This window comes from Thiocapsa imhoffii, assembly GCF_016583985.1.
GTDB classification, from domain to species: Bacteria; Pseudomonadota; Gammaproteobacteria; order Chromatiales; family Chromatiaceae; genus Thiocapsa; species Thiocapsa imhoffii.
On sequence record NZ_NRSD01000001.1, the window covers coordinates 229,471 to 287,141 of the forward strand.

At 63.6% G+C, this 57,671-nt stretch carries 46 protein-coding genes and 1 pseudogene (2 of these 47 only partly in view); 21 read left to right on the top strand and 26 right to left on the bottom strand.

Annotation, left to right across the window (positions count from 1 at the left end; genetic code table 11):
• Nucleotides 1–167, bottom strand: partial view of a RadC family protein gene (gene radC, locus CKO25_RS01035; protein WP_200386041.1) — the 5' portion only. It extends 508 nt beyond the left edge of the window; the window shows 167 of its 675 coding nt (coding positions 1–167); it begins with the start codon at nucleotides 165–167; its stop codon lies beyond the left edge, outside the window.
• 260 nt (nucleotides 168–427) lie between these two features.
• On the opposite strand from radC, the gene coaBC reads away from it, so the two are divergent.
• From coaBC to argB, 4 genes are all read left to right on the top strand, one after another.
• Nucleotides 428–1,702: a bifunctional phosphopantothenoylcysteine decarboxylase/phosphopantothenate--cysteine ligase CoaBC gene (coaBC, locus tag CKO25_RS01040; protein ID WP_200386042.1), complete on the top strand. Its 1,275-nt coding sequence runs from the start codon at nucleotides 428–430 to the stop codon at nucleotides 1,700–1,702.
• Nucleotides 1,674–2,144, top strand: a complete 471-nt coding sequence (dut, locus tag CKO25_RS01045; RefSeq protein WP_200386043.1) for a dUTP diphosphatase — start codon at nucleotides 1,674–1,676, stop codon at nucleotides 2,142–2,144. Before coaBC ends, dut begins: the two co-directional genes overlap by 29 nt.
• Before the next feature lie 13 nt (nucleotides 2,145–2,157).
• Nucleotides 2,158–3,552, top strand: a complete 1,395-nt coding sequence (locus CKO25_RS01050) for a phosphomannomutase/phosphoglucomutase (RefSeq protein WP_200386044.1) — start codon at nucleotides 2,158–2,160, stop codon at nucleotides 3,550–3,552.
• A 63-nt stretch (nucleotides 3,553–3,615) separates the two neighbouring features.
• On the top strand, nucleotides 3,616–4,512 hold the full coding sequence (gene argB, locus CKO25_RS01055; RefSeq protein WP_200386045.1) for an acetylglutamate kinase: 897 nt from the start codon (nucleotides 3,616–3,618) through the stop codon (nucleotides 4,510–4,512).
• 25 nt (nucleotides 4,513–4,537) lie between these two features.
• Here the strand turns inward: argB and pyrE are convergent, their stop codons facing one another.
• Nucleotides 4,538–5,191: an orotate phosphoribosyltransferase gene (gene pyrE, locus CKO25_RS01060; RefSeq protein ID WP_200386046.1), complete on the bottom strand. Its 654-nt coding sequence runs from the start codon at nucleotides 5,189–5,191 to the stop codon at nucleotides 4,538–4,540.
• A 158-nt stretch (nucleotides 5,192–5,349) separates the two neighbouring features.
• Here pyrE and CKO25_RS01065 point away from each other — a divergent pair, with 158 nt between their 5' ends.
• Nucleotides 5,350–6,039, top strand: a complete 690-nt coding sequence (locus CKO25_RS01065; protein ID WP_200386047.1) for a sulfite exporter TauE/SafE family protein — start codon at nucleotides 5,350–5,352, stop codon at nucleotides 6,037–6,039.
• On the opposite strand, the gene CKO25_RS01070 is transcribed toward CKO25_RS01065, so the two are convergent.
• The 8 genes from CKO25_RS01070 to CKO25_RS01105 form a co-directional block, all read right to left on the bottom strand.
• Nucleotides 6,036–6,494: a DUF4426 domain-containing protein gene (locus tag CKO25_RS01070; RefSeq protein WP_200386048.1), complete on the bottom strand. Its 459-nt coding sequence runs from the start codon at nucleotides 6,492–6,494 to the stop codon at nucleotides 6,036–6,038. The genes CKO25_RS01065 and CKO25_RS01070 overlap by 4 nt on opposite strands.
• A gap of 77 nt (nucleotides 6,495–6,571) precedes the next feature.
• Nucleotides 6,572–6,901, bottom strand: coding sequence for a DUF167 family protein (locus CKO25_RS01075; protein WP_200386049.1), 330 nt, complete (start codon nucleotides 6,899–6,901; stop codon nucleotides 6,572–6,574).
• A 22-nt stretch (nucleotides 6,902–6,923) separates the two neighbouring features.
• Nucleotides 6,924–7,499 (bottom strand): YggT family protein, encoded by a 576-nt coding sequence (locus CKO25_RS01080; protein ID WP_200386050.1) that lies wholly within the window; start codon nucleotides 7,497–7,499, stop codon nucleotides 6,924–6,926.
• On the bottom strand, nucleotides 7,496–8,326 hold the full coding sequence (proC, locus tag CKO25_RS01085; RefSeq protein WP_200386051.1) for a pyrroline-5-carboxylate reductase: 831 nt from the start codon (nucleotides 8,324–8,326) through the stop codon (nucleotides 7,496–7,498). The genes CKO25_RS01080 and proC overlap by 4 nt, the downstream gene beginning before the upstream one ends.
• 169 nt (nucleotides 8,327–8,495) lie before the next feature.
• Nucleotides 8,496–9,230 carry a YggS family pyridoxal phosphate-dependent enzyme gene (locus tag CKO25_RS01090; RefSeq protein ID WP_200386052.1) on the bottom strand — a complete coding sequence of 245 codons (735 nt, stop codon included), beginning with the start codon at nucleotides 9,228–9,230 and terminating at the stop codon, nucleotides 8,496–8,498.
• A gap of 2 nt (nucleotides 9,231–9,232) precedes the next feature.
• The gene (rdgB, locus tag CKO25_RS01095) at nucleotides 9,233–9,865 is read right to left on the bottom strand and encodes an RdgB/HAM1 family non-canonical purine NTP pyrophosphatase (RefSeq protein ID WP_200386053.1); all 633 of its coding nucleotides are present in this window, start codon (nucleotides 9,863–9,865) and stop codon (nucleotides 9,233–9,235) included.
• 97 nt (nucleotides 9,866–9,962) lie between these two features.
• The gene (rph, locus tag CKO25_RS01100) at nucleotides 9,963–10,706 is read right to left on the bottom strand and encodes a ribonuclease PH (protein ID WP_200386054.1); all 744 of its coding nucleotides are present in this window, start codon (nucleotides 10,704–10,706) and stop codon (nucleotides 9,963–9,965) included.
• A 176-nt stretch (nucleotides 10,707–10,882) separates the two neighbouring features.
• Nucleotides 10,883–11,830: a serine/threonine-protein kinase gene (locus CKO25_RS01105; protein WP_200386055.1), complete on the bottom strand. Its 948-nt coding sequence runs from the start codon at nucleotides 11,828–11,830 to the stop codon at nucleotides 10,883–10,885.
• Nucleotides 11,831–12,104: 274 nt separating this feature from the next.
• Between CKO25_RS01105 and CKO25_RS01110 the strand changes: the two genes are divergently transcribed.
• The 5 genes from CKO25_RS01110 to CKO25_RS01130 all read left to right on the top strand — a co-directional run bounded on the left by CKO25_RS01110 (nucleotide 12,105) and on the right by CKO25_RS01130 (nucleotide 17,531).
• Nucleotides 12,105–12,971, top strand: a complete 867-nt coding sequence (locus CKO25_RS01110; protein ID WP_200386056.1) for a YicC/YloC family endoribonuclease — start codon at nucleotides 12,105–12,107, stop codon at nucleotides 12,969–12,971.
• A 269-nt stretch (nucleotides 12,972–13,240) separates the two neighbouring features.
• Entirely contained in the window at nucleotides 13,241–13,846 is a 606-nt protein-coding gene (gmk, locus tag CKO25_RS01115; RefSeq protein ID WP_200386057.1) for a guanylate kinase, read from the top strand.
• A 392-nt stretch (nucleotides 13,847–14,238) separates the two neighbouring features.
• Nucleotides 14,239–14,541 (top strand): DNA-directed RNA polymerase subunit omega, encoded by a 303-nt coding sequence (gene rpoZ / locus CKO25_RS01120; RefSeq protein WP_200386058.1) that lies wholly within the window; start codon nucleotides 14,239–14,241, stop codon nucleotides 14,539–14,541.
• Nucleotides 14,542–14,844: 303 nt separating this feature from the next.
• A complete protein-coding gene (locus tag CKO25_RS01125) occupies nucleotides 14,845–16,959 on the top strand; it encodes a RelA/SpoT family protein (protein WP_200386318.1) in 2,115 nt (704 codons plus the stop codon).
• A 158-nt stretch (nucleotides 16,960–17,117) separates the two neighbouring features.
• Nucleotides 17,118–17,531, top strand: a complete 414-nt coding sequence (locus CKO25_RS01130) for a DUF2384 domain-containing protein (protein ID WP_200386059.1) — start codon at nucleotides 17,118–17,120, stop codon at nucleotides 17,529–17,531.
• Nucleotides 17,532–17,666: 135 nt separating this feature from the next.
• On the opposite strand, the gene hemF is transcribed toward CKO25_RS01130, so the two are convergent.
• Entirely contained in the window at nucleotides 17,667–18,653 is a 987-nt protein-coding gene (gene hemF / locus CKO25_RS01135) for an oxygen-dependent coproporphyrinogen oxidase (protein ID WP_200386060.1), read from the bottom strand.
• 291 nt (nucleotides 18,654–18,944) lie between these two features.
• On the opposite strand from hemF, the gene CKO25_RS01140 reads away from it, so the two are divergent.
• Both CKO25_RS01140 and CKO25_RS01145 read left to right on the top strand, forming a co-directional pair.
• A complete protein-coding gene (locus CKO25_RS01140) occupies nucleotides 18,945–19,499 on the top strand; it encodes a hypothetical protein (RefSeq protein ID WP_200386061.1) in 555 nt (184 codons plus the stop codon).
• Between the two features lie 170 nt (nucleotides 19,500–19,669).
• A pseudogene (locus tag CKO25_RS01145) lies at nucleotides 19,670–21,979 on the top strand (penicillin acylase family protein).
• 31 nt (nucleotides 21,980–22,010) lie between these two features.
• Here CKO25_RS01145 and dtd read toward each other — a convergent pair.
• The 6 genes from dtd to ilvB form a co-directional block, all read right to left on the bottom strand.
• Nucleotides 22,011–22,448 carry a D-aminoacyl-tRNA deacylase gene (gene dtd, locus CKO25_RS01150; protein WP_200386062.1) on the bottom strand — a complete coding sequence of 146 codons (438 nt, stop codon included), beginning with the start codon at nucleotides 22,446–22,448 and terminating at the stop codon, nucleotides 22,011–22,013.
• Between the two features lie 7 nt (nucleotides 22,449–22,455).
• Nucleotides 22,456–23,406 (bottom strand): prolyl aminopeptidase, encoded by a 951-nt coding sequence (gene pip / locus CKO25_RS01155; RefSeq protein WP_200386319.1) that lies wholly within the window; start codon nucleotides 23,404–23,406, stop codon nucleotides 22,456–22,458.
• A 71-nt stretch (nucleotides 23,407–23,477) separates the two neighbouring features.
• Nucleotides 23,478–25,292 (bottom strand): translational GTPase TypA, encoded by a 1,815-nt coding sequence (typA, locus tag CKO25_RS01160; protein ID WP_200386063.1) that lies wholly within the window; start codon nucleotides 25,290–25,292, stop codon nucleotides 23,478–23,480.
• Between the two features lie 201 nt (nucleotides 25,293–25,493).
• Nucleotides 25,494–27,665: a malate synthase G gene (locus tag CKO25_RS01165; protein ID WP_200386064.1), complete on the bottom strand. Its 2,172-nt coding sequence runs from the start codon at nucleotides 27,663–27,665 to the stop codon at nucleotides 25,494–25,496.
• A 448-nt stretch (nucleotides 27,666–28,113) separates the two neighbouring features.
• On the bottom strand, nucleotides 28,114–29,166 hold the full coding sequence (locus CKO25_RS01170; protein ID WP_200386065.1) for a WD40 repeat domain-containing protein: 1,053 nt from the start codon (nucleotides 29,164–29,166) through the stop codon (nucleotides 28,114–28,116).
• Between the two features lie 62 nt (nucleotides 29,167–29,228).
• Nucleotides 29,229–30,962 carry a biosynthetic-type acetolactate synthase large subunit gene (gene ilvB / locus CKO25_RS01175; RefSeq protein WP_200386066.1) on the bottom strand — a complete coding sequence of 578 codons (1,734 nt, stop codon included), beginning with the start codon at nucleotides 30,960–30,962 and terminating at the stop codon, nucleotides 29,229–29,231.
• A gap of 151 nt (nucleotides 30,963–31,113) precedes the next feature.
• Between ilvB and CKO25_RS01180 the strand changes: the two genes are divergently transcribed.
• Complete coding sequence (locus CKO25_RS01180) at nucleotides 31,114–32,253, top strand: hypothetical protein (protein WP_200386067.1); 1,140 nt, start codon at nucleotides 31,114–31,116, stop codon at nucleotides 32,251–32,253.
• A 373-nt stretch (nucleotides 32,254–32,626) separates the two neighbouring features.
• Nucleotides 32,627–33,064: a universal stress protein gene (locus CKO25_RS01185; protein ID WP_200386068.1), complete on the top strand. Its 438-nt coding sequence runs from the start codon at nucleotides 32,627–32,629 to the stop codon at nucleotides 33,062–33,064.
• Between the two features lie 105 nt (nucleotides 33,065–33,169).
• Here the strand turns inward: CKO25_RS01185 and uvrA are convergent, their stop codons facing one another.
• A complete protein-coding gene (gene uvrA / locus CKO25_RS01190) occupies nucleotides 33,170–38,806 on the bottom strand; it encodes an excinuclease ABC subunit UvrA (RefSeq protein ID WP_200386069.1) in 5,637 nt (1,878 codons plus the stop codon).
• Nucleotides 38,806–39,999, bottom strand: a complete 1,194-nt coding sequence (locus CKO25_RS01195; RefSeq protein ID WP_200386070.1) for a GGDEF domain-containing protein — start codon at nucleotides 39,997–39,999, stop codon at nucleotides 38,806–38,808. The genes uvrA and CKO25_RS01195 overlap by 1 nt, the downstream gene beginning before the upstream one ends.
• Before the next feature lie 162 nt (nucleotides 40,000–40,161).
• On the opposite strand from CKO25_RS01195, the gene CKO25_RS01200 reads away from it, so the two are divergent.
• Nucleotides 40,162–40,323: a hypothetical protein gene (locus tag CKO25_RS01200; protein ID WP_200386071.1), complete on the top strand. Its 162-nt coding sequence runs from the start codon at nucleotides 40,162–40,164 to the stop codon at nucleotides 40,321–40,323.
• 202 nt (nucleotides 40,324–40,525) lie between these two features.
• Here the strand turns inward: CKO25_RS01200 and CKO25_RS01205 are convergent, their stop codons facing one another.
• Complete coding sequence (locus CKO25_RS01205) at nucleotides 40,526–42,157, bottom strand: AlbA family DNA-binding domain-containing protein (protein WP_242467253.1); 1,632 nt, start codon at nucleotides 42,155–42,157, stop codon at nucleotides 40,526–40,528.
• A 157-nt stretch (nucleotides 42,158–42,314) separates the two neighbouring features.
• Here CKO25_RS01205 and CKO25_RS01210 point away from each other — a divergent pair, with 157 nt between their 5' ends.
• Nucleotides 42,315–42,782 carry a PH domain-containing protein gene (locus tag CKO25_RS01210; protein WP_200386072.1) on the top strand — a complete coding sequence of 156 codons (468 nt, stop codon included), beginning with the start codon at nucleotides 42,315–42,317 and terminating at the stop codon, nucleotides 42,780–42,782.
• Nucleotides 42,783–42,935: 153 nt separating this feature from the next.
• On the opposite strand, the gene CKO25_RS01215 is transcribed toward CKO25_RS01210, so the two are convergent.
• Nucleotides 42,936–44,441 (bottom strand): leucyl aminopeptidase, encoded by a 1,506-nt coding sequence (locus CKO25_RS01215; protein WP_200386321.1) that lies wholly within the window; start codon nucleotides 44,439–44,441, stop codon nucleotides 42,936–42,938.
• A gap of 213 nt (nucleotides 44,442–44,654) precedes the next feature.
• Between CKO25_RS01215 and lptG the strand changes: the two genes are divergently transcribed.
• A complete protein-coding gene (gene lptG / locus CKO25_RS01220) occupies nucleotides 44,655–45,719 on the top strand; it encodes an LPS export ABC transporter permease LptG (RefSeq protein WP_200386073.1) in 1,065 nt (354 codons plus the stop codon).
• A gap of 73 nt (nucleotides 45,720–45,792) precedes the next feature.
• On the opposite strand, the gene CKO25_RS01225 is transcribed toward lptG, so the two are convergent.
• Nucleotides 45,793–46,254 carry an RDD family protein gene (locus CKO25_RS01225; RefSeq protein WP_200386074.1) on the bottom strand — a complete coding sequence of 154 codons (462 nt, stop codon included), beginning with the start codon at nucleotides 46,252–46,254 and terminating at the stop codon, nucleotides 45,793–45,795.
• 282 nt (nucleotides 46,255–46,536) lie between these two features.
• Between CKO25_RS01225 and CKO25_RS01230 the strand changes: the two genes are divergently transcribed.
• The 3 genes from CKO25_RS01230 (at nucleotide 46,537) to CKO25_RS01240 (ending at nucleotide 50,989) form a co-directional block, all read left to right on the top strand.
• Nucleotides 46,537–49,251 carry a PAS domain S-box protein gene (locus CKO25_RS01230; protein ID WP_242467255.1) on the top strand — a complete coding sequence of 905 codons (2,715 nt, stop codon included), beginning with the start codon at nucleotides 46,537–46,539 and terminating at the stop codon, nucleotides 49,249–49,251.
• 8 nt (nucleotides 49,252–49,259) lie between these two features.
• A complete protein-coding gene (locus tag CKO25_RS01235) occupies nucleotides 49,260–49,889 on the top strand; it encodes a response regulator transcription factor (protein WP_200386075.1) in 630 nt (209 codons plus the stop codon).
• Between the two features lie 116 nt (nucleotides 49,890–50,005).
• Nucleotides 50,006–50,989, top strand: a complete 984-nt coding sequence (locus CKO25_RS01240) for an aldolase catalytic domain-containing protein (RefSeq protein WP_200386076.1) — start codon at nucleotides 50,006–50,008, stop codon at nucleotides 50,987–50,989.
• A 92-nt stretch (nucleotides 50,990–51,081) separates the two neighbouring features.
• Here CKO25_RS01240 and CKO25_RS01245 read toward each other — a convergent pair whose 3' ends face one another.
• Nucleotides 51,082–51,603: a DUF7931 domain-containing protein gene (locus CKO25_RS01245; RefSeq protein ID WP_200386077.1), complete on the bottom strand. Its 522-nt coding sequence runs from the start codon at nucleotides 51,601–51,603 to the stop codon at nucleotides 51,082–51,084.
• A gap of 439 nt (nucleotides 51,604–52,042) precedes the next feature.
• Here CKO25_RS01245 and CKO25_RS01250 point away from each other — a divergent pair, with 439 nt between their 5' ends.
• Entirely contained in the window at nucleotides 52,043–52,624 is a 582-nt protein-coding gene (locus tag CKO25_RS01250) for an OmpA family protein (protein ID WP_200386078.1), read from the top strand.
• A 323-nt stretch (nucleotides 52,625–52,947) separates the two neighbouring features.
• On the opposite strand, the gene purB is transcribed toward CKO25_RS01250, so the two are convergent.
• The 3 genes from purB to hflD all read right to left on the bottom strand — a co-directional run.
• Complete coding sequence (gene purB / locus CKO25_RS01255; RefSeq protein ID WP_242467257.1) at nucleotides 52,948–54,321, bottom strand: adenylosuccinate lyase; 1,374 nt, start codon at nucleotides 54,319–54,321, stop codon at nucleotides 52,948–52,950.
• Nucleotides 54,322–54,326: 5 nt separating this feature from the next.
• Nucleotides 54,327–56,987: an aconitate hydratase AcnA gene (acnA, locus tag CKO25_RS01260; protein ID WP_200386080.1), complete on the bottom strand. Its 2,661-nt coding sequence runs from the start codon at nucleotides 56,985–56,987 to the stop codon at nucleotides 54,327–54,329.
• A gap of 206 nt (nucleotides 56,988–57,193) precedes the next feature.
• On the bottom strand, nucleotides 57,194–57,671 hold the 3' portion of the coding sequence (gene hflD / locus CKO25_RS01265) for a high frequency lysogenization protein HflD (RefSeq protein WP_200386081.1). 155 nt of this gene lie beyond the right edge of the window; only the last 478 of its 633 coding nucleotides appear in the window; its start codon lies off the right edge, out of view — the gene reads right to left on this strand; it ends in the stop codon at nucleotides 57,194–57,196.

Sequence of the window (57,671 nt, forward strand, 5' to 3'; positions counted from 1 at the left end):
CCGCCGAAGTCGTTCAACAACTCACGGGCGAGATCGACCGCGCTTTTGCCCCGTACCCCGGTTCGCAGAAACAGGGCCAGGAGCTCGGCATCGGACAGGGCGCCCGCCCCGCGTTCGAGGAGTTTCTCCCGTGGCCTCTCCCCTTCCGGCCAGTCCTTGATCGGCATAAGCTCTCCTCATCGATGAACGGCGATGCACGCCCTGACGTTCCTGCCTCCGCGCGGAGTTCGCGATCGGACAGCGGAACGCCGGGGCATGAAGACAGCAGACCTATCCGAGGCCGTCGCAAAGCCTTCTGTCCCCGACGGCGTCGGGCCGAGACCCTGCGGCCGGTCAGTGCGACAGCCCATAGGGGGCCGGTCTGATGACCTGACCGGTTTGCGGTTACACTGCCGACTCGCCCCAATCGATTATACACATATCGTCAATGAAGCCTACTCTGCTCGATGCGGATGCGACCTCACGCCCGATTCAGGTGTTGCTCGGGGTCAGCGGGGGCATCTCAGCCTATAAGTCGGTTGATTTGGTCCGACGACTTAGCGAACAGGGCTTTCTCGTGCGCGTGGTCATGACCCGAGCCGCCATGGCCTTCGTCGGTCCTCTGACCTTTCAGGCGGTGTCGGGACAGCCCGTGCGGACCGACCTGCTCGATCCCGCCGCGGAGGCGGGCATGGGGCATATCGAACTGGCGCGCTGGGCTGACCTACTCTTGATCGCACCTGCGACCGCTGATCTGATGGCCCGCCTGGCAGCAGGGATCGCCGATGATCTGCTGACCACCTTGGCCTTGGCGACGACCGCCCCGCTGATCCTCGCGCCCGCCATGAATCAACAGATGTGGCGACATCCGGCCACCCAGGAGAATCGCGCCCGCCTGCTGGCACGCGGCGCGCGTCTTCTTGGCCCCGCCGTGGGCGCCCAGGCCTGCGGCGACCAGGGGCCAGGGCGGATGCTCGAGCCCGCTGAGATTGCGGAGGCGCTCGTCGCCCTGGCCGCAGAGCGCGCTCGCGCGGACGATGCGGTGAATGCGGATCGGCCGCTGCGCGGGGTGTCGGTGCTGGTGACGGCGGGACCCACCCGCGAGCCGCTCGACCCGGTGCGATATCTCGGGAATCGCAGTTCCGGGCGCATGGGCTATGCACTGGCTGAGGCCCTATGCGAACGGGGCGCCCAGGTGGTCCTGGTCACCGGGCCGAGTGCCTTGCCTCCGCCGCCTGCCGTGGCGGAGTTGGTGCGGGTCGAAACCGCCCTGCAGATGCACGCCGAGGTGATGCGGCGTTCTCCGGCGTGCGACATCTTTGTCGCCACCGCAGCCGTCGCTGACTATCGCCCGGCCGCGCCGGCCGGGCAGAAGATCAAGAAGAGCGCCGACGCCCTGACGGTTCATTTGGTGCGTAATCCAGACATTCTCGCCGAGGTTGCGGCCTTGCCGCGACCGCCCTTCACCCTGGGTTTCGCCGCCGAGACGCATGATGTCGAGACAGCTGCGCGAGGCAAACTCCGTGACAAGCGTCTTGATATGATCGCGGCCAATCATGTCGGCGGGACCGTCGGCGGCTTCGAGCACAGTGAGAACGCGTTGCTCGTGATCTGGAATGGGGGGCAGCGCGAATGGCCCATGATGCCAAAGGTTGAGCTCGCACGCGCGCTTGCGATGCTTCTCGAGGAACGCTATGCCGCACGCCAGGCCGCATCCGCTTGAGGTCAAGATCCTGGACCCACGTCTGGGTCGGGATTTCCCACTGCCACACTATGCGACCGAGGGATCCGCCGGACTCGACCTGCGAGCCATGCTCCCCGCGCCCCTCGAGCTGGCGCCGGGTGCGACCGAACTGCTGCCCACCGGCTTGGCCATTCATATCGCCGAGCGCCAGGTGGCGGGTCTCATCCTGCCGCGCTCTGGTCTGGGTCATCGGCATGGCATCGTGCTGGGCAACCTGGTTGGGTTGATCGATTCGGATTATCAGGGCCCACTCATGGTGTCCTGTTGGAACCGGGGGTCGGAGCCCTTCCAGCTGGCGGTCGGGGAGCGGATCGCGCAACTGGTCCTGGTCCCGGTGCTGCAGGCTGAACTCACCATCGTCGAGACCTTCACCGCGTCCATGCGCGGCGTCGGTGGTTTCGGTCACACCGGCCGGCATTAGACGGAGCGCGCGGATGGCTGCGGTGACCGCTCAGAGTCCTCCTCGCGAGATCTTCCGCGCCTATGACATCCGTGGTGTGCTCGATCGTCAATTGACGGGCGACATGATCCGGATGATCGGCCGCGCCATCGGCACGGAGGCGCTGAACCGGGGCGATCGCATCCTCATGGTCGGGCGCGATTGCCGGGCCTCCAGTCCCGGGCTGCATGAGGCCCTGATCAGTGGGGCCCGGTCCGCCGGGATCGACGTGGTCGATCTCGGGGTGGTCTCGACGCCGATGGTTTATTTTGCCTGCTGCGAATGGGGTCCCTGCGCTGGGGCCATGATCACGGCGAGCCACAATCCGATTGAATACAATGGCGTGAAGGTCGTTTTCGGGGGCGTGAGCGCGGATTCCGAGACCATCCAAGAGCTCAGGCGGCGCATTCTGGATGGCGATCTGGCCAGCGGAGCGGGAGCGCTGCGCCAGGCCAAGATTCAGGAGCACTACCGCGCCCGTATCCTCAGCACGATTCATCTGGCCCGCCCGCTGCGGTTGGTGGTGGATTGCGGCAATGCGACCCTGTCCGAGCTCGCCCCTGAACTCTTCAGTGCGCTCGGTTGCCAGGTCATCGCGCTCGACTGTGATGCCGCGGCCGGCATGGGCGAGCGCGTGCCGGATCCGGCTCGCCCGGCCTGTTTGCGCGCCTTGGCCACGCGGGTGTGCGCGGAGGGTGCCGATCTGGGACTCGGCTTCGATGGGGACGGGGATCGGCTGGGTGTGATTGACGCGGGCGGTCAGTTCATCGCCGCCGATCGCGTGCTGATGCTGTTGGCCGCGGATGTCCTGGCGCGTCATCCGGGCACCGAGGTGATCTTCGATATCAAATGCAGCCGTCATCTGGCCGCGGTCGTCCGGCGCGCGGGCGGTCAGCCGGTCCTCTGCCGCTCTGGTCATGCCCCGTTGAAGGCGCGGCTGCGTGCCTCGAGTGCGCAACTTGCCGGTGAACTCAGTGGCCACATCATGTTCAAGGACCGTTGGCTGGGCTTCGATGATGCCCTCTACGCGGGGGCACGACTCGTCGAGGTCTTGACACGCGAGCAGCAGTCGAGCGACCGTGTGTTCGCCGCCTTGCCGGGCGGGATTGCGACGCCAGAGCTGGCCATCCCCTGCGCCGAGGGCGCGGCCGAGCGCATCATGGCCAGACTGCTTCCGTTGGCCGCGCAACTGGGCAACCTCGAGGTCTTGACCTTGGATGGGTTGCGACTGGAGTCAGCCGATGCCTGGGGCCTGGTACGATCGTCCAACACCCTACCGCAACTGGTACTGCGGTTCGAGGGGGACGATCATCGCGCCTTGGCGGCGATGCAAGCACGATTTCGCGTGCTCCTCGAGCGCGCCGCGCCGGGCTTGCCGCTTCCGTTCTGAACCTGTCGCCGGGATCGACTTGCCCCTCATTTCGACCACTTTCCCTCCGAGTCTGTTGTTGCCATGACCATCCTGAACGAACGTGCCCACGCCATCGCCCGGGTCCTTATCGAGGCCCTGCCCTATATCCGCCGCTTTCGCGGCAAGACCATTGTGATCAAGTACGGCGGCAACGCCATGGTCGATGCCACGCTGAAGCAAGGCTTCGCGCGTGACATCGTGCTCATGAAAATGGTCGGGATCAATCCCGTCATCGTCCACGGCGGCGGTCCTCAGATCGGCTCGCTCCTGAAGCGACTCGGTAAGGTGAGTGAGTTCGTCCAGGGCATGCGGGTCACGGATGCGGAGACCATGGATGTGGTCGAGATGGTGCTCGGTGGCCTGGTGAATAAAGAGATCGTCAACTTCATCAATCAGCACGGTGGTTCCGCCGTGGGCTTGACCGGCAAGGACGGCGATCTGATTCGGGCGCGCAAGCTCTTGTTGCGACGGGACGCCCCGGAACTGGCCGAGCCTGAAATCATCGACATCGGTCATGTCGGGGAGGTCGAGAGCGTCGATGCGGCGGTCGTTCACATGTTGGTCAAGGGGGATTTCATCCCGGTGATCGCACCGATCGGGGTCGGCGTGGATGGCCGCTCCTACAACATCAATGCCGATCTGGTCGCGGGCAAGATCGCCGAGGTCCTGAAGGCCGAGAAGCTCTTGCTGCTGACCAATACGCCCGGGCTGCTTGACGCCGCCGGCACGCTCATCACCGAATTGGATGTCGGGCGGGTTCAGACCTTGATCACGGAAGGCGTCATCGCCGGTGGGATGCTGCCGAAGGTGCGCTGCGCGCTCGATGCGGTGCAGGGCGGTGTGAAATCGGCGCATATCATCGATGGCCGGGTCGAGCATGCGGTCATGCTCGACCTCTTCACGGACGAGGGTGTCGGGACCCTGATCCGCAGTCGCTGAGTCGCGTGCCGGGACCGGTGCGGTTTCAGGCTTGGGATGCGACGCCGTAGCGGTCGCGATAGGCGCGCACCGCTTCCGCGTCGGCGCCCTGAGCGGGATGATCCTCAAGATACTGGATGAGATCGCTGAGCGTGACGAGGCTGAGGACCGGAATGCCGAAGCGAGCGGTGACCTCGGCGATTGCGGAGCGTCCGTCCTGTCCCTGTTCCTGACGGTCGAGCGCGATCACGACGCCGGCGGGCTCGGCCCCCGCCTCCTGGATGATCCGCATCGATTCGTGCACCGAGGTCCCGGCGGTGATGACGTCATCGATGACCAGGATGCGCCCGACTAAGGGGCTGCCGACGACGAGACCACCTTCGCCGTGGTCCTTGGCCTCCTTGCGATTGAAGGCGTAGGCCACATCGCGTACACCCGAGCGCGACAAGGCGATGCTCGTTGCCGCGGCCAGCGGGATGCCCTTGTAGGCCGGACCGAAGAGCACGTCGAAAGCCGGATTGGCATCCTGGATGCACTGGGCGTAAGCGCTCGCGAGGCGGTCGAGTCGGGCCCCCGTATTGAAGAGCCCGGCATTGAAAAAATAAGGGCTTTGCCGACCCGATTTGAGCGTGAAGGTGCCGAAGCGCAAGGCGCCGATCTCGGCCGCGAATCCCAAGAAGTCATGTTGGTAGTCTTTCATGCAATCGATCCTTCCATCCTGTTGCCTGGTCTCTTGCGCACGCCATGTCACTGCGCGCAGTGCGCCATCGCAGCGCATCCTACACCCTGGACCCGGTGATCGCGTGAGCGCGTCTGACGCGCACGACCCGACACCGCCCGCGACGCACTGAGCAGGCCATGATCACGAGTACAACCGGTCTTTATCTGACCGCCTTTCTGGTGGGCCTCCTAGGCGGTGTTCATTGCCTATCGATGTGCGGCGGCTTGGTCGGTTCGCTCACCGCGGGGTTGGATCCTCGCATTCGCCGCGATCCCTGGCGCATGGCGCCCTACCAACTCTTGTATAACCTGGCCCGAATCGCGGGTTATGCAACGGCCGGGGCGCTGTTCGGAGGACTGGGTGCCCTGCTGCTTCAGCTCGATGCTTTCCAGATCATGCAGCGTGCGCTCTATGCCTTGGCCGGGGTGGTGATGATCCTGCTGGGGCTGTACTTGGGGGGATGGTGGCGCTTGATCGCCGTGGTCGAGCGGGCCGGCGCGCACCTGTGGCGGCGAATCGAACCCTTCGGGCGGCGGTTGCTGCCTGTTCGCACCCCGCTGCAGGCGGCTGCCTTGGGTTATCTCTGGGCCTGGATCCCCTGTGGTCTGGTCTACAGCGTCCTGATCACGGCGGTGTCGACGGGGCACCCGCTCGACGGGGCCCTGGTCATGCTTGCCTTCGGCGCGGGGACCTTGCCGAATCTACTCGGCATCGGCCTGCTTGCCGGTGCGGCGGCACGCATCGCAGAACGCGTTTGGGTCCGACAAGTCGCCGGGTTGTTAGTGATCGGATTCGGCGTCCATGCCCTCTGGAGCCTGTTCGGTTAGTCGATGAAGAATTGCTGCTCCAACTCGATCGCGGCGGGTTCGCCGCCGCCTGGTGGCGTGACCTGAATCTCGAATTTGACGGTCTGGCGGTTTGCGATCGGGAATTGGCCGCTGTAGGAGACGCCGCTGCCGACCCGGATCTCGCGCATGGCGATCGCGGTTTTGGGTCCACTGCCCATCTGCGCCGTGGCTTCCACGCGCGCCGGTACATTCTGTCGCGGGCCGTCGGTTTGCGGTTTGACGACCGTGACATTGAGCAGGCCGAGCCGCTTGTCGCGCTTGATTTGATAGAGCTTGGCGATTTCGGGGTCGAGCGTCTCGGTTGACATGGCGTTGTAATAGATCTTGTAGTCGCCGGCCATGACGGGGCCCCCGGCAAGGGCGTCGGTCGTCATCAGTAGGGTCGCGAGCAAGCCCGCGCCGATGAGGCTGGCGTCTCTTCGCAGAATGCGCATTCCTGGTTTCCCTCTTGTCGTCTGTCAGCTGAACTCGGGTCGACCATCTTACTGAGTTGGGCGCGGCCGTGGTCGTATCAATGCGAACGGGTGTCCGCGAAGTCGCCTGAGGAGCCGCCCCGCGGTGGCGGCTCGATGGGGATCGGGAATTGCCGCGGTGCATCGATCCGCACCCGCTTGTGTCGGGAGCGCGCCCCCGCGATCAGGCTGACTCGGGACGGGGGAACACCAAAGGCCTTGGCAATGAACCGCCGCAGGCTGAGATTGGCCTGGCCCTCGCGCGGCGGCGCCTTGATGGCGACGCGATACGCATCGCCAGCAGGACCGATGAAGGCATCCTTGGTGGCTCGGGCAGTGAGGTGCAGCGCGAGTTCCAAGGCGTCGCCGCGCCAGCGTGACCAGGTCATGCCATGAGTGCTCGGCCGTGTCTCAGAAGGGACTCCCAACGAGCCATTTCAATGGTGGAAGCAACAACATCTCTAGCAGAATCAAGCCGATGATGACCACCATGGGAGAGAGGTCGATGCCGCCAATCGGCTGAATCAGACGCTGAGCCGGTTGCATGATGGGGTCGGTGAGTCGGGTCAGGAGCATGATCGCCGGGTTGTAGGGATCGGGATTGAGCCAACTCAGAACGACGCGAATGAGGATTGCGAACAGGAAAATGGTGATGAAGAGCTGCACGACCGCGGGCACCGCCCAGCCGAGGGCGCTGAACACCGAGGCGTTCAGGCCCAGCACCAAGACTAGGAGTCCGAACTCGACAGACTTCAGGAGCCAGGCGAGCACGAGTGCGGCCAGATCCATTCCAGCGTACCCCGGGATCAGTTTCCGCAGTGGGCGCAGGGCCGGCGAGGTCAGCTTGACCACGAATTGCGAGATGGGATTGTAGAAATCGGCCTTCGCCCATTGCAGGAGGAAACGAATCGCAACCAAGGTGACATAGAGACCGAACAGGGTCTGGATGAGAAAAACAACCGGGTTGGTCAGGTACGAGCTGCTCATAGTGACTCCGAGAGGTCACGCGAGATTTCACCCGCGCGATGGTGTGCCGCGCGCGCGGCGCGTTTCATCAAGGCGTGGAGATCCGCTTTCAGCAGATGCTCAAGCGCGCGTTCCGTCGTTCCGCCGGGCGAGGTCACGCGCTCGCGCAAGCGACCGGGCGGGTCGGTGCTCTCGACCGCCATCTTGGCCGCGCCCAAGGCGGTTTGAATGGTTAAGAGCCGGGCCGTTTCACCATCCAAGCCGAGACTGATGCCGGCCTCCTCCAACGCCTCCATGAAGAGGAAGAAATACGCCGGACCGCTGCCCGAGAGCGCCGTCACCGCATCGATCTGATCTTCGGTCGCGACCCAACGGGTGAGTCCCACGGCTCGCAGGATCGTCTCGGCATGATTGCGGCCATCCTCGCTGACCTCGGGGCTGGCATGCAGTCCGATCGCCCCGGTCTGCACCATGGCCGGTGTATTCGGCATGGCGCGAACGATGGGGGGTTGCCCGCCGAGCCAATACTGCAAGGCCTGCTCCGGGACGCCGGCCATGACCGAGATCACAAGCGGGCTGCGCACCGCGGCGGCCGCGGCGATCTCTCTACAGACCTCGGCCGCTTGTAGTGGCTTCAGGCACAGCAGCAGGGTGTCGGCGCCGGCGACCGCGTCACTGTTGCGTGCGAAGGTCGCAACCCCGTAGCGATTGTGCAGGAGCTCCAGGCGTTCCGGGCGCGGGTCCGAGACGTTCAGGGTTGCCCCATCGTAACCGTCGGCCACGAGACCGGCGATCAGGCTGGTGGCCATGTTGCCGCCTCCGATGAAGGCGATCGTACTGGTGGTCATATCAAGTCCTCGGCTAAGGGGGTCGCGCGCGTTGCGTGCAGACTCTGCCAGATGGGGGGCGGATGGTTCATGAGCGGGTGCTGGTCAGGGTCCGATGCGCCGTCCATCGCTCGGCCCTTGACCTGCTCGGTCGGCAACCGAGTGGAACCGCCGCCCCGCCCCTTGCGGATCATGGCTGACCTCGCATCGGGCCGCTCATCGAGGTTGGGCGCGGGCCGAAGATCGCCGTGCCGATGCGCACCAGGGTCGACCCTTCAAGGATCGCGGCCTCAAGATCCTCGGACATCCCCATCGAGAGACAATCGAGCGGGCGTTCCGGCGTCGCCATGTGGTCACGCAGGATGCGCAAGCTCCGAAAGGGCGCGCGCTGTGCCTCTTCCGTGGTCGCGGGCGCGGGCAGCGTCATGAGTCCGCGCACCCGCAGGCGCGCAGAGCGGGCGCAGACCTCCAGTAGGTCTGGCAGCGCAGCGGGTGAGAGACCGCCCTTGCTGTGTTCACCGCTAAGGTTGACTTGGACGCAAACGGCGAGTGGCGGTTGGTCGGGGGGGCGCTGCTCGTGTAAGCGTCGGGCGTGCTCTGGATCGCAGAGGCCGTGGACCCAGGCGAACTGACGGGCGATCTGGCGCGTCTTATTGGTTTGGATGCGCCCGATGAAGTGCCAGGTGATGTCCAAGTCGCAGAGCTGTGCCTGTTTCTCCATCGCCTCTTGCACATAGCTCTCGGCGAATGCCCGCTGGCCGGCCGCATAGGCGGCGCGGATCGCCTCGGCACTCTGTCGCTTGCTGACCGCAAGCAAGGTGATCTCTTCAGCTGCCCGGTTCGCGCGTGCGGCCACGGCACGGATGCGCTCCCGCACGGTCGCGAGGCGATCCGCCACCAATTCGATGCCTTGAGGATCCAGCATCTCTAGTCCCCTGATGCCACCGGGTGCGCTGCTTCGAGGCGTTCGCGGAGACAGCGCAAGGCCTGGCCACGATGGCTCAGCTGGTTCTTGATCGCCGGCTCGAGTTCGGCCGAACTGCAGCCGTGGGTCGGCACCCAGAAGATGGGGTCATAGCCGAAGCCATGCTCGCCGCGCGCGGCGCGGAGGATGCGTCCTTCCCAAGTTCCCTGACAGATCAGGGGCGTGGGGTCGTGAGCGTGGGCGAGATAGACCAGAACGCAGTGAAAGCGCGCGGAGCGCAAGGGCTCGTCGACACCCTCCAGTTCCGCCAGTAATTTCTTCAGGTTGTCCGCATCCGAGGCCTGCGCGCCAGCATAGCGAGCCGAATGAATCCCGGGAGCGCCGCCCAGCGCATCGACCTCGAGGCCCGAGTCGTCGGCGATCGCGGGCCGTCCGCTGAGCCGCGCGGCCTGACGCGCCTTGATGATGGCATTCTCGACGAAGGTGAGACCCGTTTCCGCGGCGTCGGGGATGCCAAAGTCGCGCTGCGGGACGACGTTGATGCGGGTATCGGCGAGCAATTGATTGAGCTCGCGGACCTTGCCGGCATTGTTGCTGGCCAAGACGATGGGCTCAGCAAGCGGTGAACGAATCATAGCGGTCTCCGGTGTGTCCGTCCGCCGAGCTGCCAGGCGCGACCTGGCCGAGGGTACGCGACGGGCGCCGTCGTGGTTCCGCGGGTGCGATCTCGGCTCATGGTGCGAGCGCCGTGCGTTGCGCGCTCTGGATGGCGCGGATCCCGCTCGCGCCAATGCTGAGCAAGGCGTCGAGTTCGGCCCGGCTGAAGGGCGTGCCCTCGGCGGTTCCCTGGACCTCGACGAACCGGTCCTGATCGTCCATCACCAGGTTTAGGTCCGTGTCGGCACTCGCATCCTCGCTGTAGTCGAGGTCCAGTATGGGCACCCCGGCAAGGATTCCGACCGAGACCGCTGCAATCTGCGTGTGGAGCGGATCGGCCGGGAGTAGTCCACGGGCGAGCAAACCGTCGACCGCATCGCGCAAGGCAAGCCAAGCCCCACTGATCGCCGCGGTTCGGGTGCCGCCATCGGCTTGCAGGACGTCACAATCCAAGGTGATCGAGCGCTCACCTAAGGCCTTTAAATCGACCGCCGCGCGGAGCGAGCGACCGATCAGACGCTGGATCTCCATGGTCCGCCCCCCCTGCTTGCCACGCGCGGCCTCCCGCGCGGAGCGTTCGGTGGTCGCGCGCGGCAGCATGCCATATTCCGCCGTCACCCACCCCTGTCCCTGTCCCTTCAGGAACGGCGGCACCCGTTCCTCGAGACTCGCCGTACAGAGCACCCGGGTGTCACCAAACTCGACAAGCACCGAGCCCTCGGCATGGCGCGTGAAGCCCCGCGTGAAGCGAATCGGTCTGAGTTCATCGGGACGGCGGCGCGAGGGTCGCTCGAATGGTTGCGATGTCTGGTCGGTCATGAGCGGTCTCACCTCTCGATGGTGCCTCGAATTCGGTTGGTTTGACATGGTTGAACCGTCAATCCACGATCGTGCCATGCTTGGGTCGTCAGTTGTCGCTGCTGATCGGCCGGACTGCTCGGGTGGTTCGCGCGGGTCGCCTCGGTTGCTCCAACGCCCTCCTTGGTCAGGTGCCCTCATGACGAGGCCAGTTGGCGGGCCGCGCGGAGCATCTCGGGATTCGACAGCTCGGAGATGGATTCTACCCCTTTGTCGACCTTCTTCAGGATCGCGCACAACAATTCACCGGCGTCCTGCGGCCGCTGTTCGATGTCCATCCGCATGGCCCAGTCCACTTGCTCAAGCAACTCTGGAGGATAACGGGTTTTGAATTCAACCGTCGCGGGAGTCAGCGTATCCTGCTGTTGGCGCTGGGGCGCCGGGAGAGGCGTTTGACCGTCCATGCAGGCCCGGATACTGGCCCCGACGGCGTAGACATCGGTCCAGGGACCGACCCGGCCGTCCCGCAGATACTGTTCGAGCGGCGAGTAACCGGCGGTGATGACCTGACCGCCGCGGGTACGACCACGTTTGAGTGGATGAACGGCCCCGAGATCGAGCAGGATCGGCCGATCGCCATGACGCAGGTGGATATTGCCCGGCTTGACGTCGAGATGAACCATGGCGCGTTGATGCAACAACGACAGGGCGTCCAGGATCGGGATGAAAACACTGAGGATGAAGGTCGTGCTGAGGCCGCCACGGCGCTCTTGCACATAGGCGCCGAGATTGCGTCCGCGCTCATTGGGCATGACCAGGTAAGCGGTCTCGTTGGCGAGAAAGAAATCGACGACCCGCACGATCGAGGGGTGCTGGAGCGAGGCGAGTGCTTTCACCTCTTGAAAAAAGAGCCGCCGGCCGCGCTGAAAACTCTCTGCGAGTGCGGGATCGCTCGGGATCACACGTTGAGCATGGCCGCGCCGTGCGATCTTCTTCGGCATGTACTCCTTGACCACGACCTCCTCGCCGCTGTCGTCGTCATAGCCCTCATAGATCAAACTGAATCCACCTTGGGCGATATGATGCTGGAGATGATATGGCCCCAAGACCGTTCCATCCGGAAGGCTCTCTCGATCGACGGCCATGGCGGTGCCTCGCGGTTGGCGCGCATGAGGTGGTCACGACGCACCGGTGGGCGACCGGCATGAGGGCTGCCGTGGGATCGTCGCCGCACCGCCGTGCCCGAGGTCGTGATGGATTCCACTGCGTCTCGCTTGCTGGGGGTATAGGATAATCTGGGCGAGTGGCGAGTGGCGAGTGGCGAGTGGCGAGTGGCGAGTGGCGAGTGGCGAGTGGCGAGTGGCCGCGGTCGTCGTCGTGAGGGCCGACCAAGATTTCAAACAGTTTCGAGGGGATTAGATGATTAAAAGCATGACGGCCTTCGCGCGCGAGTCGCGCTCGGGTGATTTTGGTGAACTCACATGGGAATTGCGCGCTGTCAACCACCGTTATTTAGAACCCCATCTGCGCTTGCCTGAAGAGTTGCGTTCACTCGAGGCCCGCGTGCGTGCGCGCTTGGCGGCGCGTTTGCAGCGCGGCAAGCTCGACTGCACTTTGCGCTACACCGCGGCAGTGGGGATGGTGGGGAACCTGCGGGTCAATCGCCTGTTTGTCGAGCAACTCCTCGCCGCCGGGCAGGAAGTGGGCGCGATCATCGGGCGCGGCATCGAGCCTTCGCCCTTCGAGTTACTGCGCTGGCCCGGCGTCTTGCATGAGCCGGAGCGCGATCTCGATCAGGTCGCGGCGGCGGCTTTGGACCTCCTGGAGGGGGCCTTGGACAGCTTACTCGCCACGCGCGTGCGCGAGGGTGAGCGCCTGGAAGCGCTCTTAATCGAGCGCTGTGACCGCCTCGAAGAGAGCGTCGGACGGGTTCGGGCGCGGATGCCGCAGGTGATGGATGGGGTGCGGCAGCGTCTGAGCGATCGTCTCGCCGAGCTCAGGGCGCAGCTCGATGAGGGTCGCCTCGAGCAGGAGATCGCGTTGATCGCGGCCCGTCTCGATGTCGACGAGGAGATGGATCGCCTCGAGGCCCATATCGCCGAGGTGCGCGATGTGTTGAAACGCCCCGAACCGGTTGGCCGGCGGCTCGACTTTCTGATGCAGGAACTCAACCGCGAGGCCAACACCCTGACGTCGAAGTCGGCGGATGTGGAGGTCACCCGTGAAGCGGTCGAGATGAAGGTGTTGATCGAGCAAATGCGCGAGCAGATCCAGAATCTCGAATAATCCGTCAATGTGACGGTCTTCATCTCCAGCCGGCCAACACCAGGCGCGGCTGCGCGGTCTGGCATCAGCGGTTCCCGGTCTTGCAGCACGGGTGGACCGAGCGGAACCTCGGCCGGGTTTCAAGTGGTGTCGACGCGACCCCCTCGTCCCTGGATTCGGTGGCGTGCCCGCTAGCGTGGGGCGCCGTCTGATCTGGCATCGCAACAGCGGGGCGCCATGATCCGGATTGGACCGTCACTGACGCTGGTGCGTAGGCATTGGAGTGCAACATGAACGAAGGCATTCTATTGATCGTCTCGGCGCCATCCGGAGCCGGCAAGACGTCGCTGATGAAGGCGCTCCTGGCGCGTGATCCTGCGCTGACACTCTCGGTTTCGTGCACGACACGGGCGGCGCGTCCCGGAGAACAGGATGGGGTGCATTACCATTTCGTCGCGCCGGCCGAGTTTCAGGCCGCCTTGCGCGCCGGTGACTTTCTCGAACATGCGCGGGTGTTCGACAATTGGTATGGAACGCGCGCGGCCGATGTGCGCACCCGTCTGGCAGAGGGGCACGATGTCATCCTTGAGATCGACTGGCAGGGCGCGCGGCAAGTACGCGAATGCTTTCCGACGTCCGTCGGGATCTTCATCCTGCCGCCATCGATCGCGGAGCTGGAGCGTCGTTTGCGCGGGCGTGGAACGGACAGCGATGCGGTCATCGCCCGCCGGATGGCGCAGGCACGCTCTGAGATGACGCACGCGGATGAATACAAATATCTGGTTGTGAACGACCGCTTCGACGGGGCCTTGGATGCGCTTGCCGCCATTGTGGTGGCCGAGCGCCACCTCATGGTGCGGCAACGCTCCCGTGTGGCCTTCGCGTTCGCGTTTTAGCGGTGGCCGGTGGCTCCGGGAACGCGGACGCCGTGGCCGCGTTCTAACGATCGTCCAGCCATTGCGTTTGAGAGCGCTTGCCCTGACCCCGAGCGTGCGCTGCCGCTAGGGCCATGGACGTGCACCGGTCGCCACCTTACCCGGTCGCCGCTAGAGCCGCGCCGCGCCGCGTGCCGGTTCGGGCCTGCTGCGGTGATCCACGCTCCTCAGGTGCCATCGAGTGTGCTAGGCTCTTGATCTCAGATCATTTGATTGGTTATGAGGTCACCCGACACCTGGTGTGGTCTCGACCTCCCCGTGTCTGCCCGCGCAGGACGCCACGTCCGCCGCTCGCCGTTCCCAGCCGCTGCGCGCCGCGCCTGGGACGCCCCCGTTATTTGGAGACGATTGAGATGGCTCGAATCACTGTCGAAGACTGCTTGAATCACGTTGATAATCGGTTTGATCTGGTCTTGCTCGCAACGCAACGGGCACGCCAGCTTGCGAATGGTTGCGATCCGCTCCTGCCCTGGGCCAACGATAAGCCCACCGTGATGGCGCTGCGCGAGATCGCCGCCGGCCATATTTCCTCCGCGACCGTCCAAGCCGCGCAGCGCGAAATCGATGAGACCACCGCCGCGCTGCAACAAGCCTACGCCGAGGAATTCTCAGCTGAATCGAACGACGCGGAACCAAGCCGTGTCCCCAAGGAGTAGCCGACGAGTCGCGCGAGTGGTGATGCCCGCGACTCAGGGGCTCCGCTCGGATGGGGTGGTCATGGTGTCGGCATGGCCCGCTCCCCGCATTGATCCAGGTTTGGGGTCAAGTCAACAGCGGCTCCCACGGGTCCCGGTTCCGCGCTCGTTTCCCACCGAGTCGCCAAGACCGTGAACCCCTGCGCGAACGAGACCATCCACGCCCACCCGACGAACGCCGCCGGCGATCGGGCGTGGGCGCCAGGTTCCGTTCGCCATGCGCTGTCTTCTCTCGGCGAGGGTCCCGTCTCGAAACGCTATCTGATGAGCGATCTGTGCGCTGACCTGTCCACGTATCTGCCGCCTGAACAGATCAGCGAGATCTATCGCGCCTATCTGTTCGGTGCCGAGGCGCACGATGGGCAGACACGCAAATCAGGCGAACCCTATATTTACCATCCCGTTGCGGTGGCACGGATCCTGGGCGAGATGCGCATGGATTATCAGTGCCTGATCGCAGCCATCTTGCACGATGTGATCGAAGACACGGGGGTGACCAAGGAACAAGTCGCGGACGCCTTTGGCCCACAGGTCGCGGAACTCGTCGATGGGGTCAGCAAGCTCTCCCAGATTCAGTTCGAATCCCGGGCCGAAGCGCAGGCGGCGAGCCTGCAAAAAATGCTGCTCGCGATGACCCGCGACATTCGTGTCATTCTGATCAAGCTGGCTGATCGGCTTCATAACATGCGCACGCTCGATGCGATGAAGCCGGAGGCCTGCCGTCGCATCTCCCGCGAAACGCTCGAGATCTTTGCTCCGATCGCGAATCGCCTGGGCATCGATCGGATGCGGGTGGAGCTTGAGGAGTTGGGGTTCCTACACTATTGGCCATGGCGTCGCGGCATCATCCAGCGGGCACTGCGCAAGACCTGTGGGGCGCGCCTGGAGATGGTGAGCACGGTCGAGACGGAACTCAGACGCGCCATGCTGCAGGAGGATCTCGCGGGCGAGGTCGAGGGCCGCCGCAAGCATCTCTATGGGATCTACTGCAAGATGCGTGAGAAACATCGCGCCTTCTCGGAGGTGGTCGATGTCTTCGGTTTCCGCGTCACGGTCGATCGCATCGACACCTGCTATCGGGTGCTCGGGCTGGCTCACAACCTCTACAAACCCGTACCCGGACGCTTCAAGGACTACATCGCCATTCCAAAGGCCAACGGCTATCAATCGCTTCATTCGGTGCTGGTCGGGCCGCAAGGGATCCATATCGAGATTCAGATCCGAACGCACGAGATGCAACGCATGGCTGAGTCCGGGATTGCGGCGCATTGGATGTATAAAACGGGTGAGCAAGGGACGTCGAACACCCCGGCGCTTGCGGCGGAATGGTTGCAGAATCTCCTGGTGATGCAGCGCGGCGCGGGTGATTCGGTTGAATTCCTCGAGCATGTGAAGGTCGATCTGTTCCCCGACGAAGTCTACGTCTTCACGCCCAAGGGTCGGATCATGACCCTCAAGCGGGGGGCGACCGTGATCGACTTTGCCTACGCGATTCACTCCGATGTCGGCAATTCCTGCGTCGCGGCACGCATCGATCGCCAAATGGTCTCGCTCGACACCATGTTGCGAAGCGGACAGACGGTCGAAATCTTCACCTCGCCCGGCAAACAGCCCAACGCAGCCTGGCTCAATTTCGTGGTGACCGGCAAGGCCCGAGCCAGTATCCGCGGTTACCTCAAAAACCTCAAACAGCGCGAGGCCATCGAACTCGGGCGGCGTCTCCTCGCCAATGAGCTCGCGCCGCTCGGGGTCACCCTGGAGCAGATCGATCCGCTACGCGTCGCGGCCTATCTTGAGGACGCGAATCAGTCGAGCCTCGATGACCTGCTGGTGGAGATTGGTCTTGGTAATCGGCTCGCCGCGTTCGTCGCCCGCCGGCTCGTGGTCATGGAGGAGGATGAGATCAATCCCGAGCGTGGTGGTGATGTTCACCCGCATCGGCTCGCGATCCGCGGAACCGAGGGGATTGTAGTGAGCTTTGCGCGCTGTTGTCGGCCGATTCCGGGCGACCCCATCGCGGCGCTATTCAGCCCCGGGCGAGGGATCGTGGTGCATCGTATCGAATGTCGCAATCTCGGCAGCCTAGAGAGCCGGCGTGACACGCGTCTTGAGGTCGAATGGGCCGATGAGCCGGACGGCGAGTATCCAACCGAGATCCGGGTTGAGGTCGGTAACCGGCGCGGAGCCCTCGCGGTGGTGGCCAATGCCATTTCTGATCTGGGGTCTAACATCGAGAATGTCTTCACACGCGAAAAGGACGGGATGACGACCGCGCTGGATTTGATGATCCTGGTCAGGAGCAGAGTGCATCTGGCCCGGATCATGCGGCGGGTCCGACAGCTCCCGGTCGTCTTGCGCATCACGCGGGTGCCTCGCTGAGTCCGCGACCTGGTGGCGGCTCACGACGCCATGCTTGTAACTGGTGCCAGTCGACGCTACCTCATCACCAAGGGTGTTTTCCGCTCGCTCGCGCCGAGTCTGGATGCGCCAGATTGCCGCTGTGCCCACTCGGCGGTGCTACCACACAGGATTCCTTCATGTCTGACTTGACGCTAGACGAGCGCTGCGCGCTGACGCGCCGAATCATGGGATTGGTCGAGGGATGGAACCTGGCGGCCCGTGACATTTTGGTGCTGCTCCAGCTCCCTGAGTCCATCAAGGCGCGCAATCTCTCACGCTATCGTGACGAAGACTGTTTTCCGGATGATGCCGCCGTGAACCGTCGTCTCTCCTATCTCATTCGTATCGAAGACGCCCTCCACACCTATTTCCCGCGCAACCCGGAGATGCGGCATCTGTGGGTAAAGCGCGCAAACAAGCATTTCAACAAGCGTTCGCCGGTGGCGGTGATGGTGGAAGATGGCGAGAGTGGGTTGATCGCGGTCTTATCCCATCTCGATTGTACCTTTGCGTGGGATATGACTGGATCGAAGGCTGAATACGGTCAATGAGTGGTTGGGCGCACGACCCCCTCGCGTGCCAGACGATTCCCAGACCTCGGCGCTCAAAACGGGATCGAACGGACCCCGAGCGGACAGCGCAACGGAGCCGCAATGGGGTGCCCGGCGCAGTAGCACTCAAGGCGATCAGCTCACCTGCCCTGGGGTTCGCGTGTCCTCGCCTGGAACAGCCCCATCTGCCTCGGTGGTCGGCTCTTCATCCGCAAGCCAGTCGCGCGGTTTGAGATAAACATCGTAGAGTTCCGCCTCGGGGCTTCCGGGAGACGGTTGATGGTCGTAGCGCCAACTCACCTCTGGCGGAAGCGACATAAGGATCGACTCGGTACGACCCCCCGACTGAAGACCAAAGAGGGTTCCACGATCGTAGACGAGATTGAACTCGACATAGCGCCCGCGCCTGATTTTCTGGAACTCGCGTTCATCATCCCCGTACGGGCGGGCCCAGCGTCGATTCACGATCGGTAGGTAAGCTGGCAGATAATGCTCGGCGACACTGCGCATGAATGCGAAGCTGTGTTCGAACCCGCCCTCGTTCAAATCATCGAAGAAGAGGCCGCCGACACCACGCGGTTCGTTGCGATGTTTCAGAAAGAAATACTGGTCGCACCATGCCTTGTAACAGGGGTAGCGATCGGCTCCAAATGGTTCGCAGGCCGCGCGAGCGGTCCGGTGCCAGTGTCGAACATCCTCCTCGAAACCATAGTAAGGGGTCAGATCGAAGCCACCACCGAACCACCAGACCGGCTCGGCATCGGGTTTCTCGGCGATGAAGAAGCGCACATTCAGGTGCGAGGTTGGAACGTACGGGTTGCGCGGATGCACCACCAGGGACACGCCCATGGCCTCGAAGGCACGGCCGGCGAGCTCGGGACGGTTTGCACTGGCGGACGGGGGTAGGCGATCGCCGAAGACATGGGAAAAATTGATCCCCCCGCGTTCGAAGACGGCTCCGTCCTGCATGATGCGAGTCCGTCCACCGCCTCCGCCTGGGCGTTGCCAGACCTCCTCACGGAAACCAGCGCCACCATCGGTCTCGCGCAGGGCCACGCAGATGCGATCCTGCAGTTCCATGAGATAAGTCTTGACGACAGTTGCGTCAGGTTGGTTGAGCATTGGAGCAATACCTCGCGAAAGGATTGGAATCGTGTTCGCTCGGGCGCGCGCCACTGAGCATGGATCGCCAGCACGTCCTGGGTCGCACCCGGGCCGCAAACCGAGTGTGATTGTCGGATAGGATACGCGATGTACGACCTGATCTGGTTGTGGACCACTGGCGGTGGTGGCATGGATCCTGAGTCGGTGAACACCTGAGCCGCGTGTGGTCACGGAACCGTTTCAACCGGCTCTCCCTGGCCAGACGTGGCCGAATATGATGAGATTTCAACTGATCTGGAGGATAGATTGATGTCGAGCACCCGATCCGCGCGTCTTCTCTTAGCCAGCCTGTTCCTCGCGGGGGCCTCTGCTCATGCCGAGCAGGCGGTGACCCTGTTGGGCCTCGGTTCGAGTATTCCTGACGCATGGCAGCTCGAGACCCCGAGCAGTGACATGCGCCTTCTCCAATCCGCCATCCCCGCGGCGGACGGTGATGCCGCGGCGTTCGTCGTCTTCTATTTCGGCCCCGAACAAGGTGGCACCCTGGAGGCCAATGTCGAGCGTTGGCAGTCACAATTTCAGGGCCCCGAGGGGACTGCCGTCGAGCCGCGCATCAGCGAGATCGGCACGGCGGCATTGCCCGCGACGCTCGTCGAGCTCCGCGGTTCCTATGGGCGCAGCGTAGGGATGGGGCCGGGCGGTGACATGCTGCCCGATCGGATGCTGCTCGCCGCCGTGGTTGAGACCCCGGAGGGGACCCTGTATCCGCAGCTCCATGGTCCCGCCATGCTGGTCGCGGAACAACGTGATGCCTTCATCGCGTTCGTGCGCGGTTTACAGCCTGCCGCGACGCCGAGGCCCTGAGATTGCCGCGTCATGCTTCCCCGCGCTGGTTTCGCGTCGTCCGCTTCGGGCTCATCGCGTTGGCTGTCGTGTTGGGTCTGGGCAGTGCCGGGCTCTATTGGGTTGCCAAGCGCGCGGAGCCGGTCTACAAGGGGAGCATCAGCCTGGCGGGTCTCAAGGCCCCGGTTCGCGTGCGCTACGGGCCGCATGCGATTCCGACCATCGAGGCAGAGGACCTCGCGGACCTGCTCTTCGCGCAAGGTTATGTGGTGGCGAGCGAGCGTCTGTGGCAGATGGACCTGTTGCGACGGCTCGCCAGTGGGCGACTCGCGGAACAATTTGGCCCCGTCGTGCTGCCGGCCGACCGGTTTTTCCGCACCATCGGGCTCACGCATGACGCCGAGCGCAGTCTCGCGGCACTGACCGCCGCCGACCGCTAACTCTTGAGTGCCTATGCCGCCGGCGTTAACGCCTATCAGCTCCGCGCCGTGACGCAGCGGCGCGTGCCGCTCGAGTATCGTCTTATCGGCGCCGCACCGGAGCCCTGGACGCCACTCGACAGTCTGCTGATCGGCGGCTACATGGCGTGGAGCCAGTCCTTCAACGTACGCCATGAGCTGGCCTTTCTGCGGCTGGCGGCGCGGCTGGGTCCGGAGCGGGCGCGCGAACTCTTTCCGACGGACGTCGGCATCTCGGCACCACCCCTGCCGCGCGAACTGTCGGAGCTGTTGGGCGCGGAGGCGCGGACACACTTCGGTCCGGCTTCGGGGCTGCATCTTGACGCCGTGGTCGCGCTGATCGGTCGGCTTGGTCTCCCCCAACCGTCCGTGGCGAGCAATGCGTGGGCGGTCACGGGCGCGCGCACGGCCGATGGTGCCGCCCTCTTGGCAAATGATCCGCACTTGGCCGCGTCAATGCCCGGGATCTGGTACGAGCTGGAGCTGATCACCCCGGAACTTGCGGTCGTGGGGGCGAGTCTGCCAGGCATTCCACTGGTGATGATCGGGCACAATCGCGACCTCGCCTGGGGGATGACGAGTACGGTGGCCGATACCCAGGACCTCTTCATCGAACGCTTGACGCCGGATCAGCTCCAGGTCGAGCGACCGAACGGCGAGCTGGAACCGATCCTGACCCGATTCGAACACATTCGGGTCAAGGGGGGCGACACCCACGAGTTGCCGGTGCAGTCGACCCGTCACGGCGTCATCCTCAATCCGGTTCTGGGGCCGATGACCCGCACCCCGATGGATTTGCCGCAGCCGGATACCGCCTATCGCCTAGCGCTGCGGCAAAGCAAGGATCAACCGGATCTCTCCTTTGCCGGACTGCGGCGTCTCAATCAGGCCCGGACGCTCGAGGAGGCCAGCGCGGCCATCCTGGATTTCCGTCATGTCGTCCTGAATCTGATGATGGCCGACCGGGACGGACGGATTGGCTTTCAGACCAGTGGGGTGCTGCCACAGCGCGGCGCGGGCCTAGGTGCCTTCCCCGCGCTCGGTTGGGTCGCCGATCAAGCCTGGCAGGGGAGCGTCCCACAGGCACTCAATCCACGTCTGCTGCAGCCGCCAGGCGCGGCACTCATCAACGCCAATCATCGCATCATTCCGGTCGCCTACCCGGTCAACGTCAGCCAGACTTGGATGGCCCCCTTTCGAGCCGAGCGGATTGCCGCAAGAATCGCCCAGGTGGAACCAGTGACCGCGCAGGAGATGGCACGGATCCAACTCGATACGATCAGCATCCAGGCGCGGCTGACGCAGCAGGCCGTGCGGTCACTTGAGATGGCATTGCGCGCGGTCGATGCCGAAGCCTGGGACATCGCCGTGGCGGAGCTGCTGGAGTGGGATGGCGACATGAGCGCGCATAGCCGTGCCGCCGCCTTTTATGCCCTGCTCGAACCCTCCCTCTATCGGGCGCTCTATGGCGATGAACTCGGCGACGATCTCGAGACGCTCACCAATCTGGCGGCCTTCTCCTACAGCCCACTGCAGGAGACCTTGCGGACTGGACGCTCGAGTTTTTGGGACGATGTGACGACCGACTGGATCGAGGAGCCCGCGGAGATTTGGGCGCGTGCACTGACGGCGGCGAAGGGCGAGCTCGTCGCCCGGCTCGGTTCCGCCGGTGATCCAGGGCTGGCGGCATTGCGGACCCTGACGTTTCCGCATGCCTTCGGCACGCTGCCGCTGATCGGATCGCTCTTCAACGTGGGGCCGATCGGCGTCGGAGGGCATCTCGATACCGTGGCGCTCATGAAGCCCTTGCCGCTCGCCCCCGAGTCCGTGCTGTTCGTGCCCTCAATGCGCGTCGTCTTCACGCCCGATGACTGGTCACGCACTCAAGGGATCCAGCCGTTGGGCCAGTCTGGCCACCGTTTCTCGCCCTACCGGACCGATCAACTCGCGCACTGGCGCGCGGGGCGTCTGCGTGCGTGGCCTTGGCAGGGTCCGAGTGCCGACGAGACCCTTGGGGTGCTGACTCTCCTCCCCTCCCGCTGAGGTCGGTCGTGTCCGCTCAGTGGCTCGCGCATCAGGTCTCGAGCCAAAAGGTAACGGGTCCCTCGTTGACCAGGGTGACGCGCATCTCGGCGCCAAAGCGCCCAGTTGCGACAGGGGCATGGCGGGTCCGTGCCTGGGTCACCAACAACTCGAACAGACGTTGGCCTTCCGCGCTGGGTGCCGCGCTGGTGAAGCTCGCGCGTGTGCCCTGACGGGTCGCGGCCGCGAGGGTGAACTGGGGGACCAACAGCAGGCCACCGCCGATGTCACGCAGGCTCAAGTTCATACGATCGGCTGAATCAGGAAAGACCCGGTAGCCAAGCAGTCGCTCCAACAGGCGTTCGCCGCGCGCTTCGCTGTCACCGCGCTGGACCCCGACGAAGACCAGCAGACCGCGTTCGATGGCGCCGACGGTGGTCCCCGCGACCTCGACTTGGGCACTGGAGACACGTTGCAGGAGACCGATCACGCGCTGATCAACCCAGGGTGCGTGCAAAGCGGTCGGTGGCCTCGACCAAGGCAGCGCGAATCCCCGGCTCGAAGGCTGAATGACCGGCATTTGGGATCACCTGCAATTCTGAGGTGGGCCAGGCTTGATGCAGATCCCACGCCGAGCGCAGCGGGCAGATGATGTCGTAACGGCCCTGGATGATGAGGCCGGGAATGCCCTGCAGGCGGGAGGCGTCCTCGAGCAGCTGATTCGGTCGCAGGAAGGCGCCCGACATGAAATAGTGGCACTCGATCCGGGCGAGACTCAGCGCCACGCTGGGCGCGGCAAAATGGGCCTCGATCGCGGGGTTGGCGCGCAGCGTCGCCGTGCGTCCCTCCCAGACCGACCAGGCCTGTGCCGCCGCGAGACGGGTCGCCTCGTCCGCCCCGGTGAGGCGGCGATGGTAGGCCGTGAGCAGATCGGTGCGTTCCGCCTCGGGGATCGGGGCGATGAACTGCTCCCAATGATCCGGAAAGATCCAGTTCGCGCCCTCCTGATAGAACCAGCGAATCTCGGCCTCACGACAGAGAAAGATCCCCCGTACGATCAGCCCCGTGACCCGATGTGGATGGGTTTCGGCATAGGCGAGGGCCAGGGTCGACCCCCATGATCCACCGAAGACCAGCCAACGATCGATCCCCAAGTGTTCACGGATCCGCTCCAGGTCGGCGACCAGATCCCAGGTGGTATTGGCCGTGAGGCTGGCATGCGGCGTGGAGCGCCCGCAACCCCGCTGGTCGAACAAGACCGCACGGTAGCGTGTCGGGTCGAAGAAGGCGCGATGCGCAGGCTCACACCCGGCCCCTGGTCCTCCGTGCAGGAAAACCACGGGGATGCCGTCGCGGCGTCCACATTCCTCAACATAGAGGCGATGGCCGTCCCCGACCTCCAGGGTCTGCGTGGCAAAGGGTTCGATGGGGCGATAGAGATCAGTCATGGGGTTTGGGTCATCCATCACTAGGATCGTTCGTCGCGGCGGGCGGGGTCGGGAGGTTCTAACCGACTGGTCTAATTCCCGCGGCTCGCTCGCTTGCGCTCATTCTCGGTGAGATGGCGTTTGCGCACGCGGATCGCGGCAGGCGTGATCTCGACGAGTTCATCATCCTCGATGAATTCCAGTGCCTGCTCGAGCGTGAACTTCACCGGCGGCGTCAGCAGGATGTTCTCGTCCGAACCCGCCGCGCGAATGTTCGTCAACTGTTTGGCCTTCAGTGGGTTGACCGTGAGATCGTTTTCGCGTGAATGGATGCCGACCACCTGACCTTCGTAGACCTCATCACCCGGCGAGACCATCATGCGGCCACGTTCCTGGAGGTTAAAGAGGGCATACCCGAGGGCCTTGCCGGTCGCGTTGGAGATGAGCACCCCATTGCGCCGCGGGGCAATCCCGCCAGGATTGGCCGGGCGATAGCGGTCGAAGATGTGATATTTCAGTCCCGTGCCCGAGGTCAGGGACATGAATTCGGTCTGGAAGCCGATCAACCCCCGGGACGGCACCTCGTAATCCAGCCGGACGCGGCCCTTGCCATCTGGAATCATGTCCTTCAGCTCGCCGCGTCGTTCCCCGAGCGCCTGCATGATGGCGCCCTGCGCGCTCTCATCGATGTCCACCGTGAGCTGTTCATAGGGCTCACAGATCTGGCCGTCGATCTCCCGGAAGATGACCTCGGGGCGCGAGACGGCCAATTCGAAACCCTCGCGGCGCATGGTTTCGAGCAGGATCGAAAGGTGCAACTCACCGCGTCCGGAAACCCGGAATTTTTCCGGGTCATTGCCTTCCTCGACACGCAGCGCGACGTTATGAATGAGTTCGCGCTCAAGGCGATCCTTGAGCTGACGCGAGGTGAGGTATTTGCCATCGCGTCCCGCGAATGGCGAGGTGTTGACCTGAAAGGTCATGGTCACGGTTGGTTCGTCGACCGTGAGTGATGGCAACGCCTCGAGATGATCCGGGTGACAGAGGGTATCGGAGACATTGGGCGCCTCGATGCCGGTGAGGGCAACGATATCGCCCGCGTTGGCGACCGGGACTTCGTGGCGCTCCAATCCCAGATAGCCGTAAACGAGCCCGACCTTGGCGCGATAGCGTCCACCGTCGGGTTTGACAACGATGATCTGCTGATTGGGACGCACGGTGCCGCGGCGGATGCGCCCGAGCGCGATGGCGCCGACGAAGGAGCTGTAGTCGAGCGTGGAGATCTGCATCTGGAAAGGGGCATCGGGGACGACCTCGGGCGCGGGGCAGTGCGTGACGATGGCCTCAAACAGCGGTGTCATGTCGCCCTCGCGTACCTCGTCGCTCAATCCCGCGTAGCCGTTGAGCGCCGAGGCATAGATGATCGGGAAATCGAGCTGTTCATCACTGGCGCCGAGCCGATCGAAGAGATCGAAGACCTGATCGATGACCCAATCCGGGCGGGCGCCTGGGCGGTCGATCTTGTTGACCACGACGATCGGGCGCAGTCCGTGGGCAAATGCCTTACTGGTCACGAACCGCGTTTGGGGCATGGGTCCTTCTTGAGCATCGACGAGCAGCAGCACCGAATCGACCATCGAGAGCACGCGTTCGACCTCGCCACCGAAATCAGCGTGTCCAGGGGTATCGACGATGTTGATGCGGTAGTCACGCCAGCGCAGGGCCGTGTTTTTCGAGGTGATGGTGATCCCGCGCTCCTTTTCCAACGCATTGGAGTCCATCACCCGCTCGACGGGCCCGAATCGTTCACCGAGGGTGCCGGATTGCTCCAGCAGTTTGTCCACGAGCGTGGTCTTGCCATGATCGACATGGGCGATGATGGCGATGTTGCGTAACGTTTCGATCACGAGTGGAACTCCGAGTGAAAAGGGGAAACCGGTCAGGGATGGGTGATGGTCATGCCGCGGGCAGGCGGCTCGCGCGCAAGTGTATACCGGTCACGCCCATGACTGTTTCGGTTCCACTCGGATTGCGCCACGCTCGGAATTCAGGATACGTCGGCGAGGGCCTCCGTGCGGCGCACGCCGCACGGAAGCATCAGCCCGTCCTTAGCTCGCCTTCAGTCGCTTGCGCATCGCATGCAGGGTGGGCTCGGTATAGCCGTTTGGTGCCTCACGCCCCTTGAAGATCAGGTCCGCGGCAGCCTGGAAGGCAATGCCGTCGAAGCGGGGCGCCATCGGGCGGTAAAGCGGGTCCGCCGCGTTCTGCGTGTCCACAACGGCGGCCATGCGTTTGAGGGTGTCCATGACCTGATCGCGCGAGACGACGCCGTGATGGAGCCAGTTGGCAACCTGTTGACTGGAGATCCGCAGGGTTGCGCGATCCTCCATCAGGCCGACGTTTGCGATATCCGGAACCTTTGAGCAACCGACGCCTTGATCGATCCAGCGCACGACATAGCCAAGGATCCCTTGGCAATTGTTGTCGAGCTCCTGCTGGATTTCCTCGGGACTCCAGGCGCGGTTGGGGTCGAGCGGAATCTGCAAGATGGTATCGAGCTCCGCGCGCGGACCACCCGCGGCCAGTTCAGCTTGGACCGCCGCGACGTCGACCTGGTGATAGTGGATGGCGTGGAGAGTCGCCGCGGTGGGGGAGGGGACCCAGGCGCAGTTCGCGCCCGCCCGCGGATGTCCCGCCTTGGTGGCGAGCATGGCCCGCATCTCATCGGGCATGGTCCACATCCCTTTGCCGATCTGGGCGTGACCAGGCAGACCGCAGGCGAGCCCGACATCGACGTTCCAGTTCTCGTAGGCGAGCAGCCAGGGCGCGCTCTTCATGTCGCCTTTGCGCAGCATGGCACCGGCCTCCATGTCGGTGTGGATCTCGTCGCCCGTGCGATCGAGGAATCCGGTATTGATGAAGATGACACGCTCGGCGGCGACGCGAATGCACTCTTTCAGATTCAGGGTGGTGCGCCGTTCCTCATCCATGATGCCGATTTTGATGGTGTTGCGTGGCAATCCCAGGGCCTCCTCGACGCCGGCGAAGATGTCCACGGCGAGGCGCACCTCGTCGGGACCGTGCATCTTCGGCTTGACGATATAGATGCTGCCGGTGCGTGAATTGCGCTTGGCCCCCCGCTCGGGGTGGATATCATGCAGGGCGCACGCGACCGTGACGATGGCGTCGAGCATCCCCTCGGGGATCTCTTGGCCGTTCTCATCGAGCACCGCATCCGTGGTCATCAGGTGGCCGACATTGCGGACCAGCATCAAGGAGCGACCAGGCAGCGTGAGGGCATCGCCCGTTGGGGTGTGGTAGGTCCGATCGGGCGCGAGTGTGCGCTCGAGCACCTTGCCGCCTTTCTGGAACTGCGCGGTGAGATCACCCTTCATGAGACCGAGCCAGTTGCGATAGACCAGCACCTTATCCTCGGTGTCCACCGCCGCGACCGAGTCTTCGCAGTCCTGGATGCTGGTGACGGCCGACTCGAGGAGCAGGTCGGCGACCCCCGCGGGGCTGTCGCGACCGACCTGATGTTCCCGATCGATGCACAGCTCGATATGCAGACCCTGATGCACGAGCAGAATGGCCTCGGGACGATCGGGAGTGCCGCGATAACCGGCGAATTGCTCCGGTTGGCTCAACATGGTCTGGCTATTGTCTGGCAGGCAGACGACGAGTTTGCCTTCGTCAACCCGGTAACCACAGGACTCGGCATGGGAGCCACGGTTCAGGGGCGCGGCTTCGTCGAGGAAGGCCGCGGCGCGGGCAATGACCTCGGCCCCCCGTTTGGGGTTGTAGTGTGCGCCGCGCTCGAGACCGTCCTCGTCCGGGATGACGTCGGTCCCATAGAGGGCGTCATAGAGGCTGCCCCAGCGAGCGTTGGCCGCGTTCAGGGCATAGCGCGCATTGTTCACCGGCACGACCAACTGAGGACCGGCAATGGTTGCGATCTCGGGGTCGACATGGGCGGTGGTGACGCTGAAGCTCGGTCCTTCCGGAACCAGGTATCCAATGTCGGCGAGAAAGGCGCGATAGGCGCCGGTGTCGAGGGGTTGGCCGCGATGCTCGAGATGCCAGTGGTCAATCTGACGCTGGAGTGCCTCGCGGTGGTCGAGTAGGGTGCGATGGCGCGGTGCGAGCACCTGAACCATGGCGCCGAAGGCCTGCCAGAGGGCATCGTTCTCAACCCCGGTGCCGGGCAGGATCTCATCTCGCACGAGGTCGTAAAGGGGTTTGGCGACCTTCAGGCCGCCGATTTCCACGCGTTCGATCATGGTATTGGGTCTCCGTTCCTCGTTGGATAGAGGTTTGCTTCAATGGGCAGCGCACGCAAGCGATTTGGTGGCGGCCAGAGGACTCGTCGCGAAGTGGATCACTGCGCGGCGCATGGCGGGCTGTTTGCATCCGACCGCGGTGGCCGCGACACCGCGCGGTTCGCGGTACCCGGTACCTCGTTGCCACGGCCTGGTGCGCCGCTGTCGGATTCGGTGCAAGCGCGGCCGTACGATCTGATCCGGATGGCAGCCACGGCATCACGCCGCCATTCGGATCCTGACCATCTCCTATCATTGTGCCCGAGGCGGTCGCAAGGCAAGATTTCACCGATGAAATCTGTCAAGCAACAGCATTCGTCAGCACAATGCTGAGTCACCCAGGTGGGTCGACGGGGCTGTGCTTGAGCGGCTCGCTTGTCCTCGGACAGCTCGTGAGAGGTTTGGCGGATCAGCGCTTCCCGCCAAATAGACGCCCGAAGAGGCCGCCAGACGGGGCTTTGTGCGTCGCTTGTTCCGCTTGAGCCGCCGTCGCGGCCGCCAGGGTTTCGGCATCCTCCGCATTCGCTTGCTGCCAGGCCTGACTGAGACTCTCCCAACGCGGATCGTTCGCCTCGAGGCTCCAGGCACGAATCTGTTTGTCCACACTACCGGAATAGAGCCATTGCCCGTCCGGGCTGAAGGCAACGCAATAGACGTCCTTCTCGTGCCCGGTCAATCGCGTGAGTTCGGCGCCGGTTGCGGCATCCCAGAGGATGATGGTCTTATCGGCACTCCCAGAGGCAATGAATTTGCCGTCAGGGCTGTAGACCGCGCTCCAGGCCGGATAGGTGTGCTCTTCCATTTCCATGATGAGTGAACCCGTCGCGAGATCCCACAGTCCAATTGATCCGTCGACATTACTCAGCAGGAGACGGCTGCCATCGGGGCTGAATTGGGTGCTGTTGATGCCATTGTTGATGACATCGAGCCGGCTCAGCTCAGCGCCCGAGGAGACGTCCCAGACGGCCATGGTGCAGTCGCGGCTGCCCGAGATCAGGCGTGACCCATCGGGTGAGAAAACCACGCCTTGAACATATTGCGGATGACCTTCAATGGTGCGGACCAAGGTCCCATCCGCGGCGTTCCAGATACAGATGGTGCCGTCTTCGCTGCCGGAAGCGAGCAGCTGACCTTGGGGCTGGAAATCGAGGCTGTAGACGAGGCTGCTGTGTCCGCTCTGAGACCAGAGTGCCGTGCCGGTGGCGACGTCCCAAAGTCGCACGCTGGTGTCGGTCCCGCCGGAGGCCACCCAGTGTCCATCAGGGTGAAAGCGGACGCTGTAGACGCGCCCGTCGTGACCGGTGAGATCCTGTTCGACGCGTCCGGTGTCGAGGGTCCAGATCTTGACGTGGCTGTCCCAACTTGCGGTCGCTAGACGACGCCCGTCGGGGCTGAGTGCAAGTCCGTAGATGGTGTCCGTTGCGGCCGTGCGCGGCACGGAACGCCAGTGTGGGCTGGACATCGGGGTCTCCTCAATCGCTGAAACAGGATGGTTGTCAGTGCGGGGCGATCGTTGGACCGGGGTCAGGACTCGATCATCTGATCGAGCCGATGACCTGGCCGCACCATGGGGATAACATTTTCGGCCTTGTCGATCCAGATATCGACGAGGACCGGGCCGGGCTCGGCGAGCGCCTCGGCGAGCCCGTCACGCAGTGCTCGGGGATCCTTGATCCGCCGGGTCTTGAGTCGCGGGTAGACATACTTCAGGCCGGTGAGATTGGGGATCTGACGCCGGCAGCTTTGGTCGAGATCGATGCAATCGGGATCGCAACTGCTGTTGCGAGCGAGACAGGTTTCGTAGTGCAGGCCGGCGTCCATCATGTCTTCCCACTGGCGCACCATGCCCAGGAAGCTGTTGTTGAGGACGAGGATCTTGACCGGGATCTGGTTTGCGACCAAGGTTCCGAGTTCCTGGATATTCATCTGGAAGCTCCCGTCGCCGTCGACCAGCACGACAGGGTTGTCGCGGTCGGCGAACCAGGCGCCGATGGCCGCGGGAAGGCCAAAGCCCATGGTGCCCAGTCCGCCTGAGCTGACCCATTGGCGAGGTCGCTGGAAGCGGTAATACTGCGCGGCCCACATCTGATGCTGTCCGACGCCCGTGACCAGGGTGGCATGGCCGTGGGTCAGTTCCGAGAGCGTTTCGATCACGGCCTGCGGCTTGATGTACTCGGATTGCGCGTAGGGCTTCGGCATTTGGGTGCGCCAGTGGGCGATCTGCTCGAGCCAGGGGGTGTGCCGCGCGCCCTGCCCGTGGGTGAGAGCGTAGTCGAAAAAAGTGCCCAGCTCGGCGACCAGATGCAGATCGGTGGGAATCGTTTTGTCGATCTCGGAGGGGTCGATGTCGACATGCGCGATGCGCTTACCGGTCGCGAAGCCCTTCACCGCGACCCGGTCATCGAAACGTCCCCCGAGTGACAGGATCAAGTCGGCATCGCGAAGCGCATAGTTGGCGGGGATACTGCCGTGCATCCCCGGCATGCCGAGATTGTGTGGCCGTTCGAAGGGGATGGCGCCAAGCGCATTGAAGGTGGTGGTCACCGGTACGTCGAAGCGTTCGGCAAAGGCTTGGAGCCGACTGGCCGCATTGGCATGGATGATTCCGCCGCCGGCCTTCACGACTGGCCGTTCGGCCGCGGCGAGGGCGGCGAGAATGGCCTCGGCCTTGAGCGGGTCGAAGGCGACCGGCTCGCGGTGACGGATCCGCGGTGGGTTGGATGCGGCGGTGGCGGCGAGTTGGACGTCCTTGCAGATATCGACCACCACCGGCCCGGGGCGCCCGCGGGTGGCGAGCGCGTATGCCTCGCGCAGGATCCACTCAAGATCCCGGACCTCCTTGACGAGGTAATTGTGCTTCGAGATCGGGCGCGTGAAGCCGACCGTGTCGACCTCCTGGAAGGCGTCGGTTCCGATCGCGCCACTTGGCACCTGGCCGGTGATAAAGAGTGTTGGCAATGAGTCCTTATGGGCATCGGCGATCGGCGTGGCGAGGTTGGTCGCGCCGGGACCGGAGGTGGCAAGCGCCACGCCGACCCGGCCGCTGACTCGGGCATAACCCTCCGCGGCGTGACCGGCACCGCCCTCTTGGCGGCAGAGGATGAAGGTGGGCGCCGGTTCGCGGCGGCGCATGCGTCGATTCAATTCGACATGCAGTGGGATCACGGCCCCACCCGTATGGCCGAACAGATACTCGACCCCAAGGTCGGAGAGGACATCGAAAAAGATCGCGGCACCGGAGCGCTGTTCGTGACTCATGAGTTGCAGGACCAAGGCATTGCTTCGGACGAACGCTAATCATACCCTCGATCGCCATCGGATCAGGCGTTTCGGTTATGCTGCGCGCGGATCGGTGCACCGGAGACCGCGCCTAGAAGGTTGAATCTCTCGAATCTTTCAGGAGGATGGCATGCAAGCGATCGTCGGTTTGTTCCACAGACTCAAGCGGATCGATTACGAACGCCTCTTTGTCGGTTCGGTCGTCGCATTCACGCTCATCGGTGGTGTCTACGTCTATCTCGTCGATATCCATTTTGCTGAGTCGAACGGGGCGGACCTGACCCAGGCCCTAGGCACGGATCCCGAGATCGTGCAGCGGCTGGCACCGATTGGGCGCGTCGCGCTGGCGACATCGGTGGCGGCTGCGCCGACTTCCGACCTGGCGGCTCCCGCACCGCAGGAGCCCGCCTCATCGGAAGAGCCGGCGCTGTCGGACATTCCAGAGCGATCGCAGGAGCCCGCGCAAGCGGAAGACGCCGTGCGGTTGGCGGAGCCCGCATCGGCGGAGGAACTAGATCTGTTGGAAGACGCAGAGGTCTCGGCAGGGTCCGCGCTGCTAGACGAGATGATCGCACCGAGCGAACCGGTGTCCACCCTGCAGGAGACGATGCCATCAGTACCGACTGAGGTGGTGAGCGATCGTCTGGACGGCACCGCTGAAGGGGATGCGACCGCAGCGGGCGACGCCACCGTGCGTGCGTTGGATGACGATCAGGGCCAGGATGAGGTCCGTGCGTCAGTGCCCGTCATGGCCGCGGACGACGCACCAGCGGAACACCAGGCCGAGACCGCCCGCACGCCTGATGAGGCGAGTGATCCACTCGCGGGGGTGGACGCGTGGGATGAACCGCCCGCGGCCCCCGGACCGACTGAACTGGATGCGGTGGAGGACCCGGGAACCGCCGGTCCTGACACGATGGCTGATGCGCTCGCGCCGTCGGATACCATGGCGACCGAGGCGGCGGCGCCTACTCCCGCGGATGCCGCCGGGTTAGCGCCCGCTCCCGCGAGCGGCCACGGGGGGGCCCCGATGCCAGCACCCCTTGTAGGCACGCCGCCCTTTCAGGCTGCGCCCGGAGTGCACTATCCAGCCCCGTTCCCCGGCCATCAGCCACCGATGTTGGATCCCCGTCAACCGCCGGCCCCCTGGTTTGGTCCCTACCAGCAACCCCAGCCGGTTCGTCCGGGTTTTCCACCACCGCCACCGCCACCGCCACCGCGACCGGGTCAGCCGGGCCCCTACCCAGCTCCACCGGGCTGGCTGCGTTGAGGGTGGCCTATCACGTTGGGTCATGGGCGCGCCCATCGCAGTGACACCTTGAGCGATCGAGGTGCTCCTCGCATCAGGCCTAGCCGGGATTCTGTCCGTTATGATTGCACTTCGGGCGGCTGCCACCGGTCAAATCAGTCGAGCGGTTGCGTCGAGCCCGAGGCCCGTCGAACTGTGGTGAGATGGGCCGGCGTTGCCGGTCACGCAGCAGTGAGCGCGCTGATCGCTCGATCAGGGCCAGTCGGGCCGGTCCATTCGGCCTGCAACTGGTGAATCGTCCACGCACCAAACATCAATCCTCGAACCAAATGGATTCGACCCTGACCCTCTCGGACCTGTGCACAGGTTCATGATTTGAAGGAGATGACGCATCATGATTTCGCACTACAACCTGATCATCGTGCCAGTTGATGGTTCCGAAGGCTCCGCGCGTGCCGCCGCGTTCGCGGGTGATCTGGCGCGCGCCACCAACTCCCCCATCCAGCTTCTGCATGTCTACTTCCCGTCCAGTAGTGAAGTCATGGGCATGGCGCAGCTGTCGCGTGAACAACTCGAGGTCATCAATCAAGAGTCGGCGGCGGCGGCTTTCGCCAAGGCGCGCGAGGCGATCGGGGATGCTGAGGGCCTGACGATCGAGGACAAGGCGGTTTGGGGTGAACCCCGTGAGGAGATCGTGGCCGCGGCGGAAGAGAATGATGCGCTGATCGTCATGGGCCGGCGTGGTCTGGGGCGGGTCCAGAAACTGATCCTGGGCAGCGTCTCGGATGCCGTGCTGAGGACGGTGCGGCGTCCGGTGACACTCGTCGGCTGAGCACCCTTTGGTCTAGCCTGTGGCACTGGGATCGCCAGTGCCCGATGCGCTAAGGGTGCTCTGAGCGTTGAGCGGGTCGCGCGCGGCGCAGGTCCGGGTGGACACTCAGGCGTTGCTCGCGAGATGTTCGCTCAGGGCGAGTGCGGTCGGGTAGGGACCCGCGTTCGCGACCGTTTCCGGGGTGCCGGCGGCAACGATCCGGCCCCCTCGATTACCGGCGTCCGGGCCGAGGTCGATGATCCAGTCGGCGTCGGTCATGACGTCGAGATTGTGCTCGATGACGACCACCGTGTGACCGGATTCCACCAGTCGGTGCAGCACCTCGAGGAGCCGACTCACATCGGCCATGTGGAGCCCAACGGTGGGTTCATCGAGGACATAAAGCGTCGGGAGCGATTTCCTCTTGATACGTGCCTTCGCAAGTTCCGTGACCAGTTTGATCCGCTGCGCCTCCCCACCCGACAGGGTGGGACTGGGCTGCCCTAACTGCAGGTAGCCAAGGCCAACCTCGCGCAGCAGCAGCAGGCGTTGACGGATGCTGGGGTGCGCATGGAAGACCTCCACCGCTTCATCGACACTGAGCGCGAGCACGGCGCCGATGTCGTGTCCGAGGTAACGGATCTCGCGGGTTTCGCGCTCAAAACGCTCCCCCTGACAGGCCTCGCAGGTCATGCGCGCGTCAGGCAGAAAATTCATCTCCAACGTTTGAACCCCTTGGCCCTCGCAGGTGACGCAGCGACCGCCGCTGGTGTTGAATGAGAAGTGGGAGGGTCCCCAGCCGCGCAGCCGCGCCTCGGGGGTGGCGGCGAAGAGGCGCCGGATGGCATCCCAGATGCCCACATAGGTTGCCGGACAGGAACGGGGCGTCTTCCCGATCGGGGTTTGGTCGACCTCGAGGACGCGGCCGAGTGCCTGCCATCCCGTGACCTGTCGGCAGCCGCATCGAGCCAGGCCCTGGGAGCCGGTTGCGGGCTCGAACGCGAGTAGGTGGCGGAGACTCGGCACCAGGATCTCTCGAATCAGGGTCGATTTACCGGATCCCGAGACGCCTGTCACGCAGACGAGTCGGGCGAGCGGAATCCGTGCCTCGACGCCCCGCAGGTTGTGTCGTTGGGCACCCTTGACGACCAGCTTAGGGTGGGTCTTGGTGCAGGTGCGGATGGGCCGTGTGCGCGTGCGCCGTCGCGCCAGGGCGCGCCCTGTGACCGACGCAGGATTCCGTATCAGCTCCGAGACCGTGCCCCGCGCGACGATCAGGCCACCCTCTCGACCCGCGCCTGGGCCGAGATCGATCACCTCATCGGCGCGACGAATGGTCTCTTCATCATGTTCGACGACGATGATGCTGTTGCCCTTGGCGCGCAGACGCTCGAGCCCGTTCAACAGCAGGTGATTGTCGCGTGGATGCAAACCGATGGTCGGTTCATCGAGAATGTAACAGACCCCGCGCAGGTTGGAGCCGAGCTGCGCGGCGAGTCGAATGCGTTGTGCCTCGCCGCCGGAGAGGGTGGGCGCGGAACGCGCAAGCGTGAGATAGCCGAGTCCGATCTCGCCGAGGAAGGTGAGGCGCTCGCGAATCTCGTTCAGCAGGTCGCGGGCGATCGCCGTCGCGCGGTCATCGAGACGGAGTTCGGCGAGCCAGTCATGGGCTTGGTCGACCGTCAGGGCCGTGAGCTCGGCGATGGTGCGCTCATGAAATCGCACCGCGCGTGCCTGGTCATTGAGTCGCGTGCCCTGACAGCTCGGACAGCTCGAGTGCTCCGTGGGGTCGGGCCAGGTCCCGCCGCTCTCCTCAGTGTCCGACCCGGCGCCACCATCGGGTTGTGCGAGTCCGGTGCCGAGGCAGCTTGGGCACCATCCGTGTGGTGAATTGAAACTCAAGTGTCGCGGATCGAGCTCGGGAAGGGCGACCCCGCAACAGGGGCAGGCGCGGCGGGTTGAGTAGGGTGTCTCGCTCCCCCAGGATCCCGCCTCGGTCGTGACCACGCGCAGCGTGCCCTTGCCAAGATCCAATGCCTGCTCCAAGAGTGCGCCGAGGGTCTCGGTGTTCTGGCCCTGAATGCGGATCTCTCCGACCGGGAGGTCGATCTGGTGCTCGCGATAGCGATCGAGTCGCGGCCAGTCGTGCGTCTCAAGGGGCTCGCCATCGACGCGCAGGACGGGCCAGCCATGCCGTGCCGCCCAGTCGGCCAAATCTCGATACAGGCCCTTGCGCCCCTGGACCAGAGGGGCCATGAATGTGACCTGGCGCCCAGCGTGATCGCGTTGGATTCGCGCCAGGATGGCCTCACGACTCATGGGTTCGATGGGACTGTCGCAGTGCGGGCAATGCTGCCGACCCAAACGTGCGTAGAGCAGGCGCAGGGCGGGATGGATCTCGGTGAGGGTTCCGACCGTGCTCTTGATGCCCCCGCGACTGGTGCGTTGCTCGATGGCGATGGTCGGCGGGATCCCGAGCACCGCATCAACGTCCGGGCGCGCGGCCGGTTGGACGAATTGGCGGGCATGGGCGTTGAGTGATTCGAGGAAACGGCGCTGGCCCTCGGCGAAGAGGATGTCAAAGGCAAGCGTGCTCTTGCCACTGCCCGAAACGCCGGTGATGACGATGAAGCGATCGCGCGCGATCGTCAGCGACAGATTCTTGAGGTTGTGCTCGCGCGCATGGATGACCTGGATCGCGCTCTGGACCGGGTGTGCGGGGTGCGCGAGCGGAGGGATGAGCTCGCTGGGGTCTGGGGCGGGACCCTCGGCGCGCGATGCGATAAACGGCGCCGGTGCCTCGGCGAGGAGCTGGTGAGTGGTCGTCTTGTCGCTGGGGGGCGTGGCGCGCTCAGCCGCCGCGGCCTGAGCGCGGTGCTGTTCGGCGCGGTCGCGCAAGGCCTGCCCGGTGTGGCTGGTGGGATGACGCGCGAGCTGTGCGGGCGTGCCGGCGCAGACCAGTGCACCGCCCGCCGCACCGCCCTCCGGACCGAGGTCGATCAGCCAATCAGCGGCTGCGATCAGGTCGAGATGGTGCTCGATGATCAGCAGCGAGTGCCCGGCCCTGAGCAGTTCTTGGAAGGCCGCGAGCAGGATCGCGACATCCGCGGCGTGCAGCCCGGTCGTGGGTTCGTCGAGCAAGAACAAGAGGCCGCCGTCGCGGGCCTTGCCCCGACTGGACTTGGCCAGATGGCCGGCCAGCTTGAGCCGTTGTGCCTCGCCGCCCGAAAGCGTGGGCACGGGCTGGCCGAGTCGCAGATAGCCGAGCCCCACCGCCAGGAGCGGGGCGAGCGCCCGTTGCAGTTCATCATCCTCGGCGAAGCAGGCGAGCGCTTCCGTCGTGGTCATCTCCAGGATATCGGCGATCGAGGAGCCGGGATCGTCTGCCGATGCATTGAGTCGCACCTCCAACACCGGCGCCCGATAGCGACGCCCGTCGCAGTCCACGCAACGCAGGTCGACGTCGGCGAGGAACTGCATCTCCAGGTGTTCAGAGCCACTGCCGCCACAGGTCGGGCAGCGCCCCTGACCACTATTGAAGCTGAAGGTGCCTGCGGTGTAGCCGCGTTCCTGGGCGAGTGGTTGGGCCGCAAAGCGTTTGCGCAGAACTTCGAACGCACCGACATAGCTGGCCGGATTCGAGCGCGTGGTGCGGCCAATCCCGGATTGATCGAGGAGCACGACATCCGCGATCTGGGTTGCTCCGTCGAGCCCTTCATGCTCCCCCGGCGGTTCCACGGGATGCCCCTTGAGCTGACACAGGGCCTGGTAGAGCACGTCCTCAACGAGTGTCGATTTCCCTGATCCGGATACCCCGGTGACAACCACGAGGCGGTGCAGTGGGATCGCTACATCGATCCTCTTGAGGTTGTGAGCCGCTGCGCCACGCACCTTGAGCCAGTGGCCCGTTGCGTCCGGTGGGGTGGGGGTTCGGGTGCTGGCGATCTGTAGCCGACCGGCCAGATAGTCGCCGGTGAGCGAACCAGGGATGCCCGGCAAGTCGGATGGGAGCCCGGAGAAGAGGATGCGACCGCCCTGTTCGCCGGGTCCGGGACCGAGGTCGACAATCTGGTCGGCGGCCCGCATCACCTGCTGATCATGCTCGACGACCACGAGTGAGTTCCCTTGATCACGCAGACGTTGGAGGATGGCGATGATGCGATCCAGATCACGAGGATGTAGCCCGATACTGGGCTCATCGAGGACGAACAGGGTGTTGACCAAGGTACTGCCGAGCGCGCTGGTCAGATGGATGCGCTGCATCTCGCCACCGGAGAGGGTGCGCGACTGGCGCCCAAGGCTCAGATACTCGAGCCCGACCTCACACAGATAGCGCAGTCGTGCACGGATGCCCGTCATTAACTGATCGAGCGCGGGTACGGTCACGAGGGCGTCGCAGAACGCGCGACAACGGCTCAAGGGCAGTTGCATCAGGTCGTGGAGGCACAGCCCGGGGAGTGTCTGCCAGGCCGCCTCACTCATCCGCACGCGGGCATGGCGAAAACGCTGCGCGGGCTCCAAGACCTGTTGTGCGAGCCCGGTGCTGCCGAGGCGCCAATCCAGCGCCTCGTCGACCAGGCGCGCGCCCTGGCAGGTGGCGCAGACATCATAAGCGCGGTAGCGCGAGAGCAGGACCCGCACATGCATCTTGTAGCTGCGTCCTTCGAGCCAGGTGAAAAAACGCTGCAAACCGTACCAAACACCTGTCTCCCACTCGCCTTCACCCGCGATGACCCAGTCGCGATCCGCGTCCGTGAGATCGCGCCACGGCACATCGGTTGGAATCCCGCGACGATGCGCGAACCCCATGAGGTCCTCTTGGATCTCCGAGTAGCCCGCGGATTGGATCGGTTTGATGGCCCCTTCGATCAGTGATTTCGAGGGATCCGGGACGACCCGTGACCAGTCGATCCCCAGGGTGCGGCCGAAGCCACGACAGGTCGGACATGCTCCCACGGGTGAATTGAAGGAGAAGCGCCCTGGGGTTGGCTCGGCGTAAGGGATGTCACAGTCCGGGCAGTGCAGCGCGTCGGAGAACCGCCACGGCGGTCCGGGTTGGCGTTCACTGTCGAGCGGATAGACGGCGATCCGGCCCTGGCCGCGGGCGAGCGCCGTTTCCAGGGCCTCAAGCGCCCGTCCGCGCGCGTCGGCACGCACACGCAGTCGGTCCTGGATCACCTCGATGCCCTGGGTCTCCAACACCCGGGTCCGGATGTAGCCCTGCTGGGCCAGCAGCGTTTCAACCGCGGGAGCGTCCAGGTGACTCGGAATCGGAACGGTGAAAGCGATCGCGATGGTTTGATTGGCGCTCGTGGCCTGAGCGCACAACTGCTGCCAGATGTCAGCCGGTGTGTCGCGTCGCACGGCACGCCCGCAACCGCGACAATAGGGACGCGCGCCGCGCGCGAAGAGCAGTTTCAGATGATCGTTCAGCTCACTCAGGGTACCGACGGTCGAGCGCGAGGTCCGCACGGGGTTGATCTGGTCGATGGCGATCGCGGGTGGGATGCCCTCGATCAAGTCCGCCGCGGGACGGTCCATACGTTCGAGGAATTGACGCGCATAGGGCGAGAAGGTCTCGACATAGCGGCGTTGGCCTTCGGCGTAGAGCGTGTCGAAGGCCAGTGAGGATTTCCCGCACCCCGAGACCCCGGTGAGCAGGATCAAAGCTCCGCGCGGGAGATCCAGATCGATGTCCTTGAGATTGTTCTGGCGGACTCCGCGCAAGCGGATCAGATCCAGGGTACGACGCGATTCGTCCATCAGGGTCTCGGTTGCGTGATCTCACCCGGTGGCGCCGGGATGGTTGGGTCAGGGGGCTTGCCTAGGGGCGGGGCACCCGCCGCGTGTCCCGACACGCTCGCTGCCGCAGGCGCCGGTGCACTCGCGGCGATCTCAGCGAAGGATAGGATGCGATTGCGACCGCCGCGCTTGCTGGCATAAAGGGCCTCGTCGGCCTGCGCCATGAGATCCTCGGTCGTGTCGGCCCGGCCTGGAAAGGTGGCATAACCAATACTCACCGTGGTTGTCAGCGTGTCAGTGCCGTTCTCGATCAGGCTGTTGGACACCATCGAGCGAATGCGTTCGCCGGCCTCACGGGTGGCCTGCTCCGTGCTATTGGGCAGGAGCAGGACGAATTCGTCGCCGCCATAGCGAGCAACCAGGTCCGTGCTGCGAATGCTGTGTCGGATCCCTTCGGCGACGGCCTGGATGACGCGATTACCGACCGCGTGACCGTGTCGGTCATTGACCTCCTTGAGGTTGTCGGCGTCGACCATCAGGATTCCGAAGGGCTGGGCATCCGGTTGTGTCATCGCCTTGCGATGGTGCGCCAGTGCGCGCCAAAAGGCACGCATGTTCGGCACGCCGGTCAATTCGTCGGTCTCGGACAGGCGCTGCACCAGGGATCGCGATGAACTGATATCGCTTGCAAGCAGCGAGGTGACATAGGCCACCAGCACGACTGGTGCGAAGTGCAGCATGAGCTGACTGAAGGTGGCGTAGACGAAGAGATCGTCACCGAGGCTGGTGTAAGCGGCGAGCAGATAGAAGCTCGCGATCAAGGCGACCTTGAGCAGGGTGGTCAGCTTGCCAAGGGTCAGCGCACTGAAGACGATCACCAATAGGAACAAACTGATCAATGGGCTCTCGACCTTTCCGGTATGCCACACCACGAACGCGGTAAAGGCCAGCATGACCCAGGTCTCGATGGCGAATTTCCAACAGGTCGGTAGCGTCAGGAGGTTGAGGTAACGAAAGATCAGGACGAATGCCGTGTAGAGCGCGGCGACACTGCTGATGGCGAGAGGATGGTCGAGGGGTTCGTCAGGAAGCGCGAGATAGACCAAGACCAGGGCGAGCAGGAGCCACTCGATCTCGGCCAAGGTACGATTGAAGCCGCTCATCTCATCGGGAGCGACGGCCGTGTGATGGGGTGTCGAGTGCGATGGTTTCATGTCGAGACCCTGAGCTGGCGATCACGGCGATCGTGATTGACGATCATCAAAAAATTCTCCAGGGCCCTTGAGGACGCTGTCAGCGTCCCCCAGTATCTAGCCCGTACCCGATCGAAATGATCGGGAATTCTCATCATCATCCCACATCAGAGGATTCCAGCCATGTCGATTCGACTCTCCACTCTCGCTACCGCCCTTCTTCTTGGCAGCCTGATGGTTGCCGGCTCGTTGTTGACGGCGCAGGCCGGTGATGGCTGCACGAAGGACAAGGCCAAGGATGCCTCCGGATCGGCAGCCTACCCGACGACGACCTTGTCACTGTAAGGACGCTGTCGCGCCCGGACACTGTCGTGATCCCGCCGGCTCGGTTGAACCGAGCCGGCAAACCCCAGCACTTTCCGCACCATCTCCACCCCCACATGATCCCCCCAGCCGAGTGACGCACGCCCAGGATTGGACCACATCACAGTGGATGATCTGATGCTCTCGAGCTGTCCTCGATTCGGTCCGCTTCCGCTGTTCTCGTTCACCCGAAACGACCGCGAATGTACTTCAGTGCTCGACTGATCGATAGGTCGGTATTCGAGGGTCCGTTGCGGATCAAGAACCACTCACGTCGCTTGTCGTCGAGGAGAAAGACGGGCGTATTGGCCCGCTCGCACTCCACGACACCAATGCGGACGTCCTCGAAGTCGTGGAGCTCGAAGCGGACGAAGCGCGCGTATTCCGGGCCGAGATGTTGGTTGAACAGATTCTTGAAATGCAGTCGACATTTGTCCTCGTTTTCGAAAAGATCGGCAGCGAGTCCATGCGCGGTGCCATCATCGGCGATGCCGAGGAGTAGGATGCCGCCCTCGCTGTTGAGAAATGCCGCAACGGCCTTCAGCCAAGCCAGTTCGATCTCGCGTCCGATGGTCTTGCTGTGCAGATTCATCCGCATCGTGGATTTGAATTCCAGATGACAGCCTTCGCCGGAGAGGATGAGCTCGCGCAGCTCCGATGCAACCTTCGTGCGGTCGATCCGAAGTTTCGGCAAGTCGCTTAATTGGCGATGATATTTACGCACCAATAGGGTTGTCATGGCGAGGCTGGCGAGCATGATGGCGACGACGGTCAAGGCCAGCAGATGCCAACGATTCTTAAGGATGGCGAGGGTTCGCGACACCGGCAGGACCACGGCGACCCAACCACCGGTCGGGTCATCCGTCAGGGGTCTAAAACCACCCCACCATGGGACCCCGTCACGGTTGAAGCGCACCAGTTCGTGTTCGGGGCGGCCGGCCTGGTTCCAGGCCGCGACGGCGTCGATCGCCAGCGAGGCATCTGGCGTGAGGTGTGCGGAAAAGAAGCCATCGTCGTCCGCGGGCGGGGACTCCTCGGTGGGAGCGGGTGGCAGATAGATGCTGCCGGCATTGGTGAAGAGAAAGCCGCGACCATCCACGGAAATGGCATGCTCCTCGATGCTCTTCACGATGCTGTCCATGGCAATATCCATTGCGGTGATCCGCATCAGGTCGTCTTGTTGCCAGGCCAAGGCGACGGTCAATCCGGGTGATTGGGTTGACGAGAAGAGATAGGGCTGGGTCCAGACTGGCACGCCAGGACTCGTCTCGGCCATGATGAACCAAGGTCTCAGGCGCGGGTCCCGATCGCTTTGTAGAACCTCCTGCTCCACGGGCTCTAGCGCCTGGCTCCAGCGGGTGTGTCGGAGTTGTTCAGGATCCTGCGGATTCAGCACGTACGTTTGCCAATGATCCCCGTCGCGCTGTAATCGGTATTCGGTGCCCTCGCCGGTGGCGTCGATGACCCCGGCGATCTGCGGCATGTGGGCGAGCGTGGGAACCAACCGCTTGGTTAGTTCGAACTCGTCGAGTGGGGTCAAGCCCGTGCTGGCGATGCCGTCGCGGATGATCAGCAACTGCTGCTCCACGGGCGTGATCAGCCCCATGACCTCATCGCGAATCGAGACCGTCGCGGTATTGATGCGACTTTCGGCCAGATCCTCCTTGATGCTGTCGATCAATGGGATGTTGATGGCGGCCAAGAGCGCCGCCGTCATGAAGAGGAGGAGGAGCAGATCGCGCAGCAGGCGCGTGCGGACGGGACCAGAAGAGAGGCGGAGCAGTGAGATCGGGTCCATGAGAAGGTGATCAGGCATCGGAACGGGATCAGGATTGGGTATAGTAGTCCCGTTTAGCGTGGCAAGGAGTGCCGTTGGGCGAGGCGCGGCGGGTCGATCCCGCTGGGATCCGCTCTGGGTCATGGCCTTGGTTGAGGAGTCGCCGGGACGCGCGACGACCATTGTGGAGAAAATCATGTCCGATGTTTTCTATGACGCACACCCGTCAATGTTGCGCACGCGGCCCTTCTCGACCCCGTTCATGATGCTGGCGCTACTGGTGGGGCTGGTCCTCGGTTTGATTGGCCCCGTCGGACCGCTCGTGATGATGGCAGAGGCATTCGAACCGGAACAGGTGAAGCTCGTCGGTTGGGTGGTCGCGGGCCTGGCGGCGCTGCAGTTATCGGTGTGGTGGTTGGCCAGTCGCGCCGATCGCCTGGTGCTGCGCGATGATGAGATTGTTTGGACCCACGGGTTGCTGAATAAGAGTTACACGGAACTGAAGTTGGGTTCCGTGCGTACGGTGCGCGTCGATCAAAGCCTCCTACAGCGCCTCCTTGATGCGGGTGATATCAAGATCTTCACGACAGGAGACCTGCCCGAACTGGTGGTGCGGGGGTTGCCGGCGCCCAACCGTCTGCGGCAACTGATCAAGGCGTCCTGACGGGCGTCGGCTGGCCGTCGCGGATGGTTCAAGGGTTTCCAGGGCCTCCCACACGGCAACCGCGCCGCCTTACCGGCCACGGCGGATTCGTGCAGGGCCGCGCGCGGGTGCGCACCGGCCCGGTCGCGTGATCAGGGTGCGTGGCGCCGTCTTTCAGTGTGGGATGACCCCGCTGCGTTGCAGCAGCAGTTGCGTCAGCAGCGCGACAGGACGCCCGGTCGCGCCCTTCTCCTTGCCCGTCAGCCAAGTGGTGCCGGCGATGTCCAGATGCGCCCAGCGGTAGGCCTTGGTGAAGCGGGCAAGGAAGCACGCGGCCGTCACCGCGCCCGCTTCGCGACCCCCAACGTTGGCCATGTCCGCGAAGTTGGTGTCGAGTTGTTGCTGGTAATCATCCCAGAGTGGCATGCGCCACGCGCGGTCGCCCGCGGCCAGCCCAGAATCAATGATCTCCTCGGCGAGCGCATCGTCCTGTGTGAAGAGTCCCGAGGCATGTTTGCCGAGGGCGATCACGCAAGCCCCGGTCAGGGTGGCGAGATCGATCACCAACGCTGGCTCGAAGCGCTCACAGTAGGTCAGGGCGTCACAGAGGATGAGACGGCCTTCCGCATCGGTGTTCAGAATCTCGATGGTTTGCCCGGACATGCTCGTGACGATGTCGCCAGGCTTGTTGGCGTCCCCGTCCGGCATGTTCTCGGATGCCGGCACGACACCGATGAGGTTGAGCGGCAGCGCCAAGGCGCTCGCGGCCTGTAGGGCACCGAACACCGCGGCACCGCCACACATGTCGTATTTCATCTCGTCCATGTCTGCCGCGGGTTTGATGGAGATGCCGCCGCTATCGAAGGTCAGGCCCTTGCCCACCAGCACGACGGGTTTCTCCCCAGCCGCACCGCCGCGGTGATGCATGACGATGAGCTTTGCGGGCTGACGACTCCCGCGCGACACCGACAGGAGCGCTCCCATTCCGAGTGCCGCCATGTCGGCCTCATCAAGGATCTCTGTCTCGAGTGCTGCCGACGCCTCGCCGAGTGCGAGGGCCTGGTCCGCGAGATAGGTTGGGGTGCAGAGATTGCCTGGAAGGTTGCTGAGTTCCTTCGCCAGTTTGACGCCCGCGGCCATGGCGCGACCCTGCTCGATGGCGGTCTGCGCATGCGCCTGATCCGCCGGCTCCGCCAGCCAGACGCTCAGGGTGTGCAGTGGTGTCGTCGGGGCCTGCTGATCTTGCGTTTTGGTGCGTCCGTAGCGATAGGTTTTATCCTCGCTCGTGAGGATGAGATCGCGAACCGCGGTGTAGAGGCCGAGTCCGTCGCGGGCGAGTTCTGGCAGGGTGCAGAGCGCCGCACCGGCGCGCGTCTGGTGCAGGGCGGTGATCCCCGCGGCGATGGCCTTGCGATAATTCTCGCGCCCGAACTCCTCCTGTTTGCCGCAGCCGACGAGCAGAATCCGTTCGGCGGCAAGATTCGGCAGGTCATACAGCATGAGAGTGCCACCGATCCGCCCATCCATGTCGCCTTTGCTCAGGAGGTCGGAGAGCCGTCCGCCGCAGGCCTGGTCGATGGCCTGACCAGAGCCCATGAGCTTGCGCCCTTCAAAGATCCCCATCAGGATACAAGGGGTCTTCTGTTGCGCGATCTCACCGGTCTTGATTGTGAATTCCATCATAGAGCTCCTGGAAAAGGTCATCCCGGCACGGGCTGAATGCGGCGCATCCGACGCCTGTGGCGGGCGCGGTCTCTTGGTCTGGGCGCCTGAGTGTACCGGAAGAGACTGGATGCTCGAAAGCGTGGGGTGCTGTTGGTGCCTGGCGCTGCTAGCGGTCGTGGTTCCGCCGAGGCGGATGTGGCGCGTGCGCGTTCGGGATGGCGCGTCCGCATGAGGATCCTCGACCGCTATCTGGCGAGCGCGGTCCTCGGAGGGACCCTGCTGACGCTGGGGGTGCTGCTGCCGCTCTTGGGCTTCTTCATCCTGGCCGAGGAGGTGGATGCGTTGGGGGTCGATGGCTATGGCTTCATGGAAGCGATGCTCTTCATGGGGCTGAGTCTCCCGCGCTACGCGTATCAAATCTTCCCTATCGCGACCCTCATCGGTGCGCTGATTGGTCTGGGCGCGCTCGCGAGCCGATCTGAGCTGGTCGCCATGCGCGCGGCAGGGGTTTCGGTGTGGGGGATTATTCGCGCGAGCTTGCTCGGTGGCTTGGTGCTTGCGGCCGTGGCCGTGGTGATTGGCGAGGTGATTGCACCGAAAGCGGAGCAGCGCGCGCTCGAACTGCGCCGTCAGGCGTTGTCTGGCGATGTCTCCCAGCAGACACCCTATGGCTTTTGGGCGATCGACGATCGTGCTTTCGTGAATATTCGTGAGATTGAGTCACCCACTCGGCTCAGCGATATCTTCATCTATCAGGTCGACGCCGCGACCGGGTCGTTGGTCGCTACGCATGCCGCGGGCGCGCGCTATCAGGACGAGGGATGGGTGCTGGAGACGATCGCGCGCAGCCGGGTGAGCGCGCAGGGTGTGACCGTCGAGCACATGGAACAGGCCCAGTGGGACTCCTTGATCGATCCCGGCATCCTGAAGGTCATCGTACTTGAGCCGCATCTATTACCGGTCTGGGGACTCTACAAGTACATCCGCTTCATGCGTCTCAACAAGCAGGACGCGGGCAATTACGAGATTGCGTTTTGGGGCAAGGTGTTTCATCCGGTGTTGACCTTGTCGATGATTTTCGTGGCGATCCCAATCCTGTTGGGTTCCGCGCGAACCACGGGGTTCGGCCAACGGATTTTCATCGGCGTCCTGGTTGGGATCCTTTACTATCTCGTGAGTCGGACCTTTGCGTTTTTCGCCTTGTTGTTCGAACTCGCGCCATTGGCCGCGACCCTGCTGCCGCCCGCGCTCTTTTTGTCCGCGGCCCTGCTCCTCCTGCGTCGCGTCGGTTGAGGGCGGGTCCGGGTTGCCGAGGCCTTGCCGCCAGCGTGGTGTGCGGCGCGTCCTTGTTCGATCGGCACCGGGCTCAGGGGCGAGTTTTGGGCTTGAGCATCACCACCCGGGTGCCGGAGCGGCGGTCGTGCCAGGCCAGCCCATCGCGATCGAACAGGCACCAGATCAACCCGAGCCCGGCTGGCATCAGACTCAGCGTGGCCCACCCAACGCGTGCGAGGGCATCTCGCGTACTCAGCGTTTCGCCATCGTCGCGAATCACACGAAAACGCCAGGCGCGCATCCCGAGGGTTTGCCCACCGTGGGTCCAGAAGAAGACGTAGAATCCGATAATGACGGCGAGGAGATAGAGCTGCATGAGGAGCCGCATGAGCGGTTGCTCGTCCGGCGAGCCACCCGTGAGAAGACCATAGGGGATCACGATCAACATGAGTGCGAGCATGAGAACGCCGAGCAGCAGGACGCTGTCATAGAGGAGCGCGCCGATCCGGCGCCACAAGGAGGGGATGCGCGCTTGGCTGATATCGATGTCCATGGTATTCGTCTCGAAAACGCTGAAGGGTGCATCGAACCCGGGCCTGGGTGCGACGGCCGAGCGAATCGGCATGGTCGCTGCGTACCGGGCTCGCCGTGGCCGGCACTCGCGGCGCTGATCTGCTGATGCGTGCGCGCCCCGTGGCCTTGGGGTTGATCCGGGTCTTAAGGAGCGCTGGACCCACGGGGCCCGCCGATCGCGGCAGGGCTGGCTGGTGCTGGATCCATCGGTGGGCGCGCGAAAGCATTGCGCTCGTACTTCGCTGTTCTGGAACGCGGTGTCATGCGGATCTCAATCAAACCCTTCCTCCTGCTGTTGCTGCGGCGGGTGCCCATGCCGGTCATCGCGATTCTGGTTGGCCTGGCCGTCGGGCTTGCGGTCTGGGGTCTGCTCGACCAGATTCAAAGCCGTCAAGTGGCAAAGATCTTCGGTCAGGAACTGCAGGCCCAACTCTACCAGCGTGCGCGCGAGAGTCTGATTCGTTTCGACCGCTATGTGTCCAGCTATGGGTCGACGACCCGCCTGCTCGCGAATCATCGTCTGCTGTCTGAATATCTCGATCCCTTGTTCTGGTCTGGTGATGAAGCGCCAGCGCCGCTCCTATACCAGCAGTTTCGTCCCCATTGGCTCCCTGACTTCTTCGAGCGCGAGGCCCTCAGCGCTCCCAGTCACGTCATCCTGACCGATCAGCAAGGACGGGTGCGAGAGATCTTCCAGGCGGGAGCCACTCCTGTTCCGCCCGATCTCGCCACCCAGGTTCCGGCACGTCTGCTTCACGCCCGCGACGTGCGATCCACGATCGATCGTCTCGGCGATGGACTCTACTTGGTGAGTAGTGATGCTGTCGAGGATGCGGGTGGGTACCCGATGGGTTATCTGGTGGTCCTGGTGCCGATCGATGATGCCTTTCTCGCGTCCTCCCAGCGCGGCATTTTCGTCGGGCGGGCGGCGGTCGCCCTGGTCGACGGCGAGGACCAACGCATCATCGTGAGTGTGGATTCGCAGCTCTTGCCACCAGCCACCCTGGTCGAGCAATGGTCGGATAGTTATCTGGTGACCTCGCAATCCATGCCGGAGTACGACGGAGCGCATTCCAATGTCCTGTTCGCCACCTTCATCCCACATGCCGCGGTGGAGAAGATGTCCCGGCACGTCCAGTTATTGGAACAGCGTCAACGCGCGATCGCGGCAGTCGTCTACATCCTGGTGTTCACGGCACTCATCTACTTGGTGTCGTCGCGGCTGAATTCGGTCTTGAAGCGCATGACCCGGTTCTCCCAACGCGCATTGGGGATTTCCGAGCCGGGCTTCCATCGCGGCGGCAATCAACTCGTCCTGCTCGAGGAGTGGATTCGGCATTTCACCCAATTGGTGCTCAAGGCGCGTGAGGAGATGAGCATGCAGCACCAAGCCGAGATGCGCGAAAGCGAGGCCTTGAAGGCCGCGGTCATGGAGGCATCGCTCGATGCGATCGTCACGCTTGATCATGACGGGCGCATCATCGAGCTGAATCCAGCTGCGGAGCGCGTGTTCGGACTCGAGCGTCTGCAGGTGACGGGGACACCGTTCGCTGAACATTTTCTCCCAGAGATCGCGCGTCCGGCCTTTCAGCGTCTGCTCGACCGTTCGCGTCACCTGCATCGCGAGCCACAAGGACGCGGCGAACTGGTGGCCTTACGGGCGGATGGCGCGGAGATACCGGTGGAGATCTCGATCGCACCGATCGACTTGGAAGCCGAGCGGTTCTATACGCTCTATATCCACGACATCACCGCGCGCAAACAGGCCGAGCGCGAGATTAAGAGTCTGGCCCGCTTTGCGAGCGAGAGCCCGAATCCGATCCTGCGGGTGAGTGCCGCGGGCAACATCGTTTACGCGAATCGAGCCAGCCGGCTGCTGCTCCAGGGATGGGGCAGCGAGCCGGGCGAGCCGTTACCGCTGGAGTGGGTGGAGCAAGTGACGGTCGCGCTTGACAGCGGTGAGCCTCAGGAGCGGGAGTTCGAGGTCTCGGGGCAGGTCTATTCGCTCCTGTTCGCGCCCATTCGCGACCTTGGGTATTTGAATATCTACGCGCGCGATATCACCGCCGTGCGGCGTGCCGAGCAGGAGGCACGCCAGCACCAGGCCGAACTGGTCCATGTCTGTCGCCTCAGCACCATGGGCGAGATGGCGACGGGAATGGCGCATGAACTCAATCAACCGCTCTCGGCGATCGTCAACTATGCCAACGGTTGTAGCCGTCGGTTGCAGAGTGGGGCATCGAATCCGGACGACTTGGTCGCGGCGATGGGTCAGATCACGCAGCAGGCACAGCGCGCGAGCGAGATCATCCGCCGTCTGCGTGCGCTCGTTGGCAAACAGGCGGCGATCCGTGCCGATGTCGATCTCAATCACCTGGTGCGCGAGGTCTGCTCGTTCGTCGAGTTCGAGACCACGCGCATCGGACTGCAGATCGCATTGGATCTCTCCACCGCCCCGATCCCGGTGAATGTGGATCTGGTGCAGATCGAGCAGGTGTTGCTCAACCTGGTGCGCAACGCCACCGATGCCTTGCAGGAGGTATCGGAGACCCAGCGACACCTCCTGATCCGGACCTGGATCGATCGGGAGGGTTGGGCCAGGGTGGCGGTTGTGGATTCCGGGCCTGGGATCCGCGCCGATTGGCTCCGACATCTCTTCCATCCCTTTTTCACAACCAAGGAGAGCGGCATGGGGATGGGGCTCGCCATCAGCCAAACCATCATCGAAAACCACGACGGTCGCATCTGGGCCGAGTCCGAGCCTGGACAGGGCTCGACCTTCCATGTTGCGCTGCCCCTGCTCGCGCTCAGCGAGTCGCTAGAGGAAGAGCCCTGTGCCAGTCATGAGGGCAAGGGCGATCACGTGAGCCAGCGCGACGACGCACGCTTAAGGCTCGCGGGAGCGGATGCGCGCACGGCGCCCATGCCAGGGGGAACGCCAAGCGGCGATCCAATCCCAACAGCTTTGCTGGAGTGACGTTTTGCATGAATACCGATGCCACTGTTTTTGTCGTTGACGACGACCAGGCCATGCGCACCTCCTTACAATGGCTGATCGAGTCCACCGGGCTTACGGTGCAGACCTATGAATCCGCCGATGTCTTTCTGGCACGCTATACTCCGGGGCGCCCGGGTTGCCTGCTGCTCGACGTGCGCATGCCGGGGATGAGTGGCTTGGAGCTTCAGGCCCATCTCGCCCGGGCGGGTTATCGGTTGCCCGTGATCCTGATCACCGGGCACGGTGATGTCGCGATGGCGGTCAAGGCCATGAAGGCGGGGGCCGTGGACTTCATTGAAAAGCCGTTTCATGACGAGGATCTCCTGCGCAGCATCGCGCGTGCGCTCGACGACGACAAACAGAAGCGCGCCAAGCACGCGATGCGCGCTGAGATTGCGGCCCGACTCGCGGAGTTGACACCGCGCGAACACGAAGTGATGGCAATGGTCACGGATGGGCGCTCGAATAAGGACATTGCCGCAGCGCTTGGTGTCAGTGCCAAGACAGTGGAGGCCCATCGGGCGCGTGTCATGGAAAAGATGCGCGCCGAGTCGCTTGCGGAACTGGTCCGCATGGCGCTCGCGGTTGCCTCGGAGGATCACCCTGCCGGTCGATGATGCGCGCGCTGGCCAGTGTCCGATCCGCGGAGCCTGATCCGCCTCCGATCCCATCCCGAGAATGTCCGACGCATGACGTCGGTGCTTTTTTGAACCGCTCTCTTGGAGAACACCCGATGTCCAATAAGGCCCCCTGGATCACCTTCCGCCCGGAACTCAAGGTGCTCGACTGCACCGTGCGTGACGGGGGGCTGGTCAATGCCCATCAATTCAGCGACGCATTCGTTGCCGCCGTCTACCGCGCGTGTCTGGAGTCCGGCATCGATTACATGGAAATCGGCTACAAGAACTCGCAGCGGGTGTTCCCGACCGAGCGATTCGGCCCCTGGCGACATTGCGAGGAGGCCGATCTGCGACGTGTCGTAGGCGATCATGATGCTGAGGTCACCGGCTTGAAACTCGCGGCGATGGCCGATGCGGGCAAAAGTGAGTGGCAGACGCAGTTGTTGCCAGCGAGCGAGAGCGTGCTGTCGATGATCCGGGTTGCCTTCTATGCGCACCAGGTCTCCGAGGCGGTTGACATGATTCGCCACGCCTGCGAGCTTGGCTATGAGACGACCGCGAACCTTATGGCGGTCTCCAACATCACCGAGACTGAGATCGACACGGTCTTGGAGGCCATTGCCGAGACCCCTGCCAGCACCATGGTGATCGTCGACAGCTTCGGCCATCTCTACCGCGAGCAAATCGATCGCCTCTACAACAAATACGCAATGGCTCTCGCCGGAACTGGCATGGAGATCGGCATCCATGCGCATAACAATCTGCAATTGGCGTTCGCCAATACCATCGAGGCCATCATCCTGGGCTGCAATCGGGTCGACGCCACCCTCTTTGGCTTCGGGCGCGGCGCCGGGAACTGCCATACCGAACTCTTGCTCGGTTTTCTGCGCAACCCCAAATTCAATGTGCGCCCGCTGATTGAGGTGATTCAGGAGCAGATGTTGCCGCTGCGCCAGGAACTCGATTGGGGGCCATCTGTGCCCTATAACATTACCGGTCAGCTCAACCAGCACCCGCGCGCGGCGATCGAATGGCGCGACGGGGCGACGCCCGATGATTACCTGAGCTTCTACGATCGGGTCGTCTCCGAGATTTGAACCGGGCGGCGCACCGCTCGGGAGGGTGAGCGCACGCGGGTGCCGCGGTTGTGGTCGAACCCCGAACCTCGGGCCAGCACCGGCGGCGCGATTCACAGATGCAGGCGTCGCAGCTCCACAGTGGCCTCACTGTGCTCCCACATCCTTTCGAAATCGCGCCCGAGGCGGCGCGCCTCGCGCCGCCCGCGGGGGTCGGCGACGGCCTCCTGCCTGGTCGCGAGAGCCCGTCTCACATAAGCGCGCCGATCGCCGATCAGGAAGGCGTCGGTCCGATGTTTGAAATCATCCCCGAGTTGTCGAATCGCAATGCGTGATGTCAGGCGGTTCGCCAACTCGATCAAACGGCTGTGCATGCGCCCCGAGGGCCGCGGATCGGCAAGCAGGATACGGATACAGGGCGCGGATCGGGCGAGCGCAAGCGTGCGGACCGCGTCGACGAACGCTGAGCTGTTATAGAGGTCTGGCGTCAGGGCGTCATCGAACAACAGGAGTTCATCGCGCGTCTGCGCGACGATCGCGATGCTCATGTCACGCAGAGCCGCGGGTGTTTTGATCAGGTGCCGCTCGTCCTCGAACGGCTCTGCTCGTGCTCCGGGGCTAGGCGGCATGGCCATCTTCGCCTCCTGTTGATGCGCGTGTCGCGGGTCGGTTCGCGTGCAGCGGGGTTTTCGGCGTCATCGACACCATTCCCATGGTGCGTTGTTAAAAAGCAACATCTTGTTTCGCCGTTGCCAAGTCCCGATTTCCAAGAGACTTAACCTCGCCTCGGTGTCGGCAGGCTGTGGTATCTGGGTTTCATCGTTGCAAATATGTTTCGGACAGCGAAAAAAGTTGCACTTTTGCTCCTGTTGTAGTCTAAAATGTCTTTGTCCCAACTGCGGTCTGTCAGATCTTGTCAGCTGAGTGCCCCTCCGGGCTCCTGGATACCTTGGCGGACTTGCGGTGAACGAGAGATCCAGCGCGATGGTGTTGCTTTTTCCTGACATGTCCAAAGGCTCTGGTCACGGTCGACGTTCGAATCATCATCCATCCACCTGAACAGGAAACGAAAAGATGCGCAAACAGAAACTGACCTCAAGGCTGGCCGCGCTCGCCGCACCGCTCGCCATGGCGGCGACGATCGCAATGCCCTTGGCCGCGCAAGCGGACTATATGAACGAACACTTCTGGTCAGCCATGCCGACGGGCACCGCCTGGGTGAATAGCTCGGGCGAGTGCTGGCAGAGTCTCCAGGGTCCGGGCGACCTGGAGCCTTGCGTCCAACCGGCTCCGGTTCCAAAGGAATTCACCGTTCGTCTCAACTTCGAATTCGACAAGTATGAGATTGCGAATGTGGTCAACGACAACGAGCTGCAGCGCTTGAATGACTACATCGCCCAGGTGAAGGCGACCCCCGTGCGCGAGGAGATCTCGATTGTTGGTCACACGGATGCGAAGGGTTCCGACGAATACAACATGGCACTCGGCATGCGCCGCGCTCAGTCCGTGCGCGACTACATGGTGAGCCGTGGCATCCCGGCGAGCGATATCGTCTCCGTCATCAGCATGGGTAAGCGCGAGATGTTGCCGGAGTACGACATCTACTCAGTCGAACAGCGCCGTGTTCGCATCCTGGCTGAGTACGAGGGGAACTGATCACTTCAATCGCGTGATGGGTGTGATCGATCGCTCGGTAGGCCGATGCGATCTCCCATCACGCGAACGTGACGTCACCCGGTCGGTTCGAAGACTGATTTGATTACAAACCTGCTGATCACGTCCGTGATCAGCAGGCGCGGGTCCATTAAGCCTCATCCCCCCGAACGGGGCTTATGGTACGGCCGTGTGCGTTTCGACGCACACGGTCTTTTTTTTGCTCGACGAATAGGCGCGCGAATCGTCGCGGTTAGCCACTGTTCTCGTTCGATCGATCACGCACTTGGAACACACTCGGGGGCCGTCTTAAGACCTCGACCCACTCACACTGCGCGTGCGAGTTGCACCGCATCGCCGAGATAGGTCGAAGGCGAGAGCGACCGGAGCTCGTGTTTGGCGGCGTCCGGGATCTCAAGTGTCTCGACGAATGCCATCAGTGCCTCACGGGTAATCCGCTGTCCCCGTGTCAGGGCCTTAAGCCGCTCATAAGGCTGCTCCACCTGGTAGCGCCGCATCAGGGTCTGGATTGCCTCGGCGAGAACCTCCCAGTTGGCGTCCAGATCGGCTGCAAGGCGGTGTGGATCGACTTCCAATTTGCCGATCCCTCTGCGCAGGGACTGCAGGGCGATACTGGTGTGGGCGATGCCGACACCAAGGTTGCGCAACACCGTCGAGTCGGTGAGGTCGCGCTGCCAACGTGAAATGGGCAATGTCTGCGATAAGTGTCCGAGGATCGCGTTGGCGAGTCCAAGATTGCCCTCCGCGTTCTCGAAGTCGATCGGGTTGACCTTGTGCGGCATGGTCGAGGAGCCAATCTCTCCCGCGACCGTGCGTTGCTTGAAATAACCAAGCGAGATGTAGCCCCAGATATCCCGAGAGAAATCGATTAGGATCCGGTTGCAACGTGCCAGGGCATCGAAAAGTTCGGCGATGTCGTCATGGGGTTGAATCTGGGTTGTGTAACCGTTCCAAACCAGTCCGAGGGACTCGACCAGATCACGGCTCAACCGAGGCCAGTCGACCTCGGGATAGGCCGTGCGATGGGCATTGTAGTTGCCGACCGCACCGTTCATCTTGCCCAAGAGCGCGACTGCGCTGATCCGGTCACGCTGGGCGCGCAGCCGCCACACGACATTCGCCATTTCCTTACCGAGCGTGGTGGGCGTGGCTGGTTGGCCATGAGTGCGTGCAAGCATCGGCTGCTCGGCATGGCGGTGAGCCAGTTCCCGAATGGCTTCGATCACGGCATCGAGCTCGGGTTGGATGATGCGCGCTCGCCCAGCGCTCAGCATGAGTCCATGCGCGAGGTTATTGATGTCTTCCGAAGTGCAGGCGAAATGGATGAACTCGCTCGCTGCCCCTAACTCCGGATCCTCACCGATCTGTTCCTTGAGGAAATACTCGACAGCCTTGACGTCGTGATTGGTGGTTTGCTCGATGGCCTTGATGCGTTCGGCGTGCGTGACGTCGAACCCGTCCGCCAAGGCCTCTAGGCGAGACACGGCGGTGTCGGAAAAGACCGGCACCTCGGGGATGCCGGGGTGCCGTGACAACGCCAGGAGCCAGCGCACTTCCACCAGGACGCGATATCGCATCAATCCGAACTCGCTAAAGATCGGGGACAGTGCCTGGCTCTTGGCGCCATAGCGCCCGTCGATCGGCGAGATGGCGGTGAGACGATTCAGGGGCATGGTCATGGTGATCAGGCGGCAAGTCGGCGCAGCACAAAGGGGAGGATGCCACCGTGGCGGTAATAGTCGACCTCATTGGGCGTGTCGATCCGAACCTTCGTCCGGAAGCTCTTCAGAGTTCCATCCGCCGCCGTGGCGCGCACCTCGACCTCCTTGGCCTCGGCATTCTCAAGCCCGCTGATGTCAAAGGTCTCGTAGCCCGTGAGGCCGAGCGTCTGGGCCGTCTCGCCAGGCAGGAACTCAAGCGGCAGGATGCCCATGCCCACCAGATTGGAGCGATGGATGCGTTCATAACTCTCGGCGATCACGGCCCGCACCCCCAGCAGACGGGGACCCTTGGCGGCCCAATCGCGTGAGGAACCCGAACCGTATTCCTTGCCGGCGATCACAATCGCTGGGATGCCCTCGGACTGATAACGCATGGCGGCATCGAAGATCGACATGGGCGCATGGCTCGGCTGGTGCAAGGTGACCCCGCCCTCGGTGCCCGGCGCCATGAGGTTGCGCAGCCGAATATTGGCGAAGGTGCCGCGCATCATGACTTCATGATTACCACGCCTTGATCCTAAGCTATTGAAATCCTTTTGCTCGACGCCCTTTTCGATCAGGTAGCGACCGGCGGGGGAGTCAGCCTTGATAGAGCCCGCGGGCGAGATGTGGTCGGTGGTGATGGAGTCGCCGAGCAAGGCGAGACAGCGTGCGCCCCTGATGTCGCTGACCGGCGTGACTTCGAGGGTCATCCCCTCAAAATAGGGCGGGTTGCGGATGTAGGTCGACTCTGGCCAGTCATAGGTTTGGCTGTCGGCTGCCTCGAGCGATTGCCAGCGGGCATCGCCCGCGAAGACATCGGCGTAGGCGGCGGTGAATTCGTCGACCGTCACATGCTTAGCGATCGCCTCCGCCACCTCATGCTGGGTGGGCCAAATGTCCTTCAGGTACACCGGCTGTCCATTTGGTGCAACGGTCAGCGGATCCCGGTATGGGTCGAGATCGATCCGTCCGGCGATGGCATAGGCGACGACCAGGGGAGGACTCGCGAGATAATTCATGCGGACCTCGGCGTGAACCCGGCCCTCGAAGTTGCGGTTGCCCGACAGAATGGACACGGCGCAGAGGTCATGTTCGGCGATGGCCCGCGAGACCGGTTCGGGCAGGGGCCCCGTGTTGCCGATGCAGACCGTACAGCCATAGCCGACGTTGTGGAATCCCAATGCCTCGAGCGCGGGCGTGAGACCGGCATGATCCAGGTAGCGGGTGACCGCCATGGAACCTGGGCCGAGTGAGGTCTTGACCCAGGGCGCTGATGTCAAACCCAGGGCGACGGCCTTCTGCGCGACCAAGCCGGCGGCGAGCATCACGCTGGGATTCGAGGTGTTGGTGCAGGAGGTGATGGCAGCCACCACGATGGACCCGTCGGTGATCGTCACCGGTTGGCCAGCCATCTCGATCCTGGCCGGCCCCTTGTCGGGAATGTTGCGCTCTGCCTTGAGCGCGGCTAAGGCGCTCGGGAAGTGGGTGGCCATCTCGGTCAGTGGCACGCGATCCTGTGGGCGCTTCGGGCCCGCGAGTGAGGGCACCACATCACCGAGATCGAGCGCCAGTGTCTCGGAGTACTCGGCCTCGGGGGCATCACTGGTGTGCCACGTCCCCTGGGCCTTGCAATAGGCCTCGACCAGGGCGATCTGAGCCTCGTCACGACCGGTCAGACGCAAATAATCGAGCGTCACCTGATCGATCGGGAACAGTCCGCAGGTCGCGCCGTACTCCGGCCCCATGTTGGCAATGGTCGTGCGATCGCCGATCGGCAAACTGGCGATGGCCGGGCCGTAGAATTCGACGAACTTCCCGACGACCCCGTGACGGCGAAGCATCTCGACGATGGTCAGCACCAAGTCGGTGGCGGTCACGCCCTCGCGCAGACTGCCCGTGAGTTTGAAGCCGACGACCTTGGGCACCAGCATCGAAACGGGCTGACCCAACATCGATGCCTCGGCTTCAATGCCGCCAACCCCCCACCCCAGGACGCCGATCCCATTGACCATGGTGGTGTGCGAATCGGTTCCAACACAGGTGTCGAAATAGGCCTGGGCGTGTCCGTTGCTGGTCTTCGGGAAGACGACGCGGGAGAGATATTCGATGTTTACCTGATGGACGATCCCGGTGTCCGGCGGGACGACCTTGAAGTCGTCGAGGGCCTGTTGCCCCCACTTGAGAAACTGATAGCGCTCCTGATTGCGTTCGAACTCGAGCGCGGCATTCAACGAGAAGGCCTCGGGGGAGCCGAAATGATCGACCTGGACGGAATGGTCGATCACGAGCTCCGCCGGTTGCAGCGGATTGATCTTGCGGGGATCTCCACCCAACGCCTGCATCGCATCCCGCATCGCTGCGAGATCGACCACCGCGGGCACGCCGGTGAAGTCCTGCATCAGGACGCGTGCCGGGCGATATTGGATTTCCTTGGCAGGCTCCGCTTGTGGATCCCAGGCTGCCAGATCCTCGATGTCCTGGCGGCGGACGGTCACACCATCTTCGTGGCGGAGCAGGTTCTCCAGCAGAATCTTCAATGAGAACGGCAGGCGCGCACTCCCGGGGATCGCATCGAGCTTGAAGATCTCGTACGGCGTCCCGGCGACGTCGAGAATGGCCTTGGAGTGGAAGCTGTCGTTCATGTCGGGGCTCCGGTTACGGGGGTGGGGATAGGGGCCGATTCTAGCCGGCACGCCGCGGTGACGCCAGATGCTGCAATGCAATAGAACAGCTCCGGGGCGGGTCTCCTGACGCATCACGCCGGCGAGCGGTCTGTCCACTAGAGTCTCGTGAGGCGAGGCGGTCTCGGCTGTACTCCGTCGCCACGGGTGCTGAAGGTGCGGTGCACTCAGGCCCGATCAGGGAGTTGCGCCAAGTAGCGTCTGGCGTCTGCGAGAATGTCCTTGTTCTTGAACAGGATCTGCCAACGGGTCCCGCCCACTTGACGCCACAAGATGGCAGAGCGGATGCCGGACAAGAGCAGGGCCCGCACCCGATTCTGATTGTCGGGATTTTGGAGATGGAGGGGATCCCCGCGCACGATGATGCGCGGTTCGAGACGGCTTAAGGTCTCGCTGTAGAGTCCCGCGAAATGCGCGATCATGTTCGGATGCAGGAGGGCGAAGTGCTCTTGCTTGGCTTGCGCGGCGGCGATGCCTTCACCGATGCGCGCGAGCAAGTCCGGGCGCTTGGCCAGCGTGCGCTCGAGTCGCATCAGGAGCATGACGTAGCGGGTGAGTTCGAGATTGCGCTGGGGTTGGCCGGTGAGTTGAGCAATGATTTGTCGCGCCCCGTTGGCAACCGCGCCCGGCTCGCCATAGACCGCG

Coding starts and splice junctions, on each gene's coding strand:
- coaBC (WP_200386042.1), top strand. CDS start 428: ATGAAGCCTACTCTGCTCGATGCGGATGCGACCTCACGCCCGATTCAG.
- dut (WP_200386043.1), top strand. CDS start 1,674: ATGCCGCACGCCAGGCCGCATCCGCTTGAGGTCAAGATCCTGGACCCA.
- CKO25_RS01050 (WP_200386044.1), top strand. CDS start 2,158: ATGGCTGCGGTGACCGCTCAGAGTCCTCCTCGCGAGATCTTCCGCGCC.
- argB (WP_200386045.1), top strand. CDS start 3,616: ATGACCATCCTGAACGAACGTGCCCACGCCATCGCCCGGGTCCTTATC.
- pyrE (WP_200386046.1), bottom strand. CDS start 5,191: ATGAAAGACTACCAACATGACTTCTTGGGATTCGCGGCCGAGATCGGC.
- CKO25_RS01065 (WP_200386047.1), top strand. CDS start 5,350: ATGATCACGAGTACAACCGGTCTTTATCTGACCGCCTTTCTGGTGGGC.
- CKO25_RS01070 (WP_200386048.1), bottom strand. CDS start 6,494: ATGCGCATTCTGCGAAGAGACGCCAGCCTCATCGGCGCGGGCTTGCTC.
- CKO25_RS01075 (WP_200386049.1), bottom strand. CDS start 6,901: ATGACCTGGTCACGCTGGCGCGGCGACGCCTTGGAACTCGCGCTGCAC.
- CKO25_RS01080 (WP_200386050.1), bottom strand. CDS start 7,499: ATGAGCAGCTCGTACCTGACCAACCCGGTTGTTTTTCTCATCCAGACC.
- proC (WP_200386051.1), bottom strand. CDS start 8,326: ATGACCACCAGTACGATCGCCTTCATCGGAGGCGGCAACATGGCCACC.
- CKO25_RS01090 (WP_200386052.1), bottom strand. CDS start 9,230: ATGCTGGATCCTCAAGGCATCGAATTGGTGGCGGATCGCCTCGCGACC.
- rdgB (WP_200386053.1), bottom strand. CDS start 9,865: ATGATTCGTTCACCGCTTGCTGAGCCCATCGTCTTGGCCAGCAACAAT.
- rph (WP_200386054.1), bottom strand. CDS start 10,706: ATGACCGACCAGACATCGCAACCATTCGAGCGACCCTCGCGCCGCCGT.
- CKO25_RS01105 (WP_200386055.1), bottom strand. CDS start 11,830: ATGGCCGTCGATCGAGAGAGCCTTCCGGATGGAACGGTCTTGGGGCCA.
- CKO25_RS01110 (WP_200386056.1), top strand. CDS start 12,105: ATGATTAAAAGCATGACGGCCTTCGCGCGCGAGTCGCGCTCGGGTGAT.
- gmk (WP_200386057.1), top strand. CDS start 13,241: ATGAACGAAGGCATTCTATTGATCGTCTCGGCGCCATCCGGAGCCGGC.
- rpoZ (WP_200386058.1), top strand. CDS start 14,239: ATGGCTCGAATCACTGTCGAAGACTGCTTGAATCACGTTGATAATCGG.
- CKO25_RS01125 (WP_200386318.1), top strand. CDS start 14,845: ATGAGCGATCTGTGCGCTGACCTGTCCACGTATCTGCCGCCTGAACAG.
- CKO25_RS01130 (WP_200386059.1), top strand. CDS start 17,118: ATGTCTGACTTGACGCTAGACGAGCGCTGCGCGCTGACGCGCCGAATC.
- hemF (WP_200386060.1), bottom strand. CDS start 18,653: ATGCTCAACCAACCTGACGCAACTGTCGTCAAGACTTATCTCATGGAA.
- CKO25_RS01140 (WP_200386061.1), top strand. CDS start 18,945: ATGTCGAGCACCCGATCCGCGCGTCTTCTCTTAGCCAGCCTGTTCCTC.
- pip (WP_200386319.1), bottom strand. CDS start 23,406: ATGACTGATCTCTATCGCCCCATCGAACCCTTTGCCACGCAGACCCTG.
- CKO25_RS01165 (WP_200386064.1), bottom strand. CDS start 27,665: ATGATCGAACGCGTGGAAATCGGCGGCCTGAAGGTCGCCAAACCCCTT.
- CKO25_RS01170 (WP_200386065.1), bottom strand. CDS start 29,166: ATGTCCAGCCCACACTGGCGTTCCGTGCCGCGCACGGCCGCAACGGAC.
- ilvB (WP_200386066.1), bottom strand. CDS start 30,962: ATGAGTCACGAACAGCGCTCCGGTGCCGCGATCTTTTTCGATGTCCTC.
- CKO25_RS01180 (WP_200386067.1), top strand. CDS start 31,114: ATGCAAGCGATCGTCGGTTTGTTCCACAGACTCAAGCGGATCGATTAC.
- CKO25_RS01185 (WP_200386068.1), top strand. CDS start 32,627: ATGATTTCGCACTACAACCTGATCATCGTGCCAGTTGATGGTTCCGAA.
- uvrA (WP_200386069.1), bottom strand. CDS start 38,806: ATGGACGAATCGCGTCGTACCCTGGATCTGATCCGCTTGCGCGGAGTC.
- CKO25_RS01195 (WP_200386070.1), bottom strand. CDS start 39,999: ATGAAACCATCGCACTCGACACCCCATCACACGGCCGTCGCTCCCGAT.
- CKO25_RS01200 (WP_200386071.1), top strand. CDS start 40,162: ATGTCGATTCGACTCTCCACTCTCGCTACCGCCCTTCTTCTTGGCAGC.
- CKO25_RS01205 (WP_242467253.1), bottom strand. CDS start 42,157: ATGCCTGATCACCTTCTCATGGACCCGATCTCACTGCTCCGCCTCTCT.
- CKO25_RS01210 (WP_200386072.1), top strand. CDS start 42,315: ATGTCCGATGTTTTCTATGACGCACACCCGTCAATGTTGCGCACGCGG.
- CKO25_RS01215 (WP_200386321.1), bottom strand. CDS start 44,441: ATGGAATTCACAATCAAGACCGGTGAGATCGCGCAACAGAAGACCCCT.
- lptG (WP_200386073.1), top strand. CDS start 44,655: ATGAGGATCCTCGACCGCTATCTGGCGAGCGCGGTCCTCGGAGGGACC.
- CKO25_RS01225 (WP_200386074.1), bottom strand. CDS start 46,254: ATGGACATCGATATCAGCCAAGCGCGCATCCCCTCCTTGTGGCGCCGG.
- CKO25_RS01230 (WP_242467255.1), top strand. CDS start 46,537: ATGCGGATCTCAATCAAACCCTTCCTCCTGCTGTTGCTGCGGCGGGTG.
- CKO25_RS01235 (WP_200386075.1), top strand. CDS start 49,260: ATGAATACCGATGCCACTGTTTTTGTCGTTGACGACGACCAGGCCATG.
- CKO25_RS01240 (WP_200386076.1), top strand. CDS start 50,006: ATGTCCAATAAGGCCCCCTGGATCACCTTCCGCCCGGAACTCAAGGTG.
- CKO25_RS01245 (WP_200386077.1), bottom strand. CDS start 51,603: ATGGCCATGCCGCCTAGCCCCGGAGCACGAGCAGAGCCGTTCGAGGAC.
- CKO25_RS01250 (WP_200386078.1), top strand. CDS start 52,043: ATGCGCAAACAGAAACTGACCTCAAGGCTGGCCGCGCTCGCCGCACCG.
- purB (WP_242467257.1), bottom strand. CDS start 54,321: ATGACCATGCCCCTGAATCGTCTCACCGCCATCTCGCCGATCGACGGG.
- acnA (WP_200386080.1), bottom strand. CDS start 56,987: ATGAACGACAGCTTCCACTCCAAGGCCATTCTCGACGTCGCCGGGACG.